Here is a 55,509-nt window from a genome sequence, read left to right on the forward strand (position 1 = left end):
GTGGAGGGGGGTGGTGAAGGCGCCTGTGGCGAGTGCCGTTGATGTGCGGTGTTCGCTTTTTCTGCCGAGCTGACTGGGGTAGGGTGCCGCCTCGATTCGCCCAGGCAGGCGGTTGTGAGTGCCAAGGAGAGTGTCATGTCAGGAAGACTGCGAATTCTGCTGTTGCTGTGCTGTTTCTGCGCCTTCAGTGCACAGGCCGAAGAGGCCATCCAGAGCTATGACGTGCACCTGCAGGTCGAGCCCAGTGGCGAGGTGCGGGTGACCGAGCGCATCGCCGTGATTGCCGAAGGGCGACAGATATCTCGCGGCATCTATCGTGACATCCCTACACGCTACAGCCTGGGCAATGGCCTGCTGCGCAGCACGCCATTGACGCTGCTCTCGGCTACGCGTGACGGTCAACCGGAAACCGTCACGCAACAGGCCCATGAGCACGGCGTTCGCCTGCGTCTGGGCCGCGCCGATGCCTTGCTTCAGCCCGGCCCCTATGTCTACGAACTGACCTACCGCATGGATGCGCAACTGCTGCATCACGCCCGCGTCGATGAGCTCTACTGGAACGTCACCGGCAATGACTGGCTGCTGCCGATTCGTCGGGCCAGCGTCGAGGTGCTGCTGCCTGAAGGGGCGCAGATCGAGGCCGCCCATGCCTACACCGGCTACCAGGGTTCGCGTGAAGGGGCCTATGAGGTGATCGAGCAGCAGGGCAATCGCCTGCGCCTGGTGACCACGCGCGAGCTGGACGCGCGCGAAGGCTTTACCGTCGCCCTGGCCTGGCAGGCGGGGCTGGTCGCCCGACCCGGCTGGTGGGACGAGTTGCTGATACTGCTGGCCGACAACCTGCGTCTTATCCTGCTGGTGTTCGCTTTCAGCGGGCTGTTGTTGTTCTACGCACGCCTCTGGTGGACAGACGGCCGGGGGCCGGCCAGAGGCCTGGTGATCCCCCTGTTCGAGCTGCCTCGGGACGTCAGCCCCTTGATGGCCGGGTACGTATGGCGCCGTGGCCTGGGCAATGACCGCAAGGGCGTGCGCGCGCTGAGCATCATGTTCACCGACTTGGCCATTCGCGGCTGGCTGAGCCTGCAGCGCAACGCCGACGGCCTGGTGCTGACGCGTGGTGAGGCGGACGGGGACGCCATACGCGAGGAAGAGCGGCGCATGCTCGATGCCCTGATAGCACAGAAAAGTGGCTCGCTGACCCTGGGTGGCCGCTATGAACCGCGTCTGACGAAAGCCCTGGAGGTGCTGCTGAAGAGCTTCAAAGGGATCGAGCAAAACAACTTCAGTAACCATACCGGGTCCTGGTTGCTAGGTGCGTTCTTCGCCCTGATGACGGGGATCGCTCTGCTGGTGACGTCCACGGGCGACTCGGAGGCTGCGAACAACGCCGTTTGGGTGATGCTGCTGGGGGTACTGCTGGGGGCCGGGATGTTCTACTGCCTGACCCACGAAATGATCGGTTCGGCACTCTTGCTGATGCTGTTCGTCCTGATCAGCCTGGGTCTGGCCGCAGGCCTTGTGGGCGGTGCGGCGGTGCTGCAGTGTCTGGCACTGTTCGTCATCGTCGCCGTGGCACGCAAGCTCATGCGCTCGCCCTCCATAGCCGGACGACGCCTGCTCGATGAGCTGGAGGGCTACCGTAATTACCTGAGCCTGGCCGAGAGGGACGTGCTGGACAAGGCAGGCCAGGCCCCCGTGATGAGCATTGCGTTGTACGAACGGCATCTGCCCTACGCCATGGCTCTGGGGGTCGAGCAGCAGTGGACTCAGCGGTTCACCGCCGAGCTGCGCAGGGGCACGCTGGCGCCTGTGGAGGTGGACTACCAGCCACAGGGTTTCACTCAGATGATGACCTCGGGTGAGGCCATGACGCTTGCCTGGAGTCTCGACCGGATGCTGATGACGGCTTCCGTGCCGCCAGAGGCGCCGAGATCCGTCGACAGCTTTTCCGGTTCCAGCAACAGTGGCAGCGGCTCCGGCTCGTCCGCCTCCCATGGTGGAGGCTCCTCCGGCGGAGGAGCTGGTGGCGGCGGAGGCGGCGGCTGGTAACTCAGACGCGTCGGTAGCGCAGCGGCAGCCCCTGGCAATCGTCCTGCACTTGGCCGGCGTGCCAGGCCAGTTGCCCTGAGACGAAGGTGCTGCGCACAGCATGACGGAAGGCGCGGCCCTGGAACGGTGTCCAGCCGCAATGAGCGAGGATCGGGTCGGCCGCCACTGGGCGTGGTTCGGCCAGGCGTTCGACCAGGGTCAGGTCGGCCCAGTAGCCTTCGCGCAGGTAGCCGCGCTGCTCGATGGCGAAGCGCTCGGCCACGGCGTGGCTGGTTTTCTCCACCAGCATAGGCAGTGGCAGCAGGCTGTCGGCCACCAGTTCCAGCAGTGACGGCAAGGCGTGCTGCACCAGCGGTAGACCGGATGGCGCCTGCAGGTAGGGGCGCTGCTTTTCGTCCCAGGTGTGCGGCGCGTGGTCGGTGCCGATGATGTCCAGGCGACCACAGAGCAGGGCCTGGCGCAGGGCGTCGCGGTCCGCCTGGGTCTTGATCGCCGGGTTGCATTTGATCAGGTGGCCGAGCGCGGCGTAGTCGCTGTCATCGAAGTACAGGTGATGGGCGCAGACCTCGGCGGTGATCTGCTTGCCGGCCAGCGGGCCTGGCTGGAACAGGCCCAGTTCGCGTGCGGTGGTGATGTGCAGCACATGCAGGCGCGTGCCGTAGCGGCGCGCCAGGCTCACCGCCAGGCTGGAGGATTGGTAGCAGGCCTCGGCATCACGGATCGCCGGGTGCTCGCTGGCGTGGATGGCGTCACCGAAGCGCGCCTGCCACTGCGCCTCGCGTTCGCGGATGCGCGGGGTGTGCTCGCAATGCGTCAGCAGCACGGTCGGGCAGTCGCGGAATAGCCGTTCCAGCACCGGCAGGTCGTCGACCAGCATGTTGCCGGTGCTGGCGCCCATGAACACCTTCACCGCCGCCACCCGGTTGGGGTCGAGCGCAGCGACGGTGTCGAGGTTGTCGTGACTGACGCCGAAGTGAAAGCCGTAGTTGACCCGCGAGCAACCGGCGGCGCGTTGCTCCTTGGCCGTCAGTGCCTCCAGGGTCAGGGTTGGCGGGTTGGTGTTGGGCATGTCCATGACGCTGGTGATGCCGCCAGCCACCGCCGCCCGCGACTCGCTGGCGAAGCTGCCCTTATGCGGCGCACCGGGGTCGCGAAAGTGCACCTGGTCATCGATCATGCCTGGCAGCAGATACTGCCCGGCGGCGTCGAGCAGGCCCTCGCCGGGCAGGTGGGCGAGGCTGCCAGAGATGGCGTCGATACGCCCGTGGCGAATGCGCAGGTCAGCCTCGAACACGCGGCCCTCGTTGACCAGGCGGGCATTAAGGATCAGCACGGTCAGAACTCGTTCTGCAGGGCTTTGTAACCCCGCACCAGGTCGATGTTGGTGCGCGCGACGTCCTCGGAGAACTCGCTGGCCGAGACGCTGACGCGCGGCAGGCTGGCCAGGTCTGTCTTCGGACCGATGCGCTGGGTGGAGGTGACATGGAAGCCCGCCGGCAGGTCGCAGCCGTCGACCACGGCGTTGTGCCGCACCACGCAGCCATCGCCTACGGCGCAGTTGAACAGCACGCTGTTGAAGCCGATGAACACGCGGTTACCGACGCTGCACGGGCCGTGGATGATCGAGCGGTGGGCGATCGAACTGTGCTCGCCGATGGTCACTGCCGCGCCGGACTTGGAGTGGATCACCACGCCGTCCTGGATGTTGGAATTGGCGCCGATGACGATGGGCTGCATGTCACCGGTCGCATCCACCTCGTCGGCGCGGATCACCGCGTAGGGGCCGACGAATACGTTGTCGTGGATGATCACCTTGCCGCAGATGATGGCAGTCTTGTCGACGTAGGCGGACTCGGCGATGACCGGCAGGTGACCGGACGGATTCTTGCGGATCATGGTCGCTCCTTGGGCGAGGGGTCGGGTACCGGGTCATAGCCGCCCGGATGCCAGGGATGACAGCGCAACAGCCGGCGCAGACTGAGCCACAGGCCGCGCAGCAGGCCATGCTTTTCCAGTGCCTCGACGGCGTAGTGCGAGCAACTGGGGTGAAAGCGGCAGCGCGGCCCGAGCAGCGGGCTGATCAGGTACTGGTAGAAACGCACCAGGGCGATGGCCAGGCGCTTCATGCCGGTCGGCTCACGGCCACGCGCAGCTGGTCGCCGTCCAGGTCGTTGTAGAAACAGTTGGACCGGCCGGTGTGACAGGCCGGGCCGAGCTGCTCGACCTTGATCAGCAGGGCGTCGCCGTCGCAATCGAGGTGCGCGCTGAGCAGGCGCTGGCGATGGCCGCTGGTTTCGCCCTTGCGCCACAATTGCTGGCGCGAACGAGACCAGTAGCAGACCTGGCCGCTGTGCAGGGTTTCCTGCAGCGCGGTGCAATTCATCCAGGCCAGCATCAGCACCTCGCCGCTGTCGTGGCGCTGGGTGATCACCGGGATCAGCCCGGTGTCGTTCCAGGCGATGGCATCCAGGGCCTCGCTCAGCGCCACGGCGTGGCCGGCTTCGGCGGATTCCAGCTGCAACCAGAGGGCGTCGGCAGTCATGGCTCAACTCCAGTTCCAGCGGCTTTGCGCCACCGCGTCGTGGGCGTGCAGGCTTTCGGCGTGGACGACCTTAAGGTGGAAGGCGCTGGCCTGTGGCAATTGGCGCAGGGCGCGATGCAGACGGCGTGCGGCGTCTTCGCAGAACATCAGGTTCTGCCCGTTGGCGAGGGCGAAGGCCTGTTCGTCGGCGCGCTTCACCGCGGTCTGTACCGGCGTGCCGAGGGCCTGCTCGGCATTGTCGATCAACTCCAGTACGGGCAGGTCGATGCAGCCTGGCGCCAGGCGCAGTTGCAGGGTCGCCGTGCTGCGCTGGCTGTGCGGCGTGGCGATGATGCCCTGGGTCGAGCCGAGCCAGTCGAGCGCGCTGGAGTAATCCACCTGCTGATCGGGAAAGTCCCAGGCGAAGCGTTGCTGGATCAGCTGCCGTGCCAGCGCTGCCGAGCAAGGGCAGGTGGAGGAGTAACCGACCTCGACCTGTAATTCGATGTTCACGCCGCGACCGTCCTGACGAGCACGTACCTCGAAGGGGTAGCCCTTCCAACCGTTCAATGGGCTGACCAGCGCCGGACGCTTGAGCGGCACCTCGCCGCGCAGGGTCAGGGTGGCGCTGTCGGACAGCGCCTGGTGGCTGCTCAGGCAGTCGTCCAGCACCTGTAGCACCGCCGGTACGTTCAATGGCTGATGCACCAGACGCTGCGCCGCCAGGTACAGGCGCGACATGTGGATGCCGCGTGCGCCGGCATCGTCGAGGCTGACGCCGATATCGACGCTGGCCGTCACGGCGGCGTCCGCCAGACGAATGGGCAGGGCGATGCCGGCCATGCCGACCCAGTCCAGCGGCAGGTCGTGGTGGGTGGCTTGGGCGGCAATATCCGGCAGGGGCTGTTCGTTCATCGCAAATCCGTGGGTAGCTGTCAGAAATTAATGTTATGTTATAACAATTAAAACAAGCCAGCCGATTTGCCATGACCCTGACCGCGACTACCGAAGCCGAGCTGCTGGCCCAGCCAGCCGCTGACTACATGAACGACGCCCAGCAGCAGTTCTTCCGCGAGTTGCTGCTGACTCAGCGAGCCGAGTTGCAGGCGCGCATCGACGAGGAATTCACCGAGCTGCGTCAGCCCGATACCAGCAGCGACGTCGCCGATATCGGTGCCGCCGAGGAGCAGCGCCAGTGGCAGCTGCGCCTGCTGGAGCGGGAAAAGAAGCTGCTGGACAAGATCGACCAGGCGCTCGAACGCCTGGCGCGTGGCGAATACGGCTGGTGCGCCGAGACCGGCGAACCCATTGGCCTCAAGCGCCTGCTGCTGCGCCCCACCGCGACCCTGTGCATCGAAGCCAAGGAGCGGCAGGAGCAGCGCGAAAAACATCAGCGTGACCGTGACTGAACGAGGAATACCCCATGAATCAGCGTCTACCCGTTACCGTGCTGTCCGGCTTTCTTGGCGCCGGCAAGAGCACCCTGCTCAACCATGTGCTGAAGAATCGTGAAGGCCGCAAGGTCGCGGTTATCGTCAACGACATGAGCGAGATCAACATCGACGGTGCCACCGTCCAGCAAGACGTCAGCCTCAACCGTGCCGAAGAGAAGCTGGTGGAGATGAGCAACGGCTGCATCTGCTGCACCTTGCGCGAGGACCTGCTCGAAGAAGTCAGCCGCCTGGCCAGCGAAGGCCGCTTCGACTACCTGCTGATCGAATCCACCGGTATCAGCGAGCCGCTGCCGGTGGCCGAAACCTTCACCTTCCGCGACGAGCAGGGCCGCAGCCTGTCCGACCTGGCGCGACTGGACACCATGGTCACGGTGGTCGACGGGGTGAACTTCCTGCGCGATTTCCATGAGGCCGACAGTTTGGCCAGCCGTGGCGAGACACTGGGCGAGGAGGACGAACGCTCGATCACCGACCTGCTGATCGAGCAGGTGGAGTTCGCCGACGTCATCCTCATCAGCAAGATCGACCTGATCAGCCAGGCCGAGCGCGAAGAACTGATGGCCATACTGCGTGGCCTCAACACCCACGCCGACATCCAGGCCATGAGCATGGGTCAGATCGCCCTGGACAAGATCCTCGACACCGGCCGCTTCGACTTCGACCGCGCTTCGCAGGCCCCGGGTTGGCTCAAGGAACTGCGTGGCGAGCACGTGCCGGAAACCGAGGAATACGGCATCGCCTCCAGCGCTTACCGTGCGCGCCGGCCGTTCCATCCGCAGCGCTTCTTCGATTTCCTCTCGCAGGAATGGCGCAATGGCCGCCTGCTGCGCTCCAAGGGCTTCTTCTGGCTCGCCAGCAAATACCAGGAAGCCGGCAGCTGGTCGCAGGCCGGCGGGCTGATGCGCCATGGCCTGGCCGGGCGCTGGTGGCGCTTCGTGGCCAAGCAGCACTGGCCGCAGGACGAGGAAGGCCTGCAGACGATCATGAAACACTGGAGCGCCGAGGTCGGCGACTGCCGCCAGGAGCTGGTGTTCATCGGCCAGAACATCGACTTTCCGCGGTTGGTGCGTGAGCTGGACGACTGCCTGCTCACCGACGAGGAAATGGCCGGCGGCCCGGAAGCCTGGCGCCTGCTCGTCGACCCCTTCGGTGCCTGGCAGCAGGAGGCCGCCTGATGTTCGCCCTGCAGTTGCCGAAAGTGTCCCGGCAGGTGCTGGGCGAAGATATTCAGGTGCTCGGCGAGGTGCTGCACGACGGCGTTAACCTGGCCGTCTGGCAGCGTCGCCTGCCGGTGCAGATCGCCGACTTCGCTGAGGCGCTGCTGGCGCAAGGTGAGCCGCTGGCGCAATCCATGACGCTGGAGCTGTCGCGCGCGGACAGCGAGCCGAACCTCGACGGTCTGGTGGCGCAGTATGCTGATCTGCCGGGTCAGGCGGCCTTTCTCGCCGATGTGGCCTGGCTGGTGCGCGCCTATGCCTGCCTGCTCGATGCTGAGCGCATCGGCCTGCGCCTGCGCGCGCTGGACAAGGCCATGTGCCCGCGTTTTCACGTTGACCATGTACCGGTACGGCTGATTACCAGCTATGCCGGTGTCGGCAGCGACTGGCTGGAAGAGGGCGCCATGTCGCGCAGCAAGCTCGGTCAGCCGGGCGCCGAGCCGCAGGACGAGGCGCTGATCCGGCGTCTCGACACCGGCCATGTAGCGCTGGCCAAGGGCGAGAAATGGCACGGTAACGAGGGGCGCGGATTGATCCACCGCTCGCCGCAGCCGCCTGCCGGGCAGCGACGCTTGCTGTTGACCCTGGATTGGTTGGCCTGAGCGTGCTCTTTCCGTAGGGTGCGCTGCGCGCACCGCGAATACCTCGGTGTTTGGCGGTGCGCATGGCGCACCCTACGCGCAGCTGAGCCAGCGGTAATCGCCGGGAACAATCTTTGACGTGGCCTGCGACACCCTACTGGTGGCGAGCCATAAAAAAATAGGCCGGAGCAACTGCCCCGGCCTTAAGCACCAAGAGATCATGTCGACGCGTGACTCGACATGAGGGTTACGTGAGGTACCCGAGGTCATTAGGCGCTTTATTGGTGACGCTTTGATGTCAGGATCGTTGCGTTTCCTCGTAGGGCGGGTGCAACCCGCCATTCGCAGCCTGGCGGGTTGCACCCGCCTGCGCTATTCAGACCCACGTGGCTCGGCGTTGCGCAGGTGATTGCAGGTACTCAGGGCTTGATCCACGTGCCCTGGTATTGGCTGGTGCAGGCCGGCTCCAGGTACAGCGCGTCGCTGGCCACGCCGTAGTAGTGGATATCCTGCAGGTACAGACCGCTACCGGCGCGCGCGTTCTGACAGACGCCATGGGCGCCCTTGGGGCACTGCTCGACGAACTCCACCTCGACTGTCTGGCCTTGCAACTGCGGCTGGCAGAAGCCTTCGCGAAACAGGGTGTCGGGGATGTTGCGATTCTCCTGGCAGATCTGCACGCTCAGGCGTTCGGCCTGGCTATGCACCACGCAGGCTTCGGCCAGGGCCAGGCCCGGCAGCAGGGAAAACAGCAACAGCCATGCACGCATCGTTTCGACTCCCGAAAAACTGCCGGCGAATCTAACATGCTGCTTCTTTGCAGTCTTTGCTGGCACTTGCCTGGCGAACCACCGAACATACATTCATGCTCAGTCAAATCCCTACCCACCTCATCGCTGGCCCGCTCGGCGCCGGCAAGACCACGCTGATCCGTCACCTGCTGGCGCAGAAACCGGCGGGCGAGCGCTGGGCGGTGCTGATCAACGAGTTCGGCCAGATCGGCCTGGACGCCGCCTTGCTGGAACGAGGCGACGACGGCATCGCCATGGCCGAAGTGGCCGGTGGTTGCCTGTGCTGCGTCAACGGCGCGCCGTTTCAGGTCGGCCTCGGGCGCCTGCTGCGCAAAGCGAAGCCCGATCGCCTGCTGATCGAGCCGTCCGGCCTGGGGCATCCGGCGCAGTTGCTGGCGCAATTGCGTCAGCCGCCCTGGCTCGGCGTGCTGGCCGTGCAGCCGGCGCTGATGGTGCTGGATGCTGCTGCGTTGGCGACAGGTCAACCGCTGCCTGACGTGCAGCGCCAGGCGTTGGATGCTGCGGGTTTGCTGCTGCTGAACAAGAGTGAGTGTCTGGACGAGGCCACGCGAACGCGGATCGCCGCCGCATTGCCGACCGTGCCGTTGCACTGGACGGAACAGGGCCAGCTCGACCTGGCCCTGCTACCGGGTCTGGCGGCGCAGGCCTCGCCCATCGAGGTGAGCGCCGAGTTACCCACAGTTGCATCCAGCATGGCGCAGATCTGGCGCAACGCCGCCGAGCCGATCTGCCAGGTGCAGGACCAGCCCGAAGGCTGGAGCATCGGCTGGCGCTGGCACCCGAGCCAGCGTTTCGATCTCGCGCAGGTCAGCCAATGGCTGCAGGGCATGAATTGGCGCAGGGCCAAGGCCGTGCTGCACGGCGCCGAGGGCTGGCGCTCGTTGAATGCCTTGCAGGGGCAAGCGCTGGAGGCCTGGCCAGCGAGCGAATGGCGCAAGGACTCACGGCTGGAACTGATTTTCGAGCAGGCGCAGAGCCTCGACGCGTTGACGGCCTCGTTCACCGCCTGCCGAATCCCCACGACAGGCTGATAAACTCGCCGCGCTTTCGTCGCTGTGGATAACCCTGAATGCAACTGCTGCCCTGGTCTCATGACACCTCTGCCGGCTTCACCCTGCGTGGCTGGCATACGCCACCGTCGGGTAAGCCGCTCCTGCATTTCCTGCACGGCAATGGCTATTGCGGGCGCGTCTACACACCGATGCTGGCGCTGCTGGCCGAGGACTTCGACCTCTGGCTGTGCGACGTGCAGGGCCATGGTGACAGCGATCACGGCGGTCGTTTCCATGGCTGGAACCGCAGCGCCGAGCTGGCGGTAGAGGCCTTCGACACCTTGCGTGGGCCGTTCGGCGAAGTACCGCGTTTCGCCCTTGGCCACAGCTTCGGCGGCGTGCTCACCAGCCTGATCCTGGCGCGCCATCCCGAGTTGTTCCGGCGTGCGGTGCTGCTCGATCCGGTGCTGTTCAGCCCGGCGATGATCGGCGTGATGGCGCTGTCCGATGTTGTCGGCCTGGCGCAGCGTACCGGCATGGCGAATAAGGCACAGAAACGCCGCCGGCAATGGCCGGACCGTGCCAGCGCGCACGCTGCGTTGCATGGCCGTGGCATGTTCCGTGGCTGGGATGAGGCGGCGTTCGACGCCTATGTCGAGCATGCGCTGAAGGACGTCGAGGGCGGCGTCGAGCTCAAGTGCCGGCCAAGCCGCGAGGCCGATATCTTTGGCTCCTTCCCACGGCGCCTGTGGCCGTCGCTGGCCAAGGTGACGACACCGACCGAGGTGATACAGGGCGTGCATACCTATCCCTTCGTCGCCAAATCGGTGGCGCGCTGGTGCGCGAGCAACGCCCATGTGCGCAGTCAGGTGGTGCCGGGCGGGCACTGCTTCATGCAGGAGCAGCCAGCGGACAGCGCCGAGCGCGTGGCCGATTTCCTGCTGCAGCGCGGCTGATAGATCTTTACATCACGTAGGAGCCGGCTTGCCGGCTATCGAGGACACATACGGGCAAGGCCGCGCGCGGCTTTACTGCGCCTTGCGTCGCCAGTCTTCCAGGTGGATGACGTTGCCTGAGTGCTGCACCGCAACTGGCTCGGGTTGCGGCTCCAGCACCGGATGAGGTTCCAGTTCGATGCGGCCGAGATGCGGGCCGAACATGCTGATATGCCCACGCAGGCGCTGCTCGCCGGTGACGGTGAACTCGAAATCGTAGAGCCGCGCCAGGCGCCGGTGGCCCTTGGCATCACGCTGGATGGCCAGGCGGCGCAGCGCCACGGCACCGTCGAGCAGTTCGACATCGAGCTTGGCGCAGTGCTGCTTGGCGAAGCTCAGCGCACGCTCGCGAATGCCGTGGCCGCGCCATAGCCAGGCGCAGGCAGCGGCGAACAGCATCAGCAGGAAGACATCGAACAGATTGATCATGGCGACTCCAGACCGGGGACACAAAGCTTAGCTTATCTGCTACCTGTTTCTCAGCATCGTGGCTTGCCCATGTGTCGGCTCTGCATTAGCGTTCGCTCTCTTCAGATGAAAAGGACGTCACCATGCATTGCCCCGCCTGCCGTACCAGTCGCCTGCAACCGGCAAAACTCGAAGATGGCCTGCTTGGCCATGGCTGCGCACAGTGCCAAGGCACGCTGGTCAGTCTGCTGCACTATCGCGACTGGGCCGAGCGCCAGCCAGCACAAGAGACTTCAACCGAGCTGGCCGCTGAGGCCGAAGTGGGCGAAACCAGCCATGCCCTGAGTTGTCCCAAGTGCGCCAAGCTGATGAGCAAGTTTCAGATCAGCGGCACCCGCGCCAACCGTCTCGACCTATGCGGCACGTGCGACGAAGCCTGGCTGGACAGCGGCGAATGGCAATTGCTCAAGGCCCTGGAGCTGAGCCAGCGCATGCCGGCTATCTTCACCGAGGCCTGGCAGCGCCAGGTGCGCCAGCAGGCCAGCGAGCAGGCCCGCCGCGAGCGTTTCAGCCGCATTGCCGGTGAAGAAGCCATCGTCCGCGCCGACGAGATTCGTGCCTGGCTCAAGGATCATCCGCAGCGCCGCGAGCTGCTGTTCTATATCGGTCACGATTGAGGGGGCGATGCCCTACCCGTTAAGGCCCTAGGCCTGCTTCTTTTCGTCGCTCAACGCCTGGTAGCGCTGCTGCAACTCGTCGCGAATCTGCCGGCGCTGCTTGGCCTGGCGCTGACGGCGCAGGCCGTCGGCGGTGTCCGGTTGCAGTGCCGGGATCGGTGCCGGGCGGCCATGAGCATCGACTGCGACCATGGTGAAGAAGCAGCTGTTGGTGTGGCGCACCGAGCGCTCGCGAATGTTCTCGGTGATCACCTTGATGCCGATCTCCATCGACGTGCGGCCGGTGTGGTTGACCGAGGCGAGGAAGGTGACCAGCTCACCGACATGCACCGGTTCGCGGAACATCACCTGGTCTACCGACAGGGTCACCACGTAGCAGCCGGCATAGCGGCTGGCACAGGCGTAGGCGACCTCGTCGAGGTACTTGAGCAGGGTGCCACCGTGGACATTTCCGGAGAAATTGGCCATATCCGGGGTCATCAGTACGGTCATCGTCAGTTGCGCGGTTCCGGCTTCCATCGTTGCTCCGAGTACGTGTGGGGCTTATGAGAGTAAGGCCTGCTGGCGTTGGGGATGCAAGATACACACTCACTACTGCAAGGATGTCATCCATGCCGATCCGCTCGAAATTTCTGCCTCTACCGCTGCTGTTGGGGCTGGCCGGTTCCGTGCAGGCGACCGAAGAATGCGCCACGGTGGTGCAGTGCAACCAGGTCGGCAGCGTCGCTTACCAGGACGGTCGCCATGAGCAGGCCATCGAAGCGTTCGAACGTCAGTTACGACGCGTCGAGAACGGCGACACGGCACAGTTGGAGCTGGCGCTGAACAATCTCATCCTTGCCAACCTGCGCGCCGGTCAGGCGGGTATGGCGCGCGCCTGGCTGGGCGTGGCGCTGGATAACAACCTAAGCGGTTCCTCGACCCGCCTGCACCTGCGCAAGGTAGCCGAGGCACTGGATTATCCGGTGCTGAGCGCCAGCCCCGTGGGCCGCTACCTGCGCTATGGCGGCCAGGCGGTGTGGAGCGAGCTGCAGATCAGCGAGGACGGCAATGGCGGTTATCACGCCAGTTTCTCGCCCGTGCGCGCCGGTGCCCGGGTCGAGGAATACGGCCCGGCCGCCATCGGCGAGCTGGATGGCAAGCTGGTCGGCGACGGCGTGCAGATGCGCCTGGAGGATGCTGGCCTGGGCAGCGATTGCGCGGTGCAGCTGTTGCGCGAGGGCATCGAGTTGCGCGTGCAGGAGGTGTTCGCCGATGGCTGCCAGGACTACGGCGGCATGGGTATCAGTGTGGCTGGCGAGTACATCAAGGTGAGCCGATGATGCGCACAGGGATCGTTGCGCTGCTCGTGGGCCTGCCCGTGCTGCTGGTCGCTGGCGGCTATGCCTGGATGCGGGATGAACCGCTGAGTGCCGACGCTCGAGCCTGGCTGGAGCAGGCACAGGTGGATGAGGGGCAGAGTCGTGCCTATGTGTTTCTCAATGGTCTGGATGCTGACCCTGGGCAGTCGCCGGAGGCACTGGGTGCCGAGCGGCTGCAAGCCTATCGCGCCTGGCGCAGCAGCCACGGCCCGATGAATGAGGGCTTTACAGAGCCAGTGGTGGCCACGTTGGCTTTACCGCAGGGACCTTTGTTCTGTGCGGTAGAGAAAGATGGCTGTCTGACCACGCTGCTGAGTGGGGTGTCTGGCTGGGTCGAGACGGATGAGCAGCGTCTTCTGCGCGAGCGCTACTGGCAGTTTCTCCAGCTCGATGACTACCGCAATCTTCTGGAGGCCAGCATCATTGCCCCGTTGCCGCCGCACCGTTACCTCGTGAGTGGCCAGCAGCTGCTGACTCTGCAACTGCTCAAGGTGGCTCAGGAGGGCGAAGGTGAGCAGGTTCGGGCGCGTCTCGATGAGGAGCTGCACCTGCTGCGAGGGCAGCTGCACCGCGCTGATACGCTGATCGCGAAGATGATTCTGGCGCGTATGGTCGAGCGCAACATGTTCTGGCAGGCCGTGCTCTATCGTAAGGGGTTGATGCCGGTGCCGAGCAGTGTGCCTGCTTTCGATGACGCTGAGCGCAGCCTGTTGATGCCGCTGCAGCATGAGTTTCAGGGGATGGCGTTACTTTTCGAGGCGCTGCCCAAGGCGCAGAGCAGCTTGGGGGAGTGGCTGATGCTGCGGTGGGGCCTGCGTCCACAGATGAGCACCAATGCCAGCTTGACGTTCTATCAGCCGACGGCCGAGCTGTCGCGGCGCTCACCTGAAGTGTTTGTCGGGGAGCTGCAGCAGTTGCCCGCTGCCCAGTGGCAACGCAGCTGGCGCAACCCAATGGGTAACGTGTTGCTTGAAATTGGGGCGCCTGACTATCGCCGCTATGCGGTACGACTACAGGACCTCGAAGCCTATCGTCGCCTGCTGCAGGGGCTGTCCCAACTGCCTCAAGGTACGCCAAGTGCCGAACAGTTGCGCGCCTTCGACAACCCCTACTTTCCGGGGCAGCCAGCACAGCTCGATGAGCAGGGCCGGCTGTGTTTTGCCGGTCCCATGCTGGAGGATGACGGCGCGCGCTGCCTGCTGCTGTGAGCTGGGCGTAGGGTTTTCATCCATCTGGCCGACTCAGGCGTGACTCAGATACCAGCGCCAGTCCTGCTCGCCTACTTCGCCCATGAACTGGCGGAACTCGGCCCACTTGATCGCCAGGAACACCTTGAGGAAATCCTCGCCCAGCGCTCCGCGCGCCCAGCTCGAACCTTCCAGGTTGCGCAGTGCGGTGAGCCAGTCCGTGGGCAGAGTTTCGCGGGCCTGTTCGTAGCCGTTACCGACGATGGCCGCGCCTGGGTCGATCTGCTCACGGATACCCTTGTGGATACCGGCAAGGATCGCCGCCGCCGCCAGATAGGGATTGGCGTCGGCGCCGCAGATGCGGTGCTCGACATGGCGGCTTTTGGCCGGCCCGCCTGGCACGCGGAAGGACACGGTGCGGTTGTTCACTCCCCAGCTCTTGGCCAGCGGCGCGTAGCTGTTGGCCTGGAAGCGGCGGAAGGAGTTGGCGTTGGGGCAGAAGATCGCCAGGGCGTCGTCGAGCGTGGCCATCATGCCGCCGATGGCGTGACGCAGCAGCGGTGTGCCTTGTGGGTCTTCGCTGGCCATCAGGTTGTTGCCGTGCTCATCTGCCAGGCTGACGTGCATGTGCATGCCGCTGCCGGCCAGATCACCGAACGGCTTGGCCATGAAGCAGGCCTGCAGTCCATGTTTATTAGCCACACCCTTGACCAGACGCTTGTAGCGCACGCCTTCGTCTACCGCCTGAAGGGCATCGAAGCGGTGCTCCAGAGTCAGCTCGAGTTGGCCGGGGGCGTATTCGGAGATCGCCGTACGCACCGGCAGACCCTGCGCTTCACAGGCGGCGTAGAGGTCGTCGATGAAGGGTTGCATCTGCTCCAGCTCGTACACGCCGTAAACCTGCGGCGCCTGCGGGCGCACGCCGTTCATCTGCATGGCAGGCTGCGGGCGACCGTTGGCGTCGCGCTGCTTGTCCAGCAGGTAGAACTCCAGTTCCACCGCCATCACCGGGTGATAGCCGTCGGCCTTGAGCGCGTCGATGGTGCGCGCCAGCACATGGCGCGGATCGCCCGGCGTGGCCGGCATGCCCTCAGTCGGATGCATGCTCACCTGCAATTGGCCGGTGGGGACCGCGCGCCAGGGTTGCAGGGTCAGACTGCCGGGCAGTGGGTAGGTCCAGCAGTCGGCGTCGGCCACTTCCCAGACCAGGCCGCTTGCCTCGACGTCCTCGCCCTGGATGGTCAGCGAGAGGATCGAGCTGGGCAGTGGCCGGCCGTTCTCGTAGATGGCCAGCAGCTCGTCGCGGTGCAGCAGCTTGCCGCGCGGGATGCCGTTGGCGTCAATCAGCATCAGCTCGATGCTGCGAACTTCTGGGTGCTTGGCGAGGAAGTCGCGGGCTTCCTGGGGATGGGCGAATTGCATGGTGGTGTCCTTGCTTTTCTTCCCCTCTCCCTTTGGGAGAGGGGCTAGGGGTGAGGGAAGACCCTCATCCGCTTTCTGATGATGCCCACGCTCTGCGTGGGAACCACTCCGGGGACGCTCTGCGTCCCTTGCGACGCGGAGCGTCGCTGCCTGCGCTCCCACGCCGGAGCGTGGGAGCAATCTTCAGAGCCTGGCGCCGGGGATGGCCAGTAGCTCGGTGAGCGCCGCATCGAGCATGGCGATCAATTTGTCCACATCGGCCTCGGTGGTGCTCGGGCAGCACAGGGTCATGTTGTGGAAGGGCGTGATCAGGATGCCGCAGTTGATCAGGTACAGGTGCAGGGCCATCTGCAACTCGTCATGGAACGCCGCTTCGGCCTCTGCGCCAGTACGCGGCGGCGCGGCGCAGAACTGGAATTCGCAGCGTGCGCCCAGTTCGGTCACCGACCAGTTCAGGTCATGCTTGTCGATCAACTGGCGGAAGCCATCGGCCAGGCGAGCCGCCAGCGGCAGCATGTGGTCGTAGGCGGCCTGGGTCATCACCTGTTCCAGGTTGGCGCGCATGCAGTGCATGGCCAGGGCATTGGCCGACAGGGTGGTGCCCATGCCGCTGTGGCCGTGACCATGGCTTTCTTCGCTGGCGCGCTGGCGCGCCTGGGTCATGGCTTCGGCCATCGCTGCGCTGCAACCGAAGATGCCGCACGGCACGCCACCGGCGATAGGTTTGCCGACCACGAAGAAGTCCGGGTCGAGGCCCCACAAGCGCGTGCAGCCGCCGATATCGGTGGAGATGGTGTGGGTTTCGTCGATGATCAGCAGGCTGCCGTACTTGCGCGTCAGCTCGCGGCACTTTTGCATGAAGCCTGGATCGGGCAGGACCATGCCGATGTTGGTCATCGCCGGCTCGCACAGCAGGGCGCAGACGTCGCCCTGAGCCAGCGCCGCTTCCAGGGCTTCGACATCGTTGAAGGGAATGGCGCGGCTGTGCTCGGTCAGGTCATAGGCCTGGCCGACCAGGCCTGAACGGTGCACGGTCTGGCCATCGCGATGGCGCACCATCACGTCGTCGACGGTGCCGTGGTAGCAGCCGTCGAACACCAGCAGGGTCTTGCGCCCGGTGATGGCGCGCGCCCAGCGCAGCACGTAGCGGTTGGAATCGGTGGCGGTGGCGGTCACCTGCCAGTAGGGCAGGCCGAAGCGCTGGGCCAGCAGCTCGCCGCAAACCACGGCGTCCTCGCCGGGCAGCATGGTGGTCAGGCCGTTGTTCGCTTGCTCGGCGAGGGCGCGGGCTACTGGATCTGGCGAATGGCCAAACATGGTGCCGGTGTCGCCCAGGCAGAAGTCGATGTACTCATGACCGTCCACGTCGAAGAAGCGCGCACCCTTGGCGCGCTCGACGAACAGCGGCACCGGCGTTGACCAGTCGGCCATCCAGTGCATCGGTACGCCGCCATACAGCGAGTGGCGGGCACGTTCGGCCAGGGCCACGGACTTCGGATTGCGCGACAGGAACAGTTCGCGCTCGGCAGCGACGAAGCGGTCAACGGCGATTGGGCTGATACCACTGGCGGTGGTCATGGGGCATACCTCGATTGAATGCTGCACGCATGATATTTTGTGATCACAAAATAGTAAATATCATGATGATCATTGGATATTTCATCTATAAATTTATATTTGTGATCACCAAATATTTAATGGCCAGCCATTTTTCACACAAAATAAGTTCCTGACGTAGACTCGCCACATTTCCCACTGGAGCCTTTCATGCGTGACTGTAGCCTGACCCTTGCTCAACTGCCGGCGCCACCGAGGGAGGTAGCGCATGGCTGACAATCTGCAGGAACAGCTGTATCAGAACATCCGCTCAGGTCTTCTGGCCGGGCGCTTCCAGCCTGGAGAGCGGTTGAAGATCCGCGACTTGGCGAGCGAGTGGGGCACCAGCCCGATGCCGGTGCGCGCTGCCCTGCAGCGGCTAGTGGCCGAGGGCGCGCTGGAGGGCGAGCAGCAGCGCTCGGTGCGGGTCCCCTCGATGACCCGCGAGCGCTACGAGAACATCTTTCAGGTGCGCCTGGCGCTGGAAGGCCTGGCGGTGGAGTTGGCCACGCCACGGCTTAGCCGCGATGACCTGGCTCTGTTGCGTGACTGCGTGCAACGCATGGATGTTGCCATCGAGACCCGCCAGGTGCAGGGCTACCTCAGCGCCAACAGCCAGTTTCACCTGCACCTGTACGGCGCCTGCGGCAACCCGGTGCTGATGCGTTCGATCGAGTCGCTATGGCTGCAGATCGGGCCATTCTTCAACCGGTTGTTTACCGGCGCCGACCTGTCGCTACGGCTCAACGACTTTCATGAAGACGCCTTCGCCGCCATCGAGGCCGGCGACGCCAAGGGCGCGCGCCAGGCCATGGAGCAGGATTTGCTGTATTTCGCGCGATTCCTGCTCAACCTGCTGGCGTTGGAGCAGGGCGAGGTGTGACCGGGTTTGGCTGATGTGTTGTGCCGGTCGCGGCTGAAGCCCCTCCCACGGGGTCACGTGCGACTGCCAACTGTGGGAGGCGCTTCAGCCGCGACGAGGCTTTGCCGTCAGCTCTCCAGCCAGACGTCGCGGCACCAGTGCCAGACAGAGTCCCAGCTTTCGTCGGTCAGTTCGCCTTCGTCGCCGTCCCACAGCCAGACCTGGCCTTCCACGTCCACGGCGTAGTAGTTGCGGCCGTCCTGGCACAGCGGCACCAGATCGCGCGGCAGCCCCAAACTCCAGGCTTCAGCGGCGACTTCCGGCAGGTAGGTGTGCGATTGCGGGTCACTGGCGGTCACCGGCTCCAGGCGGCCGTAGACCACATCACTGACCTTGAGCAGGTATTCGCGCAGCTCGAAGGGCAAGTGGATGAGGATCTGCTCCTGAATCTCCACCAGGGTTTCTTCTTCCGGCAGCTCCAGCGGTACCGGTACCGGCTCGTTGAGTTCGCGCAGCTGTTCGATGACTTCTTCCACGGCGTCGGCTCCTCATCATGGGGGATCGGCTTTATACAGTAGCTGGCCGGCAGAATGAAAACATGTCGTCGTCACTGCATACTGGCGCTTTTGCGGAGCCCTTTGATGTCATCTCTTGCCTGGCCCTGCCTGCACCACAGCGAACTCGATACCGCCACCCTCTATGAACTGCTGGCGCTGCGCACCCAGGTGTTCGTGGTCGAGCAGAACTGTCCCTATCTGGAAACCGATGGCCAGGACCTGGTCGGTGACACCTGCCACCTGCTGGCACGCGACGAGTCGGGGTTGGTGGGTTATCTGCGCCTGCTCGATCCGCAGCGTATGGAGGGCGAGGTGGTGATCGGTCGGGTGGTGATCGCCGAGCGGGCGCGTGGCACCGGGCTGGGTCACCGGCTTATGGAGCAGGCGCTGCTCGAGTGTCACCAGCGTTGGCCGGGCGTGCCGGTCTATCTGTCGGCGCAGGCGCATCTGCAGGGCTACTACGGGCGTTATGGTTTCGTGGCGGTGACCGAGGTGTATCTGGAGGACGACATCCCGCATATCGGCATGCGCCGGGTTGTTACAGAGCAGTCGTGACGGGCAGGTAATCAGGCTGTAGGAGCGGCTTCAGCCGCGATAGCGGGCGAATGCTGAAATGAAAAACCCGGGCAAGCCCGGGTTTTTGTGCGTCGTAGCGATCAGTTCTGGCGAATGCCAGCGACCAGCCAGGGCTGGTTGTCGCCCTGAGCACGCTCCAGGCGCCAGCTTTCGCTGAACGGCTCGCCCTGGTCGAAGCGCGAGGTCTTCGACAGACCGCTGAAAGTCAGGGTGGCGATGGTCTTCTCGGCATTGTCGTCGACGCCGTCGAGCTGCACGTTGAGTTCGTCGATGTAGGTGGACTGGAAGCCGTCACCCAGCTCGGCGCGCTCGCGCTTGAGGAACTCCAGCAGTTGCGGGGTAACGAACTCGGCGATCTTGTCCATCTCGTCGGCGTCCCAGTGCTGCTGCAGGTTCATGAAGTGCTCACGGCCGGCGGCGATGAAGCTCTGCTCGTTGAACCAGGCCGGGGCGTTGATCACCGGAGCGGCCGTAGCCAGGCGACCACCGAAGATATTGCTGCCAGCGGCCGGCGCGTTGTCGGCGTTCGGCATTTCACGCTGGTAGGGCGCACCGGCAGCTGCCATTTGTGGCTGCTGGCGCGCACGACGGGCGGCGAGGAAACGGAACAGCAGGAAGGCGATCAGGCCGAAGATCAGCATGTCCATGATCTGCAGGCCTTCGAAACCATCACCCATGAACATCGAGGCCAGCAGACCACCGGCGGCCAGGCCGGCCAGCGGGCCGAGCCAGCGCGAAGCACCGCTGGCGGCAGCGGCAGGCTGTTGGCGGCCGGGCGCCTGCGCAGCGGACTGCGCCGGCGGTGTGGCCTGACGGGTTTGGTGGCTGGGTGCGGAGCCGAAGGATTTGCCACCGCCAAAGCGCTTGGCGTGGGCTTCGAAGCTGAAGGTCAGTGCCAGGCACAGCACCATGGCAATACTGAGGAAACGCTGCATCACGGTTTTCTCTCTTGTGGAAAAGCTTGGACGGCATCTTGCCCGCCACGGGGGCGCATGACCAGTGACAGAATGTTTCCGGCTTTTGCCTGCGTTAGGCGGCGCCATGCGCGCCCGGTCCAGTATCGAAGCGGCCCCGGTGCGCATGGCGCACCCTACGGGCGTTGTCGCAGGCTTGCTACCATGCTCCCGGATTTCATCCGGGCTACGGGCGTTGCAGCAGCAGAGGCAGCGGGCCGCAGCGCAGTTGGCCACGGAGAAAGGCGCGGAAGGTTGCTGCATCTTCTTCGGGATGGCGCAGCCAGTGTACGAAGCTGCGCAGGTAGGCGCCGGTGAGCAGGGTTTCTTCGGCGATGCGGCGCAGGTGCAGGCTTTGCCGGCCAGCGGCTTCACGCCACCACTGCACGGTGCGGCTGATACGCATCAGGCCGAGCACCTGCAGATGGATATGCCCGGGTTCGAGCTTGTACAACAACATCTGCCCGGTCACCGCGCGATGTGCTGCCAAGCTGTCGAGCCAGACCAGCAGGCAACTTTCCAGGCGTTGTTCGGCGTTCAGGCCCTGCAGGTCAGGATTTCTCGCATGGCCGAGCATGGCCTGGTCGGCGCGGTCGAACCAGGCTTCCACCAGATCGTCCTTGTCGCGGTAGTGACGGGCGATATCGTCCAGGCCAATGTCGAGCGCGGCGCCGACGTCGAACAGGTGAAGGCGCTCCCAGCCGCAGACGTCGGCCAGTTGCAGGGCGCTATCGAGGATTCGGGCGGGGTCGGTCGGCTTGTTTTTCATCCGAGAAGTATGGCCGCCAGGGCATGAGGCGCAGCCTGGAACGACAAACGGAGCCATTGAACGCTGGGGCGCGCGGCGCACCCTACGTTGCGTCTCCGTTGTGAGGCACGGATAGGGTGCGCCACGCGCACCGTCTACGCCGCATTGCCAGTTCAGCGCCAGTCGTACAGCTCCTTTTCCGACAGCGCCTGCATCGAGGTGGCCAGCGCCTGGAACGCCTGCATCGAGGCCCAGATTCGGCCGTTGAGCTCGCTCTGCGCGGCCAGTTCGCCCAGCACCTGTTCGCTCTCACGTTGCATGGCCTGCAGCACTTCGTCGGGGAAGCGCTTGAGCAGCGTGCCGCTCTTCTTCAGTTCGTCCAGTGCCAGGGCGTTGTGGTAGACGTAGTCGTCCATCATGTCCTGGGTCGCTGCGCGCGCCGCTTCGCTGACGATGGCCTGCAGGTCGGCCGGCAGTGCATCGAAGGCCTTCTGATTGATCAGCAGCTCGAGCACCGACTGCGGCTCCTGCCAGCCGGGGTAGTAGTAGTACCTGGCGGCCTTCTGCAGACCGAAGGCCAGGTCGTTGTAGGGGCTGACCCAGTCGGTGGCGTCGATGGCGCCAGTCTGCAGGGCGGTGAAGATTTCGCCACCCGGCATCACCACGGTGGTCGCACCCAGGCGGCTCCAGACTTCACCGCCGAGGCCCGGCATGCGGATTTTCAGGCCCTTGATGTCGGCCAGGCTGTTGATTTCCTTGTTGAACCAACCGCCCATCTGCATGGTGCTGTTGCCCGCAGTCAGTGGCTTGAGGCCGAATGGCGCATAGGCTTCGTCCCACAGGGCCTGACCCCCGCCCTTGTTCAGCCAGGCATTTATCTCCAGGGTGGACAGGCCGAACGGCACCGCGCCGAAGAACTGCGCGGCCGGCACCTTGCCCTTCCAGTAATAGGGTGTGCCGTGGCCGAGTTCGGCAGTGCCGCGAGATACCGCGTCGAACACTTCCAGCGCCGGCACCAGCTCGCCAGCCGCGTAGACCTTGATGGTCAGGCGCCCGGCGCTCATGGCGTTGACGCGCTCAGCCAGGCGTTCGGCTGCGGTGCCGGTGCCGGGTGCGTTCTTCGGCCAGGTGGTGACCATCTTCCAGTGGAAGGTCTGGGCGGGTGCTGCGGCCTGGTCGGCCGGCGCGGAATCGTCCTTGCAGCCGATCAGGCCGAAGGCGAGCAGGGGCAGTAAAAGCAGAGAGTGAAGACGCATGGGCGCAATCCCTAAGAAAAACGGGGCCCTTGGCCCCGTTCAGTTGGCTCAACGCCAGTTGTACAGCTCTTTCTCGGTCAGTGCCTGCATGGCGCTGGCTTCTTCGAGGAAGGCTTTCTGCGAGGCCCAGATGCGGCCATTGAGATCGTTCTCGGCGGCCAGGGACTCGAGGACCACGTTTGATTGCTCACGCATGGCTTGCAGCACCTCGTCCGGCAGACGCTTGAACTGCACACCCTCGCTCTTCAGGCTCTGCAGCGCCTTGGCGTTGTTGAACACGTAGTCGTCCATCATATCCAGGGTCGCGGCGCGCGCGGCCTCGACGACGATGGCCTGCAGGTCGGCCGGCAGTGCGTCGAAGGCCTTCTGGTTGACCATGGATTCGACCACGGCCTGCGGCTCCTGCCAGCCCGGGAAGTAGTAGTACTTGGCCGCCTTGTGCAGACCGAAGGCCAGGTCGTTGTACGGGCCGACCCAGTCGGTGGCATCGATGGCGCTGGTCTGCAGGGAGGTGAAAATCTCGCCACCCGGCAGGTTGACGGTGATCGCGCCGAGCTTGCTCCAGACTTCGCCGCCGAGGCCCGGCATGCGGATCTTCAGGCCCTTGATGTCGGCCAGGCTGTTGATTTCCTTGTTGAACCAGCCGCCCATCTGCATGGTGGTGTTGCCGGCCGACAGCGGCTTCACGCCGAAGGGTGCGTAGGTTTCGTCCCATAGCGCTTGGCCGCCGCCCTTGCTCAGCCAGGCGTTCATTTCCAGGGTGGACAGGCCGAACGGCACGCTGCTGAAGAACTGCGCAGCCGGCACCTTGCCCTTCCAGTAGTACGGCGTGCCATGGCCCATCTCGGCGGTGCCGCGGGATACGGCGTCGAACACTTCCAGCGCCGGCACCAGCTCACCGGCGGCGTAGACCTTGACGGTCAGGCGTCCGGCGCTCATGGCATTGATACGCCCGGCCAGGCGTTCGGCAGCGGTGCCCAGGCCGGGGAAGTTCTTCGGCCAGGAGGTGACCATCTTCCAGTGGATGGCTTCTGCCGGCTTGGCAGCGGCCTGCTGGGTGGCAGGCTTGTCTTCTTTGCAGCCAACCAGGCCGATGGCGGCGATCAGAGCCAGTACAGCGCCGAACAGATTGCGGCGATTCATCGATTATCTCCAGATACGGTGTGCTAATAGGCTTCAAGCTTGGCGTACGCCAGCATCAGCCATTTACTGCCTTCGTTTTCGAAATTCACTTGGACCCGCGCCTGGGCACCAGCACCCTCGAAATTGAGGATGGTGCCCTCGCCGAACAGGCTGTGACGTACGCGCTGACCCAGGTTGAAGGGCGTTTGCGGTATGGCACTGCCGGCGAACAGGCTGCCGCCACCCATCGAGCTGGTGCTCATCGGGCGGCTGACACTGTTGCTCAGGCGTACTTCCTGAATCAGCGGTGCGGGGATTTCGCGGACAAAGCGCGACACCTTGTTATAGGTCTCGCTACCGTAGAGACGCCGTGTTTCGGCGTAGCTGATCACCAGCTTCTGCATGGCACGGGTAATGCCGACATAGGCCAGGCGGCGTTCTTCTTCCAATCGGCCCGGTTCTTCCAGGCTCATCTTGTGTGGGAACAGACCCTCTTCCATGCCCACCAGGAACACCAGGGGGAATTCCAGGCCCTTGGCGCTGTGCAGGGTCATCAGTTGAATACTGTCTTCATTCTCGGCGGCCTGGGTGTCCCCGGCCTCCAGCGAGGCGTGGGTGAGGAAGGCCTGCAGCGGGGTCAGCTCGTCGTCTTCATCGTTCTCGAAGGCGCGTGCGGCGCTGACCAGTTCCTCCAGGTTTTCCACCCGGGCCTGGCCCTTCTCGCCCTTTTCCGCCTCGTGATAGGCGAGCAGGCCGCTCTTTTCGACGACCACCTGGGTCATCTGGTGCAGCGGCATGGCCAGCACCTGCTCGGCCAGGCCGTCGATCAGCTCGATAAAGCCGGCCAGTGCGCCCGAGGCGCGGCCAGGCAGCGCCTTGACCGCCAGCATCAGGCGAATCGCCTCCCACATGTGCACGTCGTGAGCGCGGGCGTATTCGCGGATGGTCTCGATGGTCTTCTCGCCGATGCCGCGTGCCGGCACGTTGATGATGCGCTCCAGCGCCGCATCGTTGCCGCGCCCGTCGAGCAGGCGCAGGTAGGCCATGGCGTTCTTGATTTCGGCGCGCTCGAAGAAGCGCTGACCGCCGTAGATGCGATAGGGGATCTTCTCGCGCAGCAGCGCCTCTTCCAGCACCCGTGACTGGGCGTTGGAGCGATAGAGAATGGCGATCTCGCTGCGTTTGAGGCCGTCCTTGCGCAGGGCGTCCTCGATGGTTTCCACCACGTAGCGCGCTTCGTCGTGCTCGTTGAAGGCGGCGTACAGAGCCAGCGGCTCGCCATCACCGACGTCGGTGCGCAGCTCCTTGCCGAGGCGCCCCTGGTTGTTGGCGATCAGCGCGTTGGCGGCATTGAGGATGTTCGCCGTGGAGCGGTAGTTCTGCTCCAGACGGATGATCTCGGCATCGGCGAAATCGCTGTCGAACTGCTGGATGTTCTCGATCTTCGCGCCACGCCAGCCGTAGATCGACTGGTCGTCGTCGCCCACCACCATCAGGCTTTCGCCGCCTTTGGCGAGAAAGCGCAGCCAGGCGTACTGTACGGCGTTGGTGTCCTGGAACTCGTCGACCAGGATATGGCGGAAGCGTCGCTGGTAGTGCTCCAGCAGCCCGGCGTTGTCGCGCCACAGGTCGAGGGCGCGCAGCAGCAGTTCGGCGAAGTCGATGACGCCGGTGCGCGCGCAGGCCGCCTCGTAGGCTTCATAGATGCTGCGCATGGTGGCCAGGAACAGGTCGCCGCTGGCCTGGATGCCTTGCGGGCGAATGCCTTCGTCCTTCTGCCCGTTGATGAACCACTGCGCCTGCTTGGCCGGCCAGCGCTGTTCATCGAGACCGAGGTCGCGGATCACTCGCTTGATCAGGCGTTGCTGATCGTCGGAGTCGAGAATCTGGAAGTTCTCGGCCAGTCCGGCTTCTTTCCAGTGCGCACGCAACAGGCGGTGAGCCAGGCCGTGGAAGGTACCGACCCACATGCCGGCAGGGGCGTGGCCCAGAACGTCTTCGATGCGGTGGCGCATCTCGGCGGCCGCCTTGTTGGTGAAGGTCACCGACAGGATGCTGTGCGGCGAGACATCCAGGCGCTGGATCAGGAAGGCGATGCGGTGCACCAGCACGCGGGTCTTGCCCGAGCCGGCACCGGCCAGCACCAGCTGATGACCAGGCGGCGTGGTAACCGCATGGTGCTGGGCGGGATTGAGTGTGGTGAGTCTGTGATCGAGGTCGTTTTGCATCGCGGCATTCTAGGGGGCGCTGCAGGGTAGGGCAAACGCCAGCGACGAGGCAGTTTGCCGGTGCCCCTGTGCGGGGTAGACTGCGCCCTTCAATGGATTTGAGGGAGTCGCGATAGCAATGTCGACTGGTGACAGCCCGCTGCTGGGCATTGATCTGGGCACCACCAACAGCCTGATCGCCGTCTGGCGTGACGGGCGAGCCGAATTGATCCCCAATGCGCTCGGCGATGTACTGACCCCCTCGGCGGTGAGCCTGGACGAGGACGGTAGCATTCTCGTCGGCGCTGCCGCCCGGGCGCGCCTGACCACCCATCCATTGCACAGCGTGGCCGCGTTCAAGCGCTTCATGGGCAGCGACAAGCGCTTTACCCTGGGTGATCGCCAGTTCACGCCGGAAGAACTGTCGGCGTTGGTGCTGGGCTCGCTCAAGGCGGACGCCGAGGCGTATCTCGGGGTGCCGGTGAGCGCGGCGGTGATCTCGGTACCGGCCTATTTCAGCGACGAACAGCGCAAGCGCACGGTATTCGCCGCCGAGCTGGCCGGGCTGCGCGTCGAGCGCCTGATCAACGAACCCACCGCAGCCGCCATGGCTTATGGGCTGCATGAGCAGCAGTTCGAGCGCACGCTGATCTTCGACCTGGGCGGCGGCACCTTCGATGTCACCGTGCTGGAGTACGCCCTGCCGCTGATCGAGGTGCATGCTTCCACCGGTGACAACTTCCTCGGCGGTGAGGATTTCACCGAAGCCCTGCTCAAGGCCTGCCTGGGCGATTGGGGGCTGTCGCGCAGCGAGCTGGACGGCCAGGCCCTGGCCAGCCTCGAAGATGCGCTGGAACAGCTCAAGCGACGTCTCGCCGAGGGGCCGCAGACGCTCGAGTGGAATGGCCGCCAATGGCAGTTGGACGACGTCCGCGCGCAGCAGATCTGGGCGCCGCTGCTGGCGCGCCTGCGCCAGCCCATCGAGCAGGCGCTGCGCGATGCGCGGCTCAACCCACGTGATCTGGACAGCCTGGTGCTGGTCGGCGGTGCCACGCGCATGAGCGTGGTGCAGCAACTGGTCGCCACCTTGTTCGGCCGCTTGCCCTATCGTCACCTCGACCCGGACACCATCGTTGCCCTCGGCGCCGCCGCGCAGGCGGCGTGCAAGGCGCGCGACCGGGCCATCGAGGAAATCATCCTCACCGATGTCTGCCCCTACACGCTGGGTATTTCCTCGCGGCGCAGCGATGAGCAGCCGGGCGCCTTCTCGCCGATCATCGAGCGCAACACAGTGATCCCGGCGTCGCGCGTGCAGCGCTACTACACCACCCACGCGCAGCAGGAATACATCCGCATCGAGGTCTATCAGGGTGAGCGCCCCTGGGTGCGCGACAACATCTTCGTCGATGCCTTCGAGGTGAAGTTGACCCAGACCGGCCAGGTGCAGGCGCTGGACGTGCGTTTCAGCTACGACATCAACGGTCTGCTGGAAGTGGACGTGACCCTGGAGAGTGGCCAGCGCCATGGCCACGTGATCGACCGCAGCCCCACCGGGCTGAGTGCCGAGGCGCGTGCCGCCAGCCAGGCGCGCCTGGCCAGCCTGAAGATTCATCCGCGTGACACGCTGCACAACCGTACCCTTCTGGCCCGCCTGGAGCGTGCCTGGATGCAGACCCTGGGTACTGAGCGCGAGCAGATTGGTCAGTGGCTGGACGAGTTTCAGAGCGTGCTCGGCGCCCAGCAGGAGCAGCCGATCACTGCCGCGCGTCAGCGTCTGGAGCAGGCGCTGGACGCGCTGCGCTTCTGACCAGGTGGGTGACCCGACGGCCTCGCAGGGGGCGCCATGTGCAACGAAGCGCCCCTGCGAGCCTGACGCGATTCAGTCCCTGACCCCGTTCAGGCGCCGCAGGCGCGCCTGCAAGCCCTGTGTGCTGGCCGCCGCCTTGCCTCCGGGCGGGCCGTAACGGTTGGGCAACGGGTCGCTGGGCCAGAAGAACAGCACCAGCAACATGTAGGGCAGCATGAAGCTGCCCAGCAGCAACATCAGTAACGTACCCACGCCACGGCTCATGTCATGCAACCGGCGCAGCATGCAGGTGACCATGACGAGGATGGCGCCTGCGAGCACCGCCAGTGCCAGGTCGCTGCTGAGTTTGTCGACAAGCAAGCTCAGCGGCAGTGCAGCCCCTGCCAGGGCAAGAGTCTGCAGGGTGAAGTTGATCCGGTTCAGGCGTCCGCCCAGTCGCCACATCTGCCACTGTGAACGCCAGGTGGTCGGCGCGTGCTTGGGTAGCAGGCGCTCACAACGCGACAGCAGCAAGGTGATCGCCAGGCGGACGGCCGTCGGTGTGGCGCTGGAGTCCTTGGCCTGCTGCAACTTGCGCAACTGGCTGGTCGAGGGCAGATGCGATTTGGCGCCGCCGAGCAGATCGCGCATGCCATCGAAGATCGCCTGCATGGTGGCGAACACCAGCCCGTTATCGGTGCAGATCGATTGCGCCAGGTTTTGTGGTCGGCCCTTGACCAGTCCCTCGCGGAAGGGCTCGAACCAGATGCCAGGGCAGGTGAATGCCAGCAGCCGTTGCAAGGCCAGGTTGCGTTCCTCTTGCGGCAGATCCGGGTCGTGATGGAGCAGGGCGTCGAGCAGCATCTGGCCGAACGGGTCGCCTGCCAGCTCGTGGCTGTGTTGCTCGGCGCAGGCTCCGATACGGGCGACCGACGGCAGACGCGGGCTGCCGAGGAGAATGTCCGGGCTGACCTGCCCGGCGGCGATCAACCCTTGCAGTGGATCACCTTCGTCGAGATCCAGCAGCCAGCGACGAGGTGTGGTGGTATTCGCCAGCAACTGCGCCTTGGCCTCGTGGGCCGGATGCTCGGCATCGGTGGGCAGGTCGGCGAGGGTTTGATCCAGTTGCTCCAGCCATTGTTCAGGCTGTTCCAGCAGGCCCAGCAGCAACAGTGTCTGGCGCTGCCAGTGCCAGCGAGCGTCGCCATCGTCGGGAAGCTCTGGCAGGCTGCGACCGCTGCGCTGCAGGGCCAGTTGCAACTGCAGGCAGGGCGGCAGCAACCAGCCCGGCAGTGGCGCGAGCAGTTCGCCAAGGCGTTGCAGCGTCGCCTCGTCGTATCGGCGCAAGCGCCTGAGCCCGCGCAACATCTGGGCACGAGCCACGGTGTTGTCACCGAGCGCCTGCGGCAGTTTCGCGCCTGGGCTGCTCGATGCCTGTTGCAGCGCCTGCAGCGCAGGCGATTCGCGCAGCCACTGGCGCTGTTGCCGGGCGTGGTGCTGTAGCCCCTGCACCAGCACGGCATCGAGCGGATGGTCGCCGGCCTGCAGGTTCAGCAGGTGTTCGAGGTCGCTGTCGTCGCCACGTTGCAGCAGCCAGGCCTGGCGATAGAGCCGCGTGAGCGGCGTGTCCGCAGCGCCGAGCAGCTCGGCAAGGAATGGCCACTCGCTGTCCCCCATCTGCCAGGCGATGAAAGTGCGCGCCAGCGGCGGCAGTTCGCTGATGGCGGCGCGCTGCCAGCGCGCCAGGGTTTGCGGCGCCTGGGCGGGCTCGCCATCGGCTAACTGATAGGCGTCGAGCGGATGCTCATGGCCGAGCTCGATCTGGCTGCGGTTGAACGCCAGGATCAGCAGCGGCAGGCGTTCAGGCGAGTGATGAGCGCACCAGGCCAGCATCCAGGCGGCCGCCTCGGGTATCTCGCGTTCATGCCACAGACGCGTCCACAGGTCGAGGGCGTCCAGGTCATGGTGCTGCTTCTGCAGCGCCAGCAGGTACTGGATGTCGAGGTCGTCGGGTGTCTCGTCATGCAGCGCCTGGTAGTGCTCCAGGGCGCCGCCCAGGGCCACCCCGGCCAGGGTGCACTGGCGATACAGGCGCGGATAGTAGTCCGGGTCGACCGGCATTGGCAGGCACAGGTGCAGCGAGCACCAGCCACGAAATTCCTGCAGTGGCCGGTTCCTGAACAGATGCTCCAGGGTGCGCACGTACCAGAGGTTTTCCACCTGCGCGACGGTCGGCCAATCGGACAGGCTGGCGAGGTCGAACGGGTCGGGTTCGGCGATGCGCTGGAGCAACTGATCCAGTGCCTCGGCTTCCTCGAAGGGCATTTGCATCAGGCGATTGGCCCAGGCCATGCGCTCGGTGAGCAGGTTCACGCAGCGATGCGACAGCGGCCCGTTGCTCAGCAGCAGACCGCGCAGCGAGCCATCGAGACCTTCAAGTACGTCTAGCGGCAACTGGTCGAGCATCCGGCAGTAGTCCTGCCATGCTTCGGGTCGAAAGCGCCGGCCGGCGTCCTGCAGCAGTTCGACGAACTGTTGCACGGCCTGTTCACTGGCGCTGGGCGGTGCGCTCGGCTCGCTTGTCGCCGGGACTTCGCCGCGGGCCTGGCGCAGGGCGTCCTCGTAGGCGCCGCGCAGGGCCTGGAAACCCTCGGGATCGCGCTCCGGGTGGACGTCGGGCAGGCGTGCGCGATAGGCGCTGCGGATGCTGTTCTGATCGTCAGTCGGCGCTATGCCGAGGTGTTCCCAGCAACTCATGACCAGTCGAACGCCTCCAGCGATGCCGGTTTTTCCGGCAGATCCAGTTCCATGTCCCAGAGCAATTGGTCGAATCCGGCGGCCGGGCTCAGCGTCAGTTCGCGTACCAGGGCACGGTGCGTCGGGTCACTGCCCTGACGGCTGATACACAGCGCCTGTTCGTCCGGTTGCTCGTGGCCCAGGCAGTTCCAGTAGCAGCGGCCGATGAGAAAACCGGCCAGGTAGCTGTGCCAGCCCTGGTAGTAGTAGCGCGCCCGCAGGCTCAGGCGAGTATGCAGCCAGAGGTTTTCCTCGAGGCTCAGCCAGCCGTTCAACTGACCAATGCGGGCGAGAAAGCTCATGCGCCCTAGGTCCCAGGCGCGGATGCCACCGGAGCCGCAGACCAGTATGGTGTCGGCGACGTAGCGATAGGCCACCCGTTGGCCTTCGTCGAGGCTGTCGACCAGCGCCTGCCATTCGCCCGGTAGCAGGCGCGCGTTATCCCAGTAGGCGCCGCTCAGATCGCGTGCATGGCCGTCGTCGGTCATGCGTTGGATCATCGCCAGCAGTGCGGGGCGATCCGCGATATCCCAGGACTCGCTGAGGTCAACGAACTCGCTGTTCGGATAGAAATCAGGCCGCCCGTATTGCGCGCCCGAGTGGGTGTTGATCGCCACCATCGGCGCGGAAAGGGCAAAGAGCCAGCGTTGTTGCAAGTCATCCATGGGCGTTTGGCCGTGCTTCCCTGAGTGCGGAGGGTGCCCATCCTAGGAGCTGTTGCGGGGGCGCCGCAAGCCTCTCGCGGAGGCAGTGGGGGACGCGTCGAAAAATGCGCCGAGCAGCCGACGACCGGCGGGTCAGGCTGCAAAGGGTAGCTGCGGGCGGGCAAAATGCCAGCATTGGCGCCACGAATCAGGCGCCAAGCCTTGAAATTGCCCACAACGTTGTTGGGCACGGCGCCTGTCTCGGGTATTCTCCCGCGACGTCAGGGTTGAGGGTGCCGCAAAGAACACCCGATACCCTCAGGCAACCATTACAAGAAAATCGCCTATGACCGACACGACTAGCGCCGTAGTTCAAGAGGTGACGCTGGACCCGCATCAGGCTGAACGTCAGTTCGCTACGGACATTGCCGTCGAGCGTACACGTCTATTGTTCCAGGGCTCGCGCCTGCCCACGTTGCTCATGCTGCTGGTCGGCCTGGCCTGCAGTTTATTGCTGTGGAGTCAGCAGAGCGCGCCGATGCTTGCGGCCTGGCTGGGCTGGGTCGTGCTGCTGGCGCTGCTGCGCCTGACCCAGGTGAATGCGTTCAACGAGGCGCTGCCGAGCCGCCAAGCCGAGCCTTACTGGCAGCGTATCTTCCTCTTTGGCGCCGGTGCTTGCGGCCTCACCCTCGCCTTTGCCGTGATCGTGCTGGTGCCTGCCGATGTGTTCTACCAGCAGGCGCTGGTTTACGGCCTGATCGCCGCCGCCATTCTTTCGGCCAGCGTGGCCTATGCCGTCAGCCTGTCCGCCTTCCTTACGTTCGCCTTGCCCTGCCTGCTGCCTTCGGCGGCCTTCCTGCTGCTCAGCGATAACGGTTTGCAGCGCGGCTGGGGTCTGCTCAGCGTCATGCTGTTGCTCGCCCTGCTGGTGGTGGCCTGGCAGGTCAACCGCCTGGTGCAGCGCAGCTTGCGGCAGCGTTTTCACAACCTGGCGCTGATCAGCAATCTGGAGTACGCCAAGCAGCGCGCCGAAGGGCTCAATGAAGAACTGGCGCGCGAGGTGGAGCAACGTCGCCGCGCTGAGCGCGAACTGCGTGGCGCCCATGGCGAGCTGGAAATGCGCGTGGCCGAGCGCACCCTGGAGCTGGACGAAGCGACCCATGCCCTGGGCAAGAGCCAGGCGCGCCTGGCCCTGGCGCTGGAAGCCAGCGAGCTGGGCCTGTGGGACTGGGACCTGGAGAGTGATCATGTGCACCACTCGCACCTGCGCGAGCTGTTCGGTCTGGAGCCGGGCCAGGTGCAAGTGATGCTGCGCGACCTGACCCCGCGCCTGCACCCGGATGATCTGCCGGGGCTACGCCGGGCGTTGGTCCGGCACCTCAAGGGACGCAGCGAGGATTATCAGATCGAGTACCGCGTGCGCCATGTCGATGGCCACTGGGTCTGGGTCGAGGACCGTGGCCGTGCGGTCGAGCGCGATGCCGCCGGCCGTGTACGGCGCATGCTCGGCACCCGGCGCGATGTCAGCGCGCGGCGTCAGCAGGAGCAACAGCAGCGCCTGGCGGCGACCGTGTTCGAAGCGGCCAGCGAAGGCATCTTCATTCTCGACCCCGACTACCGCGTGCTGGCGGTCAACCGCGCTTTCAGCGCGGTGACCGGATACAGCCGTGAGGAAGTGGTCGGGCGTACGGTGACCAGCCTGATCGGCAGCCGCGAGATGCGTCGGCAATACCAGATGATCCGCCAGGAGCTGGACAGCACCGGCACCTGGCAGGGCGAGCTGATCGAGACGCGCAAGAGTGGCGAGCTTTACCCGCAGTGGCTGCAGCTCAATCTGGTGCGCGATGTAACGGGTCGGCCCAGCCATATCGTCGGCTTCTTCGCCGATCTCAGTGCGCGGCGCGAGGCCGAAGAGCGCCTGCGCTACCTGTCGCACTATGACGACCTGACCGGCCTGGCCAACCGCAGTCTGTTCAAGGAGCGTCTGCACGAGGCCAGCCAGCGCGCCCGCCAGAGCGGCCGCAGCATCGCTCTGGTGCATATCGATCTGGACCGTTTCAAGCTGCTCAACGACAGCCTCGGCCATGAAGTGGCGGACCAGTTGCTGCGGCAGATGAGCCGCCGCCTGACCCAGGCCGTGCCCGAGGCCGACTGCATCGCGCGGCTCTCGGGCGACGAGTTCGCCATCATCCTCGATGCCTACGGCAGCCTCTCCAGCCTGGCGCGGGTGGCCAGTCGGTTGCTGGCCAAGCTGCGTGTGCCGATGACCGTCGGTGGGCACGAGCTGGTGATCAGCGCCTCGCTGGGCATCAGTCTGCTGCCGGACTACGCCCGCGAGATCAGCGCGCTGATCAGCCAGGCCAACATGGCCGTGCAACATGCCAAGCACCTGGGCGGTAACACCTTCCAGTTCTTCACCGACAACCTGCAGGCCTGCACCCTGGAGCGTCTGCAACTGGAGAACCAGCTGCGCAAGGCCATCGATGAAGGCCAACTGGAGGTGTTCTACCAGCCCAAGCTGAACCTCGCCGACGACCAGCTCAACGCCGCTGAAGCACTGGTGCGCTGGCGCCATCCGCAGCAAGGCATGGTGGCGCCTGGCGAATTCATTGGCCTGGCCGAAGAGACCGGGCTGATCGCGCCGATTGGCGAGTTCGTGCTGCGTCAGGCCTGCCGCCAGGCGCGCCAGTGGCAGCAGGAAGGGCTGGCGCAGATACGGGTGTCGGTGAATATCTCGGTGTACCAGTTGCGCCAGGGCAACCTCACCAGCCTGGTGCGCCAGGTGCTCGAAGAAACCGGCCTGGCGCCGCAGTACCTGGAGCTGGAGTTGACTGAAAGCCAGCTGCTGGACAACGTCGACAGCGTCATCGTCACCTTCCGTCAGCTGCGTGAGCTGGGGGTCAAACTGGCCATCGACGATTTCGGCACCGGCTATTCCTCGCTCAGCTACCTCAAGCGCTTCCCGGTGCATTACGTGAAGATCGACCAGACCTTCATCCGCGATCTGTCGCCCGGTGGCGAGGATGCGGCGATCACCCGCGCGATCATCGCCATGGCCCACAGCCTGGAGCTGAAAGTGGTGGCCGAGGGCGTGGAAACCCAGGCGCAGATGGATTTCCTCAAGAGCCAGAACTGTGACGAGATCCAGGGTTTTCTGATCAGCCGCCCGGTGGAGGCGAGCGCCTTCGCCGAACTGCTGCGCGCGCAGATCGACAATCCGCTGGATTGAAGGATTTCCTCGCGCTTACTTGGCGAACAACTGGCCGATGTCCTTGAACGCCTTGAACTCCAGGGCGTTGCCGCAGGGGTCGAGGAGAAACATGGTGGCCTGCTCGCCGACCTGGCCCTTGAAGCGCACGTAGGGCTCGATGACGAACGTCGTCTCGCGGCTGCGCAGGCGCTCGGCCAGCGCTTCCCAGTCGGCCCAGCCGAGCACCACGCCGAAATGCGGCACCGGCACATCGTGGCCGTCCACCGGGTTGCTGGCGGCTGATTCCTGGTAGGCCATCTTTGGCGCTTCGTGGATCACCAACTGGTGGCCGAAGAAATTGAAATCCACCCAGTGCTCGCTGCTGCGGCCCTCGGCACAGCCGAACACCTCGCCGTAGAAGTGCCGCGCGGCGGCCAGGTCGTACACGGGAATCGCCAGGTGAAAGGGAGCAAGGGCCATCACGCAATACCTCTGATTTGTTGTGGGTAGGACGGGTACAACCCGCCATCGATGTTCATCGCACCAGCCTACCAACAGCAAAATTGTTCTAAAGCGAATATTCTTGCTCTCAAGCTCAACTATTTTCGATCAATCGAGGGCCTCGATGCTGCGCGAGCTGAAAACCTTCGTCACCGTCGCTCGCCTGGGCACCTTCGCTGCCGCTGGCCAGCAGGTGGGGCTGACCCAGTCGGCGGTCAGCGCGCAGATGCGCGTATTGGAGCAGCACCTCGGCGTGCGCCTGTTCGACCGCAGCGGTCGCGCCGCCGTGCTCAACGCAGCCGGCCGCCACGCCCTGCCGCTGGCCGAGCAGATGCTTGCGCTGTACACGCAGATGGCGCTGCCGCAGGCGGCCGATCAGTGGCAGGGCGAGCTGCGCGTCGGCGCCATCGCCACCTTGCAGACCGGTCTGCTGGCCGAGGCGCTGCCGCGCTTTCGGCAACTGGCACCGCGGGTCGAACTGAAGCTGGTGCCGGGCGTGTCCTTGCAGCTGTTCAGCCAGCTGGATGCCGGTGAGCTGGATCTGGCGCTGTTGATCAAACCGCCGTTTGCCTTACCCAAGGAGCTGCTGGAGGTGCCGCTGGCGTGCGAGCCCTTCGTACTGATCGCACCCTTGGACGTGGACGGGGAAGACCCATTGCGCCTGCTCGCCAAGCAGCCTTTCGTGCGCTACGACCGCGCTTCGTTCGGCGGGCGCCAGGTGACGCGCTTCCTGCGTGAGCAACGCCTGAACGTGCGCGAGGCGCTGGAGCTGGATGAACTGGAAGCCATCGTGCGGCTGGTGGAAAACGGCATGGGCGTGGCCCTGGTACCGCGTGCGGGCCTGTGGCTGCAAAGGCCGACGCGTCTGCGGGTGATCGAGCTGGGTGAGCTGACCTTCCATCGCGAGCTGGTCGCCCTGGTGCGCCGTGCGCAGCGCCAGCCGGCCCTGGATTGTTTGTTGAGCTGTCTGCTGTCGAGAGATGCGCCTTGGTAATGGCCGCGCACTGCTGTCTGCGCCGGAAGTGACAGTTGCAGTCACTTCCGGCTGCCGGCTCAGATGTCCCAGACCAGGTTGATCGAGAAGTTGCGCCCCGGTTGAGTCAGGCGGTCGAGATTGGCGGGGGCGGTCACGCCGGCCTCTCCGTTACCGTCGTAGCCGCGCACGTCGTCCCACTGCCAGTACTTCTTATCCGTCAGGTTGTACAGACCGGCATTGACGGTGAGATCGTCGGTCAGCTTGTAGTAGCCGGTCAGATCGACAATGCCATAGCCGGGTGTGGCGAACTGGCTGCCGTCGCCGGTCGGAGAGTTGAAGCCGCTTTGGTCGATGCGGGATTTGCGCTTGACCAGTGTCCAGTTCAGCAGGCCGCCGAAGCGTTCCTGCTCGTAGCCCAGACCGAATACGCCGGTCAGCGGGTTGATGCTGTTCAGCGGCTCGCCGGTTTCCTCGTCGCGACCACGGGCATAGGCGATCGAGCCTTGCGCGTACAGACCCGGCAGTGCGCCGAAGTTGTCCAGATTCAGGCGGCCCTTGGCTTCCGCACCACGAATGCTGGCACGGCTGATGTTGCGGCTCTGGAACACTGTCAGGCCGCCAGCTGCACCTACGGCATCCTCGTCGATGAAGTCGCGATAGCGGTTATAGAACACGGCCAGGCTGAAGCTGCCGCCCTCGAAGTTGCCACGCAGACCGGTCTCGAGACTGCGGCTGGTTTCCGGGTCGAGGTCGGGGTTGGGCTCCACGATGTAGGGCGGGTTGTTGTTCTGGAAGCGGCCATACATTTCCTTGGCCGTAGGTGTGCGGAAGCCTTCGGCGTACTGGGCGAAGCCGGTGTAGTGCTCATCGAAGGCATAGGTCACGCCGAGCTTGGGTGAAACGCGCTGCCAGGTCGTGCTCGCGCCTGTGGGGTCGAAGGTACTGCTTGCGGGGGCGCTGGCGAGGTACTCGTCGGTCAGATCGGGTTTGAGTTTGGTCCGGTCGTAGCGAACACCCGGCAGGAACGTCCACTGGTTCCAGCGGATTTCGTCTTGCAGAAATACGCCGTAGACATCGATGGTTGGATCCGGGAAGTCGCTCTGGGTGGTGAGGGTATCGCCGCTATTGCTGCTGATCGCGCCGACGGTGGGGCAGTTGGCGCCCAGCGCCCGCAGGCAGACGCCATAACCGCTGCGCTGGCCGGTGACTTCCTGGCGCTTGAGGTTGAAGCCGTAGGTCAGCAGGTGACCTGTTTCGCCCAGGGCGAAGGCCTTGTCCAGCTGTGCGTTGAGCACCCACTGGCGATCCTTGTAGTCGGTGCTGCGATAGCGCATCACGTCGCGGGTGATGGCCTGGGTAAAGAAGTTCCTGGGGGTGTAGCGCTCCTGGGTGCTCTGGTCGGTCTTGGCGATCTGGTAATTCAGGCTCCATTTCAGGCTGTCGGCCAGCAGACTGTCCAGCGCCAGGCTGTGCTCCAGGCCGAAGCGCTCGCGGGTGATGGTGTCGTTGCCAGCACGACTCGCGTAGTAGTTCTGTCCCGCACCGATGGTCGGGGCGTTGAACGGCCCACCGACGGCGCTGAGTTGATTGCTGTCGCGATCATCCTTGTATTTCTCATAGGTCAACTGCAGGCGGTCGCTGCCGTTGTAGTTCCAACCCAGTTTGGCCAGGACGTTGGTGGTGCGTACGTCTTCCGGATTGGCCGCAGTACGATCCAGGCCGGTACCGCCGTGATTGCCGTAGGATTCGGTCTCATGGCCGTTGCGCTGTGACAGGTGCAGCAACGCATCGAAGTCCTCATGGCGACCGGCGACGGTGGCCGAGTTCAGCCAGCTTTCGTCGGCGGAGCTGTAGCCTGTCTTCAGGCGGGCGCCGCTGTTGCGGCCATCCTTGATGATGTCGTCAGCATCGAGGGTGAAGTAGCTCACCGCACCACCAATGGCATTGCTGCCGTACAGGGCCGAGGCCGGGCCGCGGAGAATTTCCACCCGCTTGATGATCTCCGGGTCGACATAGTTGCGCTGGGTATTGGCATAGGGACCGTAGTAGAAGCTGGCAGGGATCTCGACGCCGTCGACCTGCGTCAACACCCGGTTACCATCGATGCCACGGATGTTGTAGCCGGTGAGGCCGGAGCGCTGACCAGTGCCACCGACGGAGACGCCAGGCTCGTCGCGTACCAGCTGCTTGATGGTGTTGATGTTGTTGCGGTCCAGGATTGTTCGATCGCGCACGCTGACCGTGCTGGGAACGGCGTTTACATCCTGCTCGTGAAGCGTGGCGGTGACCGTAGTTGGTTGGAGGGCGAGCGATTGCGCAGGATTCTTCACCAGCACCACGCTACGTTCCCCAACGCTGCGGTAGCTCAAACCGGTGCCTTCGAGCAGGCGCGCCAGGGCCAGCTCCGGCGATTGGCGGCCACTGGTTCCCGGCGAGTCGATGCCGTCGGCCAATTGTGCCGGCAGGCCGATCTGCCACCCCGTGACGTCGCTGAATGCGTTCAGCGCCGAAACCAGGGGCTGGCGCTCGATGGCGAAGCGGTAACCGCTCTGGCTCTGCTGCTGTGCTGCAGGCGACGGCTCGGCAGCGTTGGCCAGCGGCAGGCTGGCGCAGGCGATGGAGAGTGCCAGCAGCGACAGGCTGGCGGTGGACAGTCGCGGGAAATGCGGGCGCCTGGTGTGAAGGGGCATCGTTGTGCTCTCTGCGGGTGTCGTCGGAAGGTCAGTTAATGCGAATTATTTGCATTGTTATGACGGGACGAACGAAGCCCTCTTGGAGCGTAAAAATTCTTTTCTCAGTTGAGAATCAGCAGCGATGGGTACTCTTGAAGCTGCGCCGAGGTCACCTGCGCCAGCGAGCGCATGATGTCGGCCGGTTCGCTCAGGCGATAGTTGCCGGTGATGCGCAGGTCATCCAGACGGGCGTTGCGGTTGATGATCCAGCCGGGGTAGTAGCGGCGCAGTTCATCCAGGACTTCGTGCAAAGGGCGGTCATCGAAGATCAGGCGCCCCTGAACCCACGCGAGCTGATTGGCTGTGGCGCCGTGTATGCGCTTGCCGACACCGTCCGGGCCGACACGGATGCTATCGCCGCTTACCAGGTAGATGCGCGTGTCGTTGCCGCGCGCATGCACTTCGATCTCGCCCCGCTCGACGCTGACTTCGGCGGTATCGTCGAGGTAGCGCACGGAGAATGCGGTGCCGCGTACCGATATCAGAACGGGGCCAGCGGCAACCTGAAAGGGGCGGCTGCTGTCCTTGGCGACATCGAAATAGGCTTCGCCTCTGAGCAACTGCGTGACGCGCTGACTCGCGTCGATCTGGCTGGAGAACGCGCTACCGGTGTTGAGCAGAACGTGCGAGCCATCGGCCAGATCCAGGCTCTGGCGTTGGCCAACGGCAGTGACATGATCGGCGCGCAGGTGCAGCAGCAGATCGCTTTGCAGGGTGATGCCGACCACCAGCAGCAGCGAGGCGGCGATCGCCAGCTTTCTACCGATGCGCCGCGAGCGCCCGGGCGCCGGTTGTCTGCGCTGCTCCAGGCGCGCGGCTGCGGTGACCAGCGTGGATGATTGCCAGCACTGTTGCGCACGCTCGAATGCTTCGGCATTGGCAGGGGAGGCGGCCAGCCATTCGGTGAATCGCGCCCGGCAATCATCGTCCGCATGTTCCAGCAGAAGCAGCCAGTCCAGCGCCTGGCTCAGCGATGCGTCGCTGTCGTTGGGGGTTCCCTGCTGCGGGTGCATCGGGCTGTTCTCGAAACCGGGGGGCGATATTCTGGCCGAAGGTGCGGGTGAGCGATAGTTGCTCATGTCGGAGGCGCGAGGCGCTCGAGCAGGGTCATGCACAGGGTCATGATCAACTTGAGCTCTTTCTGCACCGTGCTGGCTGACACGCCGAGCTCTGCAGCGATCTCGGCATAGCCCTGACCATGCAGACGGCTGAGGATGAAGATGCGCTGCTGGCGTTCGCTCAACTGCTCCAGTGCGTTGCCCAGCCGTTGCAGCAGGCGTTCGGCGTGCAGACTGTCTTCGCTGGATGAACCCGGAGCGGGAACGGCCTGCATGATGGCGTCCGGCACGTCATCGAGCATGGTGCGTGACTGCATGCGCTCGCGGCGCAAGTGGTCGAGCGCCAGATTGCGGCCTGTCTGGAAGAGAAAGGGTTCGAGGTGATCGACCGGTTTGTCGCGCAGGCTACGGGCGACCCGCAGGTAGGTTTCCTGCACCAGCTCCTCGGCGATGCTGGCGTTCTTCACGATTTTTACCAGCGTGCGCAGCAGCGGGGTGCGCTGGCTGATGAATACGCTGTCTAGATTGGAGATGGTCACTGGCAAGCCTGATTCGCCGACTACTTCGTGAATAATAATCACTTTTAATAAGGCCGGATAGCGAGCGCGTGCGCGAAGCCCGTCTGCAGTGTCATATCCCTGTGTTTCGCTTTATTTTTACGGAGCTTGGCAGGTTCGTTCGTCTTTATAAGGCAGTGGCGGTCTAACGTCCTGCACGCTTCATCGAGCGGTGCAGGGGACGGGCTGCCTTACTTCATGCCAGTCATCAGCGAGCTTTCCATGACCGCCTCTTCGCAACTGTCCCATCCGCTGCGTTCGCAGCGCCTGAACCAGATTACCCACGAGCCGCACAGTCACCTCGACAATCTGGTCAAGAGCCATGATCCGTTCGGGAGCCCGGAGCGGTTTTCTCACTTCGTGGCCGCCCAATATCTGTTCCAGCGTGATCTGGAAAATCTCTATAACGACCCGCAGCTGATCAGGCTGGTGCCTGATCTGCCGCAGCGCTGCCGTGTCGAGCAGGCCGTGCTGGACCTGGCCGATCTGCAGCGCGCACTGCCAGAGGGCGATGACGCCATCCGCAACAAGGTCATGGGCACCGGCGAAGCGCTGGCCTGGCTGTTCGTTTCCGAAGGCTCCAAGCTGGGCGCCGCTTTCCTGCTCAAGCGCATGCCGGCGCTGGGCCTGAGCGAGACCTTTGGCGCGCGTCATCTGGGTGAGCCGGAAGGTGGTCGCGCGCAGGGTTGGAAGGCGTTTACCGCCGTGCTCGACAGCGTCGAACTGGATGCCGAGCAGGAGCGTCTGGCCGAGGTAGCGGCCATCGCGGCCTTCGAGCGTTTCACCGTCCACCTGGAACGCTGCTTTGCCTGAAATCACGCTGGCGCGTTCGGCCTGGCAGCGTTGGCTATGGCTGCTGTTGGCCTACCTGAGCATCGGCATGGCCATGCTCGGGGTAATACTGCCGGGCCTGCCCACGACCGAGTTCGTGCTGTTGGCGGCCTGGGCAGCGTCGCGCAGTTCGCCGCGTCTGGCCGCGTGGCTGGAGAATCATCGGGTGTTCGGCCCGCTGCTGCGCGACTGGAAGAACGGCGGCCTGATCGCCCGGCGTATCAAGTGGGTGGCGAGTGGCAGCATGCTGCTAGCGCTGATCATCCTGCTGCTGACCGTCGATCACCTGCCTTCCGTGCTGTTCGCCGCTGCCGGCATGAGTTGCGGCGCACTGTTCATCTGGACGCGTCCGGAAAAAACCAGAGCCGAGTAGGGTGCGCCGTGCGCACCGACGATTTCGGATGATCGTAGCCCGGATGCAATCCGGGGCGGTTACCGCGTTGCGCCCTGGTGCGCACGGCGCACCCTACGGATCGCCGAGTGCCCGCCGATGCATGCCGCACATGAAAATGCCGCGCAGCTTTGCAGCGGCGCGGCATCGGGTAAGGCGAGGCTTTCAGCGGCGATCAGAACGCCGGGACAACGGCGCCTTTGTACTTCTCTTCGATGAACTGCTTCACCTCGGCGCTGTGCAGGGCTTTGACCAGCTTCTGTACGGCGTCGCTGTCCTTGTTGTCGGCGCGGGTCACCAGGATGTTGACGTACGGCGAGTCGCTGCCTTCAATGGCCAGGGCATCCTGGGTCGGGTTCAGCTTGGCTTCCAGGGCGTAGTTGGTGTTGATCAGGGCGAGGTCGACCTGGCTCAGCACGCGCGGCAGGGTGGCCGCTTCCAGTTCACGCACCTTGATCGCCTTCGGGTTCTCGACGATGTCCTTCGGCGTGGCGAGGATGCCGGCTTCCGGTTTGAGCGTGATCACACCGGCTTTCTGCAGCAGCAGCAGGGCGCGGCCGCCATTGGTGGCGTCGTTGGGGATGGCCACGGTGGCGCCCTGCGGCAGCTCGCTGAGGTCCTTGATCTTGCTCGAGTACGCGCCGAAGGGCTCGACGTGCACACCGGCAACGCTGACCAGATCGGTCTTGCGGCTGGCATTGAACTCGTCCAGGTACGGCTGGTGCTGGAAGAAGTTGGCGTCGAGGTTCTTCTGCTGCACCTGCAGGTTGGGCTGCACGTAGTCGGTGAACACGCGCACCTTCAGCTCCACGCCTTCTTTGGCCAGGGCCGGTTTGACGAACTCGAGGATCTCCGCGTGCGGCACCGGGGTGGCGGCGACGTTGAGGGTTTCGGCCTGGGCCGAGAAGGCCGCGCAGGCGGCCAGGGCAGTCAGCAGTTTCTTCATTTCAAGGTTCCTTTTGGGAAGGTTGGCGCGGGTCTCGCGGGTGGCGAGTCGCCGCTTTTCATAATCACTTGCGAGAAAAATGTACGACCAGGCGATCACCGACCATCTGCAGCACCTGCACCAGAATCAGCAGCAGGATCACGGTCACGGCCATCACGTCCGGTTGGTAGCGTTGGTAGCCGTAGCGCACGGCCAGGTCGCCTAGACCACCGCCGCCGATCAGGCCGCTCATGGCGGTGTAGGACACCAGGGTAATCGCGGTGACGGTGGTGGCCGCGAGCAGACCGGGCAACGCCTCGGGCAGCAGCGCGCGGGTGATGATCTGCCAGGTGGTGGCGCCCATGGCCTGAGTCGCTTCGATGATGCCGCGCTCGACTTCGCGCAGGGCGGTTTCCACCAGGCGCGCGAAGAACGGCGTGGCGCCCACCACCAGCGGCGGAATGGCGCCGGCCACACCCAGCGAGGTACCGACCAGCAGCTCGGTGAAGGGGATCATCAGGATCAAGAGGATGACGAAGGGCACCGAACGCAGGATGTTCACCACCAGCGACAGCGCGCCGTAAAGGGCCTTCTGCTCGAACAGCTGACGTGGGCCGGTGAGGAAAAGCAGCACGCCGAGCGGCAGGCCGAGCAGCACGGTGAACAGCATCGAGCCGAGCAGCATGTTCAGGGTGTCGAGGCTGGCCTGCCAGATTTCCGGCCAGAATACGTTGGGCAGCAGTTGTTCGAGCATCAGCGCAGTACCTCCAGATGCACGTCGGCGGCTTCGAAGCGCGCCAGCGCGGCGTCGATGTCGCCACCGGTCAGGGCCAGGGTGAGCTGGCCGTAGGGGGTGTCCTTGATGCGGTCGATGCGCCCGGCGAGGATGCTGTAGTCCACCCCGGTTTCGCGGGCCACGGTGCCCAGCAGCGGTGCGTAGGTGGCTTCGCCCTGGAAGGTCAGGCGCAGGATGCGGCCCTCGACATGGGCAAAGTCGTCGCGCTGCTCGTCCTCGTCGACGTGCTCGGACTCCTGCACGAAGCGCCGCGTGGTCGGGTGCTGCGGGTGCAGGAACACCTCGGCCACCGGGCCTTCCTCGACGATGACACCGGCATCCATCACCGCCACGCGGTCGCAGACGCGGCGGATCACGTCCATCTCGTGGGTGATCAGCACGATGGTCAGTCCCAGTTCGCGGTTGATCTCGGCCAGCAGCTGCAGCACGGCGGTGGTGGTCTGCGGATCGAGGGCGCTGGTCGCCTCATCGCACAGCAGGATCTTCGGCCGGGTGCTCAGTGCGCGGGCGATGCCGACGCGCTGCTTCTGCCCACCGGAGAGCTGCGCCGGATATTTGTTGGCGTGATCCTGCAGGCCAACGCGGGCCAGCAGCTCGGAGACGCGGGCGTGAATCTCGGCGCCGCTCAGCTCGCCGGCCAGACGCAACGGCATGGCGATGTTGTCGGCCACGGTCTTCGACGACAGCAGGTTGAAGTGCTGGAAGATCATCCCGACCTGCTGGCGGAAACGGCGCAGGCCACCCGCATCGAGGGCGGTGACGTCGACACCGTCGATCTCGATGCGCCCACCCGAGGGTTCCTCCAGGCGGTTGATCAGGCGCAGCAGTGTGCTTTTGCCGGCACCGGAGTGGCCGATGATGCCGAACACCTGGCCGCTGCCGACCTGCAGCGTGGTGGGCTGCAGTGCCGGAATCTCGCGACCGGCGACGCGGTAGGCTTTGTGGACGGATTGAAACTGAATCACGCGAACGACCTTTTGGGTGTGTTCAGGGCCGGATTTCGGGATTGCTGAAGCGGCCGTTGGCGCCGGGTAGGCGCAAAAGGGCGCTAGTTTACCCGGCGGTGTTTAGGCCGAGAAAATCTTTGTTGGCCTATGGTTATTACAAAATGGCATTACCGATAAGCGACCTGTATCAGTTGCGCTTTGGGCTCAACAGCAGGCGCGGTATCTGCTGCGGGGCGATCTTCTGGCTCAGCTGCGGACGAAAGCCCGGGTCGAGTTTCTTGATGCGTGCCGAGAGCAGCGCCGCAACCCAGGGATAATCCTTGGCCTCGCGTACTTCGATGCGCACGGCGCAGCGAAAGGTCACTACATCGGCGGCCACGCTGTCGAGCAGGCGGCGCAGGTTTTCGTTGTCCTGGCTGTCCAGCATAGGCATGGCCACGATGCTGGTGGCCGCGCTCGGATCGATCAGGCGTGCTGTCGGCTTGCTCTCTACCACGGGCGTCGGCTGGCTGGCAGGTATGGCTGCGACGCTCGCTGCGGCCTGGCGTTCGCTGGCCAGGCGCTGCTGGCGCAGTTGTTCCTGGCGCTCGGCATCGAGCTTGGCGGCGGCATCGCGCGCCTGTTGCTCGGCAGCCGCTTGGCGCGCCGTGCGGGCGCTGGCGATGGCCTGGTTGAGGTCGTGACTCAGGGCTGGCGCCTGTGGCATCAGGTTGCGGGCCTGGCCCAGCGCCTGCGCGGCGCGGTCCAGATCGCCCTGCTGCAGCGCTTCGCGGCCCTGCTCCATATAGGCCTCGGCCAGCTGGCGCTGATACTGCTCCAGGCGCGTGTCGCCGCTGGCGCGTTGCTGCAGCGTGCTGAGCTGGCTGCGCGCGTCATCGAGACGTTCTTCGGCCAGGCTCAGGTCGAGCTGACGGAAGGCGACGACCAGATCGTCGACCGGCGGGAGACTGTGCTGCTGGTTGCTCTGGCAACCGGCCAGAAGTAGAACCAGAAAAAGCGGAAGACCACGAAAAGCGAACGACTTCATAATTACGCGTCTCGAATTGTGCAAAAAACGCGCAATCATACAGGTTCGTACCGCTGATTTCATCTCGATCGGTCGCGCCGTAGCCCGGATGCAATCCGGGGAAAACGTGCTGGAGCATTCCCGGATTGCATCCGGGCTACGCAGAGCGCGTCATCATGTGTTGCGCTTGGGCAGCGCAAAGCTGGCCAGAAACAGCGCAGCAGCGCTGACCACGATGGAGGGCCCGGCCGGCGTGTCCTGATACCAGGACAGCGCCAGGCCGCAGCACACTGCGAGCAGGCCGAGCAGGCTGGCGCCCACGGCCATCTGTTCCGGTGTGCGGGCGTGGCGCTGGGCGGCGGCGGCGGGGATGATCAGCAGCGAGGTGATCAGCAATACGCCGACGATCTTCATCGCCACGGCGATCACCACGGCGATCAGCAGCATCAGCGCCAGGCGAATCGCCGCCACCGGCAGACCTTCGACCCGCGCCAGTTCCTCGTGCACGGTGATCGCCAGCAGTGGTCGCCATAGCCAGGCCAGCAGCGCCAGCACCAGCGCGCTGCCACCGATGATCCAGGCCAGGTCGGTGGGGCTGACGGCGAGCAGGTCGCCGAACAGGTAGCTCATCAGGTCGATGCGCACGTCATGCATGAAGCTCAGCGCCACCAGGCCCAGCGACAGGGTGCTGTGGGCGAGGATGCCGAGCAGCGTGTCGGAGGCCAGCGGCTGGCGCTGTTGCAGGGTGACCAGCAGCACCGCGAGCAGCACGCAGCCGACCGTTACCGTCAGGGTCGGGCTGACGTCGAGCATCAGCCCCAATGCCACGCCAAGCAGGGCGGCATGGGACAGGGTGTCGCCAAAATAGGCCATGCGCCGCCACACCACGAAGGAGCCGAGCGGGCCGGCCACCAGGGCCAGGGTAAGGCCGGCGAGCAGAGCGTTGAGGAGGAAGTCGGGCATCAGTGTTTGCAACCAGGGCCGTGAACGTGCGCCGGGCCGTGGATGGTCAGGCCTGGCTGAACCACGCCGCCATGCAGGTCGTGAGCGTGGTCATGATGGTGGTGGTAGACGGCCAGGCTCTTGGCATCCTGGCCGAACAGCTCGATGAAGGCCGGGTCGCCACTGACCTGCTCCGGGTGTCCCGAGCAGCACACATGGCGGTTGAGGCAGACCACCTGGTCGGTGGCGCTCATCACCAGGTGCAGGTCGTGCGAGACCATCAGCACGCCGCAGCCATGGCGCTCGCGCAGCCGCGAGATCAGCCGGTACAGCTCGGCCTGGCCGGCCACGTCGACGCCCTGCACCGGCTCGTCGAGTACCAGCAGTTGCGGCTCGCGCAGCAGGGCACGGGCCAGCAGCACGCGCTGCATCTCGCCACCGGAAATGCTCTGCAACGGACTGTCGATCACCTGTTCGGCGCCCACCTCGGCCAGTGCCTCCAGCGCGCGTTTGCGATCCACTCCCGGCACCAGGCGCAGGAAACGCAGCACCGACAGCGGCAGGGTGGCGTCGACGTGGAGTTTTTGTGGCATGTAGCCGATGCGCAGGCGTGGCGCCCGGCGCACGTTGCCACGGTCGGGCTGTAGCAGGCCGAGCACGACGCGCACCAGGGTGGTCTTGCCGGCGCCGTTGGGGCCGATCAGGGTGACGATTTCGCCGGGCTGCACGCTCAGTTGCACGTCATCCAGCACAGGCTGGCCGTTGAAGCTGACAGCGACTCCGTCGAGCTGTATCAGCGCATCGCTCATGCCGCGCCCTTGCAGCCTGCGCAGAGGCCGACCACTTCCACGGTCTGGTTTTCGACGACGAAACCGACGCCGGCCGCGCCGTCGACGATGGCCTGGCTGATCGCTGGCTGCTCCAGTTCGGTCGCCGCATGGCACGCGCGGCAGATCAGAAACTGGCCCTGATGCGCATGCTCGGGATGGCTGCAACCGACGAAGGCGTTGAGTGAGGCGATGCGGTGCACCAGACCGTTTTCCAGAAGGAAGTCCAGCGCGCGGTAGACGGTGGGCGGCGCTGCGCGGCGACCGTCTTCGTCACTCAGCACGCCGAGAATGTCATAGGCGCCGAGCGGCTTGTGGCTAGCCCACACCAGTTCGAGTACACGTTTGCGCAGGGCGGTCAGGCGCAGGCCCTGGCGGGTGCAGATGGCTTCGGCCTCGGCCAGTGCATGGCTGACGCAGCGGGAGTGGTCGTGAGGGCGTGCAGCCAGAGGTGTGTCGGTCATGGGCAAGGACGGCGCTGATAAGAGACGTTATTATATTACCCGTTCATTTCCATCCGAGTATGCCCCGTGTTGCGTCTTTTCTGTCTCTTTACCCTGTTTTTCGTCGCCAATGCCCAGGCCGAAGTGCGTGTGCTGACCAGTATCAAACCGCTGCAACTGATCGCTGCGGCGGTGCAGGACGGTATTGGTGAGCCCGAGGTGCTGCTGCCGCCTGGTGCTTCACCGCATCACTATGCATTGCGCCCATCCGACGTACGGCGAGTGCGTGATGCCGACCTGCTGTACTGGATTGGCCCGGACATGGAGAGTTTTCTGCCGCGCGTGCTGGACAGCCGTGACAAGCCGCAGGTGGCTGTGCAGGATCTGCCCGGCATGACCCTGCGTCACTTCGGAGAAGATCACGAAGAGCATGAAAATGGCCACGATGATCATGATCACGCGCACGAACATGCCGGTGACGACCTGGGTCATGACCATGATCACCGTCCGGGCAGCCTGGATGCACACCTTTGGCTGGCCGCTGACAACGCCCGGGTGATCGCCGCGCGCATGGCGGCCGACCTGGCTCAGCTGGATGCCGCCAACGCCGCGCGTTACGCCGCCAACCTGCAAGCCTTCGAAGCGCGCCTGGATGCGCTCGATAGCCGTATTCGTCCGCAATTGGCTGCCTTGCAGGGCAAGCCGTACTTCGTCTTCCACGAGGCCTTCGACTATTTCGAGGCTGCCTACGGCCTCAAGCACGCCGGCGTATTCAGCGTGTTGACCGAAGTACAGCCCGGCGCGCGCCATGTCGCTGCCATGCGCAAGACGCTGCAAGAGGCTGGCCCGAGCTGCGTGTTCAGCGAACCGCCGCTGCGTCCGCGCCTGGCCGAAACACTCAGCGCCGGCTTGCCGGTCAAGCTGGCGGAACTGGATGCGCTGGGCGGTACCTTGCCGGTGAATGCCACCGGTTACGAGCAACTGCTGGAAAACCTGGCAAACGGCCTGACCGAGTGCCTGGATAGCCTATAGGGCCTTTGGCGTCGTGAACTTTTCCACGTAGCCCGGATGCAATCCGGGAGCGATAGCAACGGCCCCGGATTGCATCCGGGCTACAACCAATCGAACGTCCTGCCCCGTGGGAGGGGCTTCAGCCGCGACGAACCCGGCTACGAACTGTAACCACCCTCGCATTGCCGCTGACCGGCGCCAACCACTAGGCTTGCGTTTTTGCCGCGAGCGCCCGCCATGTCGCCAACCGCACCTCGCCCGTCCAACGCCACGCTGGTGCTGCTGGCCTCGCTGTACTGCGCGCAGGGTCTTCCTTCCGGGCTGATCGCCCACTCGCTGCCGGTGTTGCTGCGCCAGCATGGCGTCGATCTGGCGCTGATCGGCCTGCTCAAGCTGCTGGCGCTGCCCTGGTTGCTCAAGGTGTGCTGGGCGCCCTGGGTCGACCGCCTGGCATCACCCCGGCTGGGACATCACCGTGGCTGGATACTGCCGCTGCAAAGCGGCGTCATCGCCTGTGTCGCGGCGTTGGCGCTGCTCGCCCCGCAGACGCTGTTCGGCTCCGGCCTGTGGTTGTTGCTCGGCTTGCTGCTACTGATCAACCTGCTGGCATCGACCCAGGACATCGCCACTGATGGCCTCACCGTGCGCTTGCTACCCGAGCGCTGGCGCGGCCTGGGCAACAGCCTGCAGGTCGGAGGCTACAAGGTCGGCATGATCGTCAGTGGCAGTGGCCTGCTGCTGGTGATCGACCCGCTGGGCTGGAACCTGGCGCTTGGCCTGCTGGCCGGCCTGATCCTGCTGATGACCGTGCCGATCTGGCTGTTCCCCGAGCGCCGCGTGTTGCCCTTCCAGCCAGCCCTGGCCGAAACCGCCCTCGGCCCGCGTCTGCTGCTGAACCACTATCGCGGCCTGCTGGCGCAGCCCGGCATGCTGCTGTGGCTGGCGGTGGTGCTGACCTTCAAATTGGGCGACTCGCTCGGCTCGCCGATGATCAAGCCGATGCTGGTGGATCAGGGCTGGAGCACCGGGGCGCTCGGCCAACTGACGTTGATCAGCAGCCTGGCCGGCATCGGCGGCGCGGTGATAGGCGGCCTGCTCTACGCCCGTATCGGCGTGCTGCGTGCGCTGATCCTGTTCGGCGCCCTGCAGGCCATTGGCATGGCCGCCTTGGCCTTACTGGTGGGACAGGGCGCCAATACCGGGCTGGTCTACGCCGTGACTCTGTTCGAGCAGGTGGCCGACGGCATGTCCACCGTCGCCCTGTTCGCCGCCATGATGCGTATGTGCCGCCCCGAACACGAAGGCGCCGACTTCACCCTGCAGGCCTCGGCGCAGGTGCTGCTGTCCGGCTTCGTCGGGGCCAGCAGCGGGGTACTGGCCAAGGCACTGGGGTACGAAGGATTGTTCCTAGGCGCCGGAGCGCTGGGCGTACTGGTGCTGGCGATGGTGTTGCTGCACCAAGGCAGCCTCAGGCGACAAGCCGCAAGCCAGTCGCCCGGATGAAATCCGCGGCGGTGCTGAAAGCCCCCGGATTGCATCCGGGCTACGCCTTCAGGCCCAGTGCCGGCCGTGACGCTCGAGTAGGTGTTGCAGTTGCTCCGGCCCGTCACTGCCGGCCGGGTAGGGGCGCGGGCTCTGGTAGTGCTGGTGCCAGCCCTGCAGGATCGGATCGACCCACTGCCAGGCCGCCTCCACTTCATCGCGGCGCATGAACAGCGTCGAATCACCGTCGATCACATCGAGCAGCAGGCGCTCGTAGGCGTCCCAGCGACGTTGCTGGTTGAAGGCGTTGGCCAGGTTGAGATCCAGCTCCACCGGTTTGAGGTGCATGCCCTTGCCGGGATTCTTGGCCATCAGTTGCAGGCTGATGCGCTCTTCCGGCTGCAGGCGGATCAGCAACTGGTTGGCTTCGCCTTCGTGGAACAGGCGGTGCGGCACCGGCTTGAACTGGATGAGAATTTCCGAGGCCTTCTTCGCCAGGCGTTTGCCGGTGCGCAGGTAGAAGGGCACGCCAGCCCAGCGCCAGTTGTCGATCTCGACCTGCACGGCGACGAAGGTTTCGGTGTCGCTGTCATTGTCGACGTTCTTCTCGAAGTAGTAGGCGGGCACGTCATGGCCGCCGATCTTGCCGGCGGTGTACTGGCCGCGCACGGTCTTGTCCTGCACGTCGAGCCCGGAGATGGGTTTCAGTGCTTCGAGGATCTTCACCTTTTCGTTGCGCACGGCTTCGGCGTCGAAGCGTACCGGCGCTTCCATGGCCACCAGGCAGAGCAGTTGCAGCAGGTGATTCTGGATCATGTCGCGCATGGCGCCGGCTTGATCGTAGTAGCTGCCGCGATTTTCCACGCCAAGGGTTTCGCACACGCTGATCTGTACGTGATCGATATGCCCGGCGCGCCATACCGGCTCGAACAGGGCGTTGGCGAAGCGCAGCGCCATCAGGTTCTGCACGGTTTCCTTGCCCAGGTAGTGATCGATGCGAAACACCCGCGCTTCGTCGAACACGGCGCCGATGGCGGCGTTGATCGCACGCGCCGATTCCAGCGAGTGGCCAATGGGTTTTTCCAGCACGATACGCGCCGCCGGACCCGCCAGGCCGGCGTTGGCCAGGTGCGCAGCGATGGCTTCGAACAGGCTCGGTGCGGTGGCCAGGTAGTAGACCCGTACGCGCTCGTCATCACGCCCCAGGCGTTTGGCCAGGCGGCCGAAGTCGGCGCTCTGCGCAGCGTCCATGGCGAAGTAGTCGAGGCGTGCGGCGAAGCTGGCCCAGGTCTCGTTGGCAAAATCGGCGCGCGCCACCTGAGCGCGGCAGTGACGCTCGGCCAGCGCCTGGTAGGCTTCGCGGCTGTGGCTGCTGCGGGCCAGGGCGAGGATGCGTACATCGGCGTGCAGGCGTCCTTCGCGGTGCAGGTGATAGAGCGCTGGCAGCAGCTTGTGCAGGGCCAGGTCGCCCGTACCACCGAAGACCAGCATGTCGCAGGGGATGCTCAAGGGAAGACTCCGACTCGTTGTGGCAGGCCGTTGCACGCTACCTGCGTTTGCAGCAAAGAGGCAGTGAAAAGATCGGGTGCGCCCCTCTGCCGGAAAGTTCGTTCAGCGAATTGGCAGCCGCTTGGCTGTGCGCGGGCGCGAGCTATGTAGTATAACTACAAGGTCACTACAACCGCCGGCCGCCGATCATAACCGAGCCATGACTCGCCGAGTCCCGCAGTAGACCCTTTTCTGCATAGAGCCTATCTCAGTGAATCTGTTGCAACACATCGCCCAGTCGCGCCACCTGCTGCGCAAGTCCGAGCTCAAGGTGGCCGATCACGTCTTGCTCGATCCTGCATCAGTGATGCACAGCTCCATGGCTGAGTTGGCGCATAGCGTCGGCATCAGCGAGCCGACCATCGTGCGTTTTTGCCGTGCCATCGGTTGCAGCGGCTTCCAGGACCTCAAGCTGAAGCTGGCGCAGAGCCTGGCCGCCGGGGCCAGCTTCGGCCAGTTCGCGATTCATGAGGATGACTCGGTCGCCGACTTCAGTCTGAAGATCTTCGACACCACCCTGCATACGCTGATGGAAGTGCGCGAGAAGCTCGACCCCGAGGCGTTGCAGCGCGCCATCGCCGCCTGCTCGAAGGCGCAGCGCGTGGAGTTCTATGGCTTCGGTGCGTCCGGCGCGGTGGCGGCCGATGCCCAGCACAAATTCTTCCGCCTGCTGCTCAACGCTGCGGCCTATTCCGACCCGCACATGCAGGCGATGAGTGCGGTGACCCTGCAGCCGGGCGACGTGGCGGTGTGCATTTCCCAGTCCGGCCGTTCCAAGGACCTGCTGATCACCGCCAACCTGGTGCGTGAGTCTGGCGCCAGCCTGATCACCCTGTGCCCGAGCCAGACGCCGCTGGCAGAGCTGTCGACCGTCAACCTGGCGATTGACGTGCAGGAAGATACCGAGATCTACACTCCGCTGACTTCGCGTATCGCCCACCTGGTGGTGATCGACGTGCTGGCCATGGGCGTGGCCATGGCGCGCGGGCCGAGCCTGGTCAACCACCTCAAGAGCGTCAAGCGCAGCCTGCGCAGCTTGCGCCTGTCGCCGAAATCGCTGCGCAACACCGAGGATTGAGAGAACGGGTTCACCGCCTGTTCATCCTCTCGCCGTCAAAGCGTCATCTTCGCGGAACAAGCTGAGGCCTCCAGTCCTCGTTCCGGGAGAACCGAGATGCCTCGTATCTTCGATGACGCGCAACTGCACGACCAACCTGACGCCAAGACCCGGCGCAAACTGCAAGACCAGCGCCGCATGGCCTATCGCCGGGCCATCGAGCACTACGCCGAGCAGTGCCAGCTGCAACGCGAGCTTGCCGACTTCCCCGAGCTGGTTTCCGCCAGCTACCTCCAGCACGCCGAACCTGATTCGCGCCGCGCCGCCTGACTTTCTTGCTGCCCTGCCTGCGGGCAGGGCAGTGATCTTGCCTGATTCTACGAACTTATTGCCCGGTTCTGCCGATCTCTGCGGCAGGCGGCGACAGCAGGTTTTGCGCCCTCTACAGTGATTGTCTGGCCCCTGTGTGCGGGGTTGACCGTGACCACCGGCACGCTATGCCGGAACCATCAGACACCATCAGAACAAGGTGGGCAGACCATGATTACCCTGAATCTCAATGGCAAGGACCACGAGCTGGATGTGGCCGCTGACATGCCGCTGCTCTGGGCATTGCGCGACGTCGCCAATCTCACAGGCACCAAGTACGGCTGTGGCATGGCCCTGTGCGGCGCCTGCACGGTGAACGTCGAAGGCCAGCCGACCCGCTCCTGCGTCACCCCGGTATCGGCGGTGGTCGGCAAGCGCATCAGCACCATCGAAGCGGTCGGCGAAGACGCCGTGGGCAAGGTGGTGCAGGAAGCCTGGCGGCAACTGGACGTGGTGCAGTGCGGCTACTGCCAGTCCGGGCAGATCATGGCAGCGACAGCGCTGCTGAGCAGCAACAAGACGCCGAGCGATGCCGATATCGATGCGGCCATGAGCAGCAACATCTGTCGCTGCGCCACCTATGTGCGGATTCGTGCCGCCATTCACGAAGCTGCCGGCAAACTGGCCTGAGGAGGCGTATAGACATGGGCAAGATCGAAACCCCCGATAGCGCCACTCGCGGCATCCTCAATGTCAGCCGTCGCACCCTGCTCCAGGGTGCTGGTGGCCTGGCGCTGGGCATCTTCTTCGCGCCGCTGATCCGCGGTATGGACGCGCTGGCGGCAGGCGGCCCGCTGGAGCCGAACGCCTTCGTCCGTATCGACCTCGACGGCACGGTGACCGTGCTGGCCAAACACCTGGAAATGGGCCAGGGCAGCTACACCGGCCTGGCCACCTTGCTCGCCGAAGAGCTGGATGCCGACTGGGACAAGGTACGTGTCGAAGGCGCGCCGGCCGATGTGAAGCGCTACAACAACCTCGCCTTCGGCCCGATGCAGGGCACGGGCGGCAGCACTGCCATGGCCAACTCCTGGGAGCAGATGCGTAACGCCGGTGCGACGGCCAAGGCCATGCTGGTGGCTGCGGCCGCGCAGCGCTGGGGCGTGCCGGCCAGTGAAATCAGCGTCAGCCAGGGTGTGGTCAGTCACGCCGGCTCAGGCCGCAGCGCCGGCTTCGGTGAGCTGGTCGAGGCGGCGGCGTCACTGCCGGTACCGGAGCAGGTGCAGCTCAAGCAGCCCAAGGATTTCAAACTGATCGGCAAGGTCGAGCTGCGCCGCAAGGACAGCCCGGGCAAGACCGATGGCAGCGCCATCTTCACCCAGGACTTCAAGCTGCCCGGCATGCTGGTGGCCATGGTTGCCTACCCGCCGCGTTTCGGCGGCGTACCGCGCTCGGTCGACAGCAGCAAGGCCAAGGCCGTGCGCGATGTGGTCGAGGTGGTGGAGTTTCGCGATCTGCCCCACGGTCGCTCCGGTGTCGCCGTGTTGGCGAAGAACACCTGGGCAGCGCGGCAGGGCCGCGATGCGCTGGTAATCGAGTGGGACGAGAGCCAGGCCTTCACTCTGGGCAGCGAGGAGATTTTCGCGCAGTACCGCGACAGCGCCAGCAAGCCAGGCCTACCGGCAGCGAGCAAGGGCGACGCCGATGCGGCGTTGGCCCAGGCGGCAAAAACCGTCGAGGCCGACTACGAGTTTCCTTATCTTGCCCATGCGGCGATGGAACCGATGAACTGCTTGGTGAAGCTGTCCAGTGACCGCTGCGAAATCTGGAACGGCGAGCAGTTCCAGACCGTCGACCAGGCCATCATCAGCAGTTATCTGGGCCTGACGCCCGAGCAGGTTTCACTGACCCAACTGTACGCTGGCGGCAGTTTCGGTCGTCGCGCCAGTTCGGTGTCGGATTACCTGCTGGAAGCGGTGGCAATCACCAAGGCCGCGCGCGACAAGGGCGTGGATGCGCCGGTGAAAATGGTCTGGACGCGCGAGGACGATACCCGTGGCGGTTCCTTCCGGCCGTTGTACCTGCACCGCGTGCGCATCGGCCTGGATGAGGCCGGCAAGCTGCAGGCCTGGCATAACCGTATCGTCGGCCAGTCGATCATCGCCGGCACCTCGATGGAGCCGTTCCTGGTCAAGGATGGGATCGACCACACCTCGGTGGAGGGGATCTCCAACCTGTCCTACGCGGTGCCCAACCTGCAGGTGGAGCTGAGCACGCCGACCAATATCAAGGTGCCGGTGCTCTGGTGGCGTTCGGTCGGTCATACCCACACCGGTTACGTCGCCGAAACCATGATCGACGAGGCCGCCGTCGCTGCAGGCCAGGACCCTTACGCCTTCCGCCATGCATTGCTGGAAAGTCATCCGCGTCATCGCGGTGCGCTGGAGCTGGCCGCCAAACAAGCCGGCTGGGACAAGCCGCTGGCGGCGGGTGCCGAGGGCGAGAAACGCGGGCGTGGCATTGCCGTGCACGAGTCATTCGGTTCTTTCGTGGCGCAGGTGGCCGAAGTCACGGTGAAGGCCGATGGTAGCTACCGCCTGGATCGCGTGGTGTGCGCCGTGGACTGCGGCATCGCCATCAACCCGGATGTGATCAAGGCGCAGATGGAGGGCGGTATCGGCTTCGCCCTGGCGGCGGCCCGGCACAGCGCGATCACCTTGAAGGAAGGGCGGGTCGAGCAATCGAACTTCCACGACTTCCAGGTGTTGCGCCTGAACGAAATGCCCAAGGTCGAGGTGCATATCGTACCGTCGGCGGCGAATCCGACCGGTGTCGGTGAGCCGGGCGTGCCGCCGCTGGCGCCCGCGTTGGCCAACGCCCTGTTCGCGGCCACTGGCGTGCGTCTGCGCAAGCTGCCGTTCCCGGCGCAGATCAAGGCCTGAGGTCTGGTACGGTAGACACGACGCCCGGGCAATTGCCCGGGCGTTTTTGTTTCAGCCGGTCGCGGCTAAAGCCCCTCCCACAACTCTGGCATCCTGCTTCCTCTACCTCCTGCTTCCGTGCAGTCGCAGCGGCGAGCTTTTTGAGTATTGATCGCGGCTGAAGCCGCTCCTACGGGGGGGCTGTGTCGGACGGTAGACGGTGCCGCTCTGTGTAGGAGGCGCTTCAGCGGCGAGCTCTTGCAGTTGATTGCGGCTGAAG

General features: G+C 64.8%; 52 protein-coding genes. 22 read left to right on the plus strand and 30 right to left on the minus strand.

Annotation, left to right across the window (positions count from 1 at the left end):
• The first annotated feature begins 135 nt into the window (after positions 1 to 135).
• Positions 136 to 2,049, plus strand: coding sequence for a DUF2207 domain-containing protein (locus GV002_RS00005; RefSeq protein ID WP_160016479.1), 1,914 nt, complete (start codon positions 136 to 138; stop codon positions 2,047 to 2,049).
• Position 2,050: 1 nt separating this feature from the next.
• On the opposite strand, the gene GV002_RS00010 is transcribed toward GV002_RS00005, so the two are convergent.
• The 5 genes from GV002_RS00010 to folE2 are packed head-to-tail and all read right to left on the minus strand — an operon-like array spanning position 2,051 to position 5,485.
• On the minus strand, positions 2,051 to 3,388 hold the full coding sequence (locus GV002_RS00010; protein ID WP_160016942.1) for a dihydroorotase: 1,338 nt from the start codon (positions 3,386 to 3,388) through the stop codon (positions 2,051 to 2,053).
• Entirely contained in the window at positions 3,385 to 3,945 is a 561-nt protein-coding gene (locus tag GV002_RS00015; RefSeq protein ID WP_160016480.1) for a carbonate dehydratase, read from the minus strand. The genes GV002_RS00010 and GV002_RS00015 overlap by 4 nt, the downstream gene beginning before the upstream one ends.
• A complete protein-coding gene (gene yidD, locus GV002_RS00020) occupies positions 3,942 to 4,175 on the minus strand; it encodes a membrane protein insertion efficiency factor YidD (protein WP_160016481.1) in 234 nt (77 codons plus the stop codon). Before yidD ends, GV002_RS00015 begins: the two co-directional genes overlap by 4 nt.
• Positions 4,172 to 4,591 carry a phosphoribosyl-AMP cyclohydrolase gene (gene hisI, locus GV002_RS00025; RefSeq protein ID WP_160016482.1) on the minus strand — a complete coding sequence of 140 codons (420 nt, stop codon included), beginning with the start codon at positions 4,589 to 4,591 and terminating at the stop codon, positions 4,172 to 4,174. The genes yidD and hisI overlap by 4 nt, the downstream gene beginning before the upstream one ends.
• A 3-nt stretch (positions 4,592 to 4,594) precedes the next feature.
• A complete protein-coding gene (folE2, locus tag GV002_RS00030; protein ID WP_160016483.1) occupies positions 4,595 to 5,485 on the minus strand; it encodes a GTP cyclohydrolase FolE2 in 891 nt (296 codons plus the stop codon).
• Positions 5,486 to 5,556: 71 nt separating this feature from the next.
• Between folE2 and dksA the strand changes: the two genes are divergently transcribed.
• Genes dksA through GV002_RS00045 form a run of 3 tightly spaced genes read left to right on the plus strand, consistent with a single transcriptional unit; the run spans position 5,557 to position 7,843 of the window.
• Complete coding sequence (gene dksA, locus GV002_RS00035) at positions 5,557 to 5,979, plus strand: RNA polymerase-binding protein DksA (protein ID WP_160016484.1); 423 nt, start codon at positions 5,557 to 5,559, stop codon at positions 5,977 to 5,979.
• Positions 5,980 to 5,993: 14 nt separating this feature from the next.
• Complete coding sequence (zigA, locus tag GV002_RS00040) at positions 5,994 to 7,199, plus strand: zinc metallochaperone GTPase ZigA (protein WP_160016485.1); 1,206 nt, start codon at positions 5,994 to 5,996, stop codon at positions 7,197 to 7,199.
• Positions 7,199 to 7,843, plus strand: coding sequence for a DUF1826 domain-containing protein (locus GV002_RS00045; protein WP_160016486.1), 645 nt, complete (start codon positions 7,199 to 7,201; stop codon positions 7,841 to 7,843). The genes zigA and GV002_RS00045 overlap by 1 nt, the downstream gene beginning before the upstream one ends.
• Before the next feature lie 398 nt (positions 7,844 to 8,241).
• Here the strand turns inward: GV002_RS00045 and GV002_RS00050 are convergent, their stop codons facing one another.
• Complete coding sequence (locus GV002_RS00050) at positions 8,242 to 8,592, minus strand: NADH:ubiquinone oxidoreductase (RefSeq protein ID WP_160016487.1); 351 nt, start codon at positions 8,590 to 8,592, stop codon at positions 8,242 to 8,244.
• Between the two features lie 95 nt (positions 8,593 to 8,687).
• On the opposite strand from GV002_RS00050, the gene GV002_RS00055 reads away from it, so the two are divergent.
• Positions 8,688 to 9,665 (plus strand): CobW family GTP-binding protein, encoded by a 978-nt coding sequence (locus GV002_RS00055; protein ID WP_160016488.1) that lies wholly within the window; start codon positions 8,688 to 8,690, stop codon positions 9,663 to 9,665.
• A 38-nt stretch (positions 9,666 to 9,703) separates the two neighbouring features.
• Positions 9,704 to 10,582: an alpha/beta fold hydrolase gene (locus tag GV002_RS00060; protein ID WP_160016489.1), complete on the plus strand. Its 879-nt coding sequence runs from the start codon at positions 9,704 to 9,706 to the stop codon at positions 10,580 to 10,582.
• A 72-nt stretch (positions 10,583 to 10,654) separates the two neighbouring features.
• Here the strand turns inward: GV002_RS00060 and GV002_RS00065 are convergent, their stop codons facing one another.
• On the minus strand, positions 10,655 to 11,050 hold the full coding sequence (locus GV002_RS00065; protein WP_160016490.1) for a DUF3301 domain-containing protein: 396 nt from the start codon (positions 11,048 to 11,050) through the stop codon (positions 10,655 to 10,657).
• A 122-nt stretch (positions 11,051 to 11,172) separates the two neighbouring features.
• On the opposite strand from GV002_RS00065, the gene GV002_RS00070 reads away from it, so the two are divergent.
• A complete protein-coding gene (locus GV002_RS00070; protein ID WP_160016491.1) occupies positions 11,173 to 11,706 on the plus strand; it encodes a zf-TFIIB domain-containing protein in 534 nt (177 codons plus the stop codon).
• Between the two features lie 27 nt (positions 11,707 to 11,733).
• Here the strand turns inward: GV002_RS00070 and GV002_RS00075 are convergent, their stop codons facing one another.
• Positions 11,734 to 12,225 (minus strand): acyl-CoA thioesterase, encoded by a 492-nt coding sequence (locus tag GV002_RS00075; RefSeq protein WP_160016492.1) that lies wholly within the window; start codon positions 12,223 to 12,225, stop codon positions 11,734 to 11,736.
• Between the two features lie 92 nt (positions 12,226 to 12,317).
• On the opposite strand from GV002_RS00075, the gene GV002_RS00080 reads away from it, so the two are divergent.
• Positions 12,318 to 13,028 carry a tetratricopeptide repeat protein gene (locus tag GV002_RS00080; RefSeq protein ID WP_160016493.1) on the plus strand — a complete coding sequence of 237 codons (711 nt, stop codon included), beginning with the start codon at positions 12,318 to 12,320 and terminating at the stop codon, positions 13,026 to 13,028.
• On the plus strand, positions 13,025 to 14,275 hold the full coding sequence (locus tag GV002_RS00085; protein WP_160016494.1) for a hypothetical protein: 1,251 nt from the start codon (positions 13,025 to 13,027) through the stop codon (positions 14,273 to 14,275). Before GV002_RS00080 ends, GV002_RS00085 begins: the two co-directional genes overlap by 4 nt.
• A gap of 33 nt (positions 14,276 to 14,308) precedes the next feature.
• Here the strand turns inward: GV002_RS00085 and GV002_RS00090 are convergent, their stop codons facing one another.
• A complete protein-coding gene (locus GV002_RS00090; protein WP_160016495.1) occupies positions 14,309 to 15,676 on the minus strand; it encodes a glutamine synthetase family protein in 1,368 nt (455 codons plus the stop codon).
• A 183-nt stretch (positions 15,677 to 15,859) separates the two neighbouring features.
• Positions 15,860 to 17,254 (minus strand): aspartate aminotransferase family protein, encoded by a 1,395-nt coding sequence (locus tag GV002_RS00095; RefSeq protein ID WP_160016496.1) that lies wholly within the window; start codon positions 17,252 to 17,254, stop codon positions 15,860 to 15,862.
• A gap of 247 nt (positions 17,255 to 17,501) precedes the next feature.
• On the opposite strand from GV002_RS00095, the gene GV002_RS00100 reads away from it, so the two are divergent.
• The gene (locus tag GV002_RS00100; RefSeq protein WP_160016497.1) at positions 17,502 to 18,155 is read left to right on the plus strand and encodes a GntR family transcriptional regulator; all 654 of its coding nucleotides are present in this window, start codon (positions 17,502 to 17,504) and stop codon (positions 18,153 to 18,155) included.
• Between the two features lie 107 nt (positions 18,156 to 18,262).
• Here GV002_RS00100 and GV002_RS00105 read toward each other — a convergent pair whose 3' ends face one another.
• On the minus strand, positions 18,263 to 18,670 hold the full coding sequence (locus tag GV002_RS00105) for an SMI1/KNR4 family protein (RefSeq protein WP_160016498.1): 408 nt from the start codon (positions 18,668 to 18,670) through the stop codon (positions 18,263 to 18,265).
• A gap of 105 nt (positions 18,671 to 18,775) precedes the next feature.
• On the opposite strand from GV002_RS00105, the gene GV002_RS00110 reads away from it, so the two are divergent.
• On the plus strand, positions 18,776 to 19,246 hold the full coding sequence (locus tag GV002_RS00110; RefSeq protein ID WP_160016499.1) for a GNAT family N-acetyltransferase: 471 nt from the start codon (positions 18,776 to 18,778) through the stop codon (positions 19,244 to 19,246).
• A gap of 101 nt (positions 19,247 to 19,347) precedes the next feature.
• Here the strand turns inward: GV002_RS00110 and GV002_RS00115 are convergent, their stop codons facing one another.
• The 5 genes from GV002_RS00115 to uvrD form a co-directional block, all read right to left on the minus strand.
• A complete protein-coding gene (locus tag GV002_RS00115; protein WP_160016943.1) occupies positions 19,348 to 20,202 on the minus strand; it encodes a Tim44 domain-containing protein in 855 nt (284 codons plus the stop codon).
• 205 nt (positions 20,203 to 20,407) lie between these two features.
• Entirely contained in the window at positions 20,408 to 20,989 is a 582-nt protein-coding gene (locus tag GV002_RS00120) for a TetR/AcrR family transcriptional regulator (protein ID WP_160016500.1), read from the minus strand.
• A gap of 152 nt (positions 20,990 to 21,141) precedes the next feature.
• On the minus strand, positions 21,142 to 22,224 hold the full coding sequence (locus tag GV002_RS00125; RefSeq protein ID WP_160016501.1) for a TRAP transporter substrate-binding protein: 1,083 nt from the start codon (positions 22,222 to 22,224) through the stop codon (positions 21,142 to 21,144).
• Between the two features lie 48 nt (positions 22,225 to 22,272).
• Positions 22,273 to 23,367 carry a TRAP transporter substrate-binding protein gene (locus GV002_RS00130; protein WP_160016502.1) on the minus strand — a complete coding sequence of 365 codons (1,095 nt, stop codon included), beginning with the start codon at positions 23,365 to 23,367 and terminating at the stop codon, positions 22,273 to 22,275.
• A gap of 23 nt (positions 23,368 to 23,390) precedes the next feature.
• A complete protein-coding gene (gene uvrD, locus GV002_RS00135) occupies positions 23,391 to 25,574 on the minus strand; it encodes a DNA helicase II (RefSeq protein WP_160016503.1) in 2,184 nt (727 codons plus the stop codon).
• A 118-nt stretch (positions 25,575 to 25,692) separates the two neighbouring features.
• Here uvrD and GV002_RS00140 point away from each other — a divergent pair, with 118 nt between their 5' ends.
• Positions 25,693 to 27,360, plus strand: coding sequence for a molecular chaperone HscC (locus GV002_RS00140; protein WP_160016504.1), 1,668 nt, complete (start codon positions 25,693 to 25,695; stop codon positions 27,358 to 27,360).
• Positions 27,361 to 27,432: 72 nt separating this feature from the next.
• Here GV002_RS00140 and GV002_RS00145 read toward each other — a convergent pair whose 3' ends face one another.
• Together GV002_RS00145 and GV002_RS00150 are read right to left on the minus strand one after the other, a co-directional pair.
• Entirely contained in the window at positions 27,433 to 30,096 is a 2,664-nt protein-coding gene (locus GV002_RS00145) for a DUF805 domain-containing protein (protein WP_160016505.1), read from the minus strand.
• A complete protein-coding gene (locus tag GV002_RS00150) occupies positions 30,093 to 30,800 on the minus strand; it encodes a DUF1266 domain-containing protein (RefSeq protein WP_160016506.1) in 708 nt (235 codons plus the stop codon). The genes GV002_RS00145 and GV002_RS00150 overlap by 4 nt, the downstream gene beginning before the upstream one ends.
• Before the next feature lie 325 nt (positions 30,801 to 31,125).
• Between GV002_RS00150 and GV002_RS00155 the strand changes: the two genes are divergently transcribed.
• Positions 31,126 to 34,008 carry a GGDEF and EAL domain-containing protein gene (locus GV002_RS00155; protein ID WP_160016507.1) on the plus strand — a complete coding sequence of 961 codons (2,883 nt, stop codon included), beginning with the start codon at positions 31,126 to 31,128 and terminating at the stop codon, positions 34,006 to 34,008.
• 15 nt (positions 34,009 to 34,023) lie between these two features.
• Here the strand turns inward: GV002_RS00155 and GV002_RS00160 are convergent, their stop codons facing one another.
• A complete protein-coding gene (locus tag GV002_RS00160) occupies positions 34,024 to 34,449 on the minus strand; it encodes a VOC family protein (RefSeq protein ID WP_160016508.1) in 426 nt (141 codons plus the stop codon).
• Positions 34,450 to 34,594: 145 nt separating this feature from the next.
• Between GV002_RS00160 and GV002_RS00165 the strand changes: the two genes are divergently transcribed.
• On the plus strand, positions 34,595 to 35,464 hold the full coding sequence (locus tag GV002_RS00165; protein ID WP_160016509.1) for a LysR substrate-binding domain-containing protein: 870 nt from the start codon (positions 34,595 to 34,597) through the stop codon (positions 35,462 to 35,464).
• A gap of 59 nt (positions 35,465 to 35,523) precedes the next feature.
• On the opposite strand, the gene GV002_RS00170 is transcribed toward GV002_RS00165, so the two are convergent.
• The 3 genes from GV002_RS00170 to GV002_RS00180 all read right to left on the minus strand — a co-directional run bounded on the left by GV002_RS00170 (position 35,524) and on the right by GV002_RS00180 (position 39,775).
• Positions 35,524 to 38,136, minus strand: coding sequence for a TonB-dependent receptor (locus GV002_RS00170; protein ID WP_160016510.1), 2,613 nt, complete (start codon positions 38,134 to 38,136; stop codon positions 35,524 to 35,526).
• A gap of 104 nt (positions 38,137 to 38,240) precedes the next feature.
• Positions 38,241 to 39,191, minus strand: coding sequence for a FecR family protein (locus GV002_RS00175; protein ID WP_178094556.1), 951 nt, complete (start codon positions 39,189 to 39,191; stop codon positions 38,241 to 38,243).
• Positions 39,192 to 39,253: 62 nt separating this feature from the next.
• Positions 39,254 to 39,775 (minus strand): RNA polymerase sigma factor, encoded by a 522-nt coding sequence (locus GV002_RS00180; protein WP_160016512.1) that lies wholly within the window; start codon positions 39,773 to 39,775, stop codon positions 39,254 to 39,256.
• A 240-nt stretch (positions 39,776 to 40,015) separates the two neighbouring features.
• Between GV002_RS00180 and GV002_RS00185 the strand changes: the two genes are divergently transcribed.
• Entirely contained in the window at positions 40,016 to 40,606 is a 591-nt protein-coding gene (locus tag GV002_RS00185; RefSeq protein WP_160016513.1) for a biliverdin-producing heme oxygenase, read from the plus strand.
• On the plus strand, positions 40,599 to 40,997 hold the full coding sequence (locus GV002_RS00190; protein ID WP_160016514.1) for a YbaN family protein: 399 nt from the start codon (positions 40,599 to 40,601) through the stop codon (positions 40,995 to 40,997). Before GV002_RS00185 ends, GV002_RS00190 begins: the two co-directional genes overlap by 8 nt.
• A 193-nt stretch (positions 40,998 to 41,190) precedes the next feature.
• On the opposite strand, the gene GV002_RS00195 is transcribed toward GV002_RS00190, so the two are convergent.
• From GV002_RS00195 to zur, 7 genes are all read right to left on the minus strand, one after another.
• Positions 41,191 to 41,961 (minus strand): MetQ/NlpA family ABC transporter substrate-binding protein, encoded by a 771-nt coding sequence (locus tag GV002_RS00195; RefSeq protein ID WP_160016515.1) that lies wholly within the window; start codon positions 41,959 to 41,961, stop codon positions 41,191 to 41,193.
• A 64-nt stretch (positions 41,962 to 42,025) separates the two neighbouring features.
• Positions 42,026 to 42,694 (minus strand): methionine ABC transporter permease, encoded by a 669-nt coding sequence (locus tag GV002_RS00200; protein ID WP_012020239.1) that lies wholly within the window; start codon positions 42,692 to 42,694, stop codon positions 42,026 to 42,028.
• The gene (locus GV002_RS00205; protein WP_160016516.1) at positions 42,694 to 43,701 is read right to left on the minus strand and encodes a methionine ABC transporter ATP-binding protein; all 1,008 of its coding nucleotides are present in this window, start codon (positions 43,699 to 43,701) and stop codon (positions 42,694 to 42,696) included. The genes GV002_RS00200 and GV002_RS00205 overlap by 1 nt, the downstream gene beginning before the upstream one ends.
• Positions 43,702 to 43,870: 169 nt before the next feature.
• On the minus strand, positions 43,871 to 44,710 hold the full coding sequence (locus tag GV002_RS00210) for a PA5502 family lipoprotein (protein ID WP_160016517.1): 840 nt from the start codon (positions 44,708 to 44,710) through the stop codon (positions 43,871 to 43,873).
• Between the two features lie 153 nt (positions 44,711 to 44,863).
• Complete coding sequence (gene znuB / locus GV002_RS00215) at positions 44,864 to 45,652, minus strand: zinc ABC transporter permease subunit ZnuB (protein ID WP_160016518.1); 789 nt, start codon at positions 45,650 to 45,652, stop codon at positions 44,864 to 44,866.
• A complete protein-coding gene (gene znuC / locus GV002_RS00220; protein ID WP_160016519.1) occupies positions 45,652 to 46,440 on the minus strand; it encodes a zinc ABC transporter ATP-binding protein ZnuC in 789 nt (262 codons plus the stop codon). Before znuC ends, znuB begins: the two co-directional genes overlap by 1 nt.
• Positions 46,437 to 46,922, minus strand: coding sequence for a zinc uptake transcriptional repressor Zur (gene zur, locus GV002_RS00225; protein ID WP_160016520.1), 486 nt, complete (start codon positions 46,920 to 46,922; stop codon positions 46,437 to 46,439). Before zur ends, znuC begins: the two co-directional genes overlap by 4 nt.
• A gap of 66 nt (positions 46,923 to 46,988) precedes the next feature.
• Here zur and znuA point away from each other — a divergent pair, with 66 nt between their 5' ends.
• Positions 46,989 to 47,933, plus strand: a complete 945-nt coding sequence (gene znuA / locus GV002_RS00230) for a zinc ABC transporter substrate-binding protein ZnuA (protein ID WP_160016521.1) — start codon at positions 46,989 to 46,991, stop codon at positions 47,931 to 47,933.
• A 216-nt stretch (positions 47,934 to 48,149) separates the two neighbouring features.
• Positions 48,150 to 49,415 (plus strand): MFS transporter, encoded by a 1,266-nt coding sequence (locus tag GV002_RS00235; protein ID WP_160016522.1) that lies wholly within the window; start codon positions 48,150 to 48,152, stop codon positions 49,413 to 49,415.
• A gap of 48 nt (positions 49,416 to 49,463) precedes the next feature.
• On the opposite strand, the gene zwf is transcribed toward GV002_RS00235, so the two are convergent.
• On the minus strand, positions 49,464 to 50,885 hold the full coding sequence (gene zwf, locus GV002_RS00240) for a glucose-6-phosphate dehydrogenase (RefSeq protein ID WP_218580331.1): 1,422 nt from the start codon (positions 50,883 to 50,885) through the stop codon (positions 49,464 to 49,466).
• Positions 50,886 to 51,153: 268 nt separating this feature from the next.
• On the opposite strand from zwf, the gene hexR reads away from it, so the two are divergent.
• The 4 genes from hexR (at position 51,154) to GV002_RS00260 (ending at position 55,250) form a co-directional block, all read left to right on the plus strand.
• Positions 51,154 to 52,020 (plus strand): transcriptional regulator HexR, encoded by an 867-nt coding sequence (hexR, locus tag GV002_RS00245; RefSeq protein WP_017676165.1) that lies wholly within the window; start codon positions 51,154 to 51,156, stop codon positions 52,018 to 52,020.
• Positions 52,021 to 52,116: 96 nt separating this feature from the next.
• Entirely contained in the window at positions 52,117 to 52,329 is a 213-nt protein-coding gene (locus GV002_RS00250) for a PA3496 family putative envelope integrity protein (RefSeq protein WP_045733480.1), read from the plus strand.
• 210 nt (positions 52,330 to 52,539) lie between these two features.
• The gene (locus GV002_RS00255) at positions 52,540 to 52,998 is read left to right on the plus strand and encodes a (2Fe-2S)-binding protein (protein WP_160016524.1); all 459 of its coding nucleotides are present in this window, start codon (positions 52,540 to 52,542) and stop codon (positions 52,996 to 52,998) included.
• 14 nt (positions 52,999 to 53,012) lie between these two features.
• On the plus strand, positions 53,013 to 55,250 hold the full coding sequence (locus tag GV002_RS00260) for a xanthine dehydrogenase family protein molybdopterin-binding subunit (RefSeq protein ID WP_160016525.1): 2,238 nt from the start codon (positions 53,013 to 53,015) through the stop codon (positions 55,248 to 55,250).
• Positions 55,251 to 55,509: the final 259 nt, after the last annotated feature.

The organism is Pseudomonas sp. 8O (assembly GCF_902506495.1).
In the GTDB taxonomy this organism is placed as follows: Bacteria; Pseudomonadota; Gammaproteobacteria; order Pseudomonadales; family Pseudomonadaceae; genus Aquipseudomonas; species Aquipseudomonas chaetocerotis.

What these genes read in the sequence shown, in the direction of transcription:
- znuB (WP_160016518.1), bottom strand. Translation starts at nt 45,652, where the DNA reads ATGCCCGACTTCCTCCTCAACGCTCTGCTCGCCGGCCTTACCCTGGCC.
- GV002_RS00065 (WP_160016490.1), bottom strand. Translation starts at nt 11,050, where the DNA reads ATGATCAATCTGTTCGATGTCTTCCTGCTGATGCTGTTCGCCGCTGCC.
- yidD (WP_160016481.1), bottom strand. Translation starts at nt 4,175, where the DNA reads ATGAAGCGCCTGGCCATCGCCCTGGTGCGTTTCTACCAGTACCTGATC.
- GV002_RS00110 (WP_160016499.1), top strand. Translation starts at nt 18,776, where the DNA reads ATGTCATCTCTTGCCTGGCCCTGCCTGCACCACAGCGAACTCGATACC.
- znuC (WP_160016519.1), bottom strand. Translation starts at nt 46,440, where the DNA reads ATGAGCGATGCGCTGATACAGCTCGACGGAGTCGCTGTCAGCTTCAAC.
- GV002_RS00130 (WP_160016502.1), bottom strand. Translation starts at nt 23,367, where the DNA reads ATGAATCGCCGCAATCTGTTCGGCGCTGTACTGGCTCTGATCGCCGCC.
- GV002_RS00255 (WP_160016524.1), top strand. Translation starts at nt 52,540, where the DNA reads ATGATTACCCTGAATCTCAATGGCAAGGACCACGAGCTGGATGTGGCC.
- GV002_RS00115 (WP_160016943.1), bottom strand. Translation starts at nt 20,202, where the DNA reads ATGCAGCGTTTCCTCAGTATTGCCATGGTGCTGTGCCTGGCACTGACC.
- GV002_RS00080 (WP_160016493.1), top strand. Translation starts at nt 12,318, where the DNA reads ATGCCGATCCGCTCGAAATTTCTGCCTCTACCGCTGCTGTTGGGGCTG.
- GV002_RS00100 (WP_160016497.1), top strand. Translation starts at nt 17,502, where the DNA reads ATGGCTGACAATCTGCAGGAACAGCTGTATCAGAACATCCGCTCAGGT.
- zwf (WP_218580331.1), bottom strand. Translation starts at nt 50,885, where the DNA reads ATGCTGGTCTTCGGTGGTACGGGCGACCTGGCCCTGCACAAGCTGCTG.
- GV002_RS00175 (WP_178094556.1), bottom strand. Translation starts at nt 39,191, where the DNA reads ATGCACCCGCAGCAGGGAACCCCCAACGACAGCGACGCATCGCTGAGC.
- GV002_RS00085 (WP_160016494.1), top strand. Translation starts at nt 13,025, where the DNA reads ATGATGCGCACAGGGATCGTTGCGCTGCTCGTGGGCCTGCCCGTGCTG.
- GV002_RS00070 (WP_160016491.1), top strand. Translation starts at nt 11,173, where the DNA reads ATGCATTGCCCCGCCTGCCGTACCAGTCGCCTGCAACCGGCAAAACTC.
- GV002_RS00150 (WP_160016506.1), bottom strand. Translation starts at nt 30,800, where the DNA reads ATGGATGACTTGCAACAACGCTGGCTCTTTGCCCTTTCCGCGCCGATG.
- GV002_RS00090 (WP_160016495.1), bottom strand. Translation starts at nt 15,676, where the DNA reads ATGCAATTCGCCCATCCCCAGGAAGCCCGCGACTTCCTCGCCAAGCAC.
- GV002_RS00140 (WP_160016504.1), top strand. Translation starts at nt 25,693, where the DNA reads ATGTCGACTGGTGACAGCCCGCTGCTGGGCATTGATCTGGGCACCACC.
- GV002_RS00095 (WP_160016496.1), bottom strand. Translation starts at nt 17,254, where the DNA reads ATGACCACCGCCAGTGGTATCAGCCCAATCGCCGTTGACCGCTTCGTC.
- folE2 (WP_160016483.1), bottom strand. Translation starts at nt 5,485, where the DNA reads ATGAACGAACAGCCCCTGCCGGATATTGCCGCCCAAGCCACCCACCAC.
- GV002_RS00195 (WP_160016515.1), bottom strand. Translation starts at nt 41,961, where the DNA reads ATGAAGAAACTGCTGACTGCCCTGGCCGCCTGCGCGGCCTTCTCGGCC.
- GV002_RS00250 (WP_045733480.1), top strand. Translation starts at nt 52,117, where the DNA reads ATGCCTCGTATCTTCGATGACGCGCAACTGCACGACCAACCTGACGCC.
- GV002_RS00055 (WP_160016488.1), top strand. Translation starts at nt 8,688, where the DNA reads ATGCTCAGTCAAATCCCTACCCACCTCATCGCTGGCCCGCTCGGCGCC.
- GV002_RS00075 (WP_160016492.1), bottom strand. Translation starts at nt 12,225, where the DNA reads ATGGAAGCCGGAACCGCGCAACTGACGATGACCGTACTGATGACCCCG.
- GV002_RS00060 (WP_160016489.1), top strand. Translation starts at nt 9,704, where the DNA reads ATGCAACTGCTGCCCTGGTCTCATGACACCTCTGCCGGCTTCACCCTG.
- GV002_RS00120 (WP_160016500.1), bottom strand. Translation starts at nt 20,989, where the DNA reads ATGAAAAACAAGCCGACCGACCCCGCCCGAATCCTCGATAGCGCCCTG.
- GV002_RS00170 (WP_160016510.1), bottom strand. Translation starts at nt 38,136, where the DNA reads ATGCCCCTTCACACCAGGCGCCCGCATTTCCCGCGACTGTCCACCGCC.
- GV002_RS00015 (WP_160016480.1), bottom strand. Translation starts at nt 3,945, where the DNA reads ATGATCCGCAAGAATCCGTCCGGTCACCTGCCGGTCATCGCCGAGTCC.
- dksA (WP_160016484.1), top strand. Translation starts at nt 5,557, where the DNA reads ATGACCCTGACCGCGACTACCGAAGCCGAGCTGCTGGCCCAGCCAGCC.
- hisI (WP_160016482.1), bottom strand. Translation starts at nt 4,591, where the DNA reads ATGACTGCCGACGCCCTCTGGTTGCAGCTGGAATCCGCCGAAGCCGGC.
- GV002_RS00050 (WP_160016487.1), bottom strand. Translation starts at nt 8,592, where the DNA reads ATGCGTGCATGGCTGTTGCTGTTTTCCCTGCTGCCGGGCCTGGCCCTG.
- zigA (WP_160016485.1), top strand. Translation starts at nt 5,994, where the DNA reads ATGAATCAGCGTCTACCCGTTACCGTGCTGTCCGGCTTTCTTGGCGCC.
- GV002_RS00200 (WP_012020239.1), bottom strand. Translation starts at nt 42,694, where the DNA reads ATGCTCGAACAACTGCTGCCCAACGTATTCTGGCCGGAAATCTGGCAG.
- GV002_RS00045 (WP_160016486.1), top strand. Translation starts at nt 7,199, where the DNA reads ATGTTCGCCCTGCAGTTGCCGAAAGTGTCCCGGCAGGTGCTGGGCGAA.
- GV002_RS00235 (WP_160016522.1), top strand. Translation starts at nt 48,150, where the DNA reads ATGTCGCCAACCGCACCTCGCCCGTCCAACGCCACGCTGGTGCTGCTG.
- GV002_RS00185 (WP_160016513.1), top strand. Translation starts at nt 40,016, where the DNA reads ATGACCGCCTCTTCGCAACTGTCCCATCCGCTGCGTTCGCAGCGCCTG.
- GV002_RS00005 (WP_160016479.1), top strand. Translation starts at nt 136, where the DNA reads ATGTCAGGAAGACTGCGAATTCTGCTGTTGCTGTGCTGTTTCTGCGCC.
- GV002_RS00155 (WP_160016507.1), top strand. Translation starts at nt 31,126, where the DNA reads ATGACCGACACGACTAGCGCCGTAGTTCAAGAGGTGACGCTGGACCCG.
- GV002_RS00125 (WP_160016501.1), bottom strand. Translation starts at nt 22,224, where the DNA reads ATGCGTCTTCACTCTCTGCTTTTACTGCCCCTGCTCGCCTTCGGCCTG.
- zur (WP_160016520.1), bottom strand. Translation starts at nt 46,922, where the DNA reads ATGACCGACACACCTCTGGCTGCACGCCCTCACGACCACTCCCGCTGC.
- uvrD (WP_160016503.1), bottom strand. Translation starts at nt 25,574, where the DNA reads ATGCAAAACGACCTCGATCACAGACTCACCACACTCAATCCCGCCCAG.
- GV002_RS00210 (WP_160016517.1), bottom strand. Translation starts at nt 44,710, where the DNA reads ATGAAGTCGTTCGCTTTTCGTGGTCTTCCGCTTTTTCTGGTTCTACTT.
- GV002_RS00165 (WP_160016509.1), top strand. Translation starts at nt 34,595, where the DNA reads ATGCTGCGCGAGCTGAAAACCTTCGTCACCGTCGCTCGCCTGGGCACC.
- GV002_RS00145 (WP_160016505.1), bottom strand. Translation starts at nt 30,096, where the DNA reads ATGAGTTGCTGGGAACACCTCGGCATAGCGCCGACTGACGATCAGAAC.
- GV002_RS00160 (WP_160016508.1), bottom strand. Translation starts at nt 34,449, where the DNA reads ATGGCCCTTGCTCCCTTTCACCTGGCGATTCCCGTGTACGACCTGGCC.
- GV002_RS00260 (WP_160016525.1), top strand. Translation starts at nt 53,013, where the DNA reads ATGGGCAAGATCGAAACCCCCGATAGCGCCACTCGCGGCATCCTCAAT.